Source organism: Streptomyces sp. B8-7 (assembly GCF_058833805.1).
This window is the reverse complement of the sequence record NZ_JBYRRL010000001.1, coordinates 1608409-1665587: the sequence shown is the minus strand read 5'-3', so window position 1 is coordinate 1665587 and position 57179 is coordinate 1608409. Positions and strand designations below refer to the sequence as shown.

51 protein-coding genes and 1 riboswitch are annotated in these 57179 nt (G+C 75.1%); of the genes, 29 read left to right on the top strand and 22 right to left on the bottom strand.

The annotated features are described in order from the left end of the window. Nucleotides 1-86 precede the first annotated feature (86 nt). Together AC5K6T_RS06945 and AC5K6T_RS06940 are read left to right on the top strand one after the other, a co-directional pair. The gene (locus tag AC5K6T_RS06945; RefSeq protein WP_493206543.1) at nt 87-1613 is read left to right on the top strand and encodes a S8 family peptidase; all 1527 of its coding nucleotides are present in this window, start codon (nt 87-89) and stop codon (nt 1611-1613) included. A 254-nt stretch (nt 1614-1867) separates the two neighbouring features. Beyond that, nucleotides 1868-2893 carry a CopD family protein gene (locus AC5K6T_RS06940; protein WP_493206542.1) on the top strand — a complete coding sequence of 342 codons (1026 nt, stop codon included), beginning with the start codon at nt 1868-1870 and terminating at the stop codon, nt 2891-2893. A gap of 428 nt (nt 2894-3321) precedes the next feature. Here AC5K6T_RS06940 and AC5K6T_RS06935 read toward each other — a convergent pair whose 3' ends face one another. After that, the gene (locus tag AC5K6T_RS06935) at nt 3322-4029 is read right to left on the bottom strand and encodes a VIT1/CCC1 transporter family protein (RefSeq protein ID WP_493206540.1); all 708 of its coding nucleotides are present in this window, start codon (nt 4027-4029) and stop codon (nt 3322-3324) included. 119 nt (nt 4030-4148) lie between these two features. Here AC5K6T_RS06935 and AC5K6T_RS06930 point away from each other — a divergent pair, with 119 nt between their 5' ends. From AC5K6T_RS06930 to AC5K6T_RS06910, 5 genes are all read left to right on the top strand, one after another. Then, nucleotides 4149-5180: a DEDDh family exonuclease gene (locus tag AC5K6T_RS06930; RefSeq protein ID WP_493206538.1), complete on the top strand. Its 1032-nt coding sequence runs from the start codon at nt 4149-4151 to the stop codon at nt 5178-5180. A gap of 383 nt (nt 5181-5563) precedes the next feature. After that, the gene (locus tag AC5K6T_RS06925) at nt 5564-5797 is read left to right on the top strand and encodes a hypothetical protein (protein WP_493206536.1); all 234 of its coding nucleotides are present in this window, start codon (nt 5564-5566) and stop codon (nt 5795-5797) included. Nucleotides 5798-5887: 90 nt separating this feature from the next. Next, nucleotides 5888-6712, top strand: a complete 825-nt coding sequence (locus tag AC5K6T_RS06920; protein ID WP_493206535.1) for an SURF1 family cytochrome oxidase biogenesis protein — start codon at nt 5888-5890, stop codon at nt 6710-6712. 100 nt (nt 6713-6812) lie between these two features. Then, nucleotides 6813-8606: a glycoside hydrolase family 15 protein gene (locus AC5K6T_RS06915; protein WP_493206533.1), complete on the top strand. Its 1794-nt coding sequence runs from the start codon at nt 6813-6815 to the stop codon at nt 8604-8606. 5 nt (nt 8607-8611) lie between these two features. Beyond that, complete coding sequence (locus AC5K6T_RS06910; RefSeq protein WP_493206532.1) at nt 8612-9367, top strand: SDR family oxidoreductase; 756 nt, start codon at nt 8612-8614, stop codon at nt 9365-9367. Nucleotides 9368-9605: 238 nt separating this feature from the next. Here AC5K6T_RS06910 and amaP read toward each other — a convergent pair whose 3' ends face one another. Genes amaP through AC5K6T_RS06885 form a run of 5 tightly spaced genes read right to left on the bottom strand, consistent with a single transcriptional unit; the run spans nt 9606 to nt 11969 of the window. Then, nucleotides 9606-10184, bottom strand: a complete 579-nt coding sequence (gene amaP / locus AC5K6T_RS06905) for an alkaline shock response membrane anchor protein AmaP (protein ID WP_493206531.1) — start codon at nt 10182-10184, stop codon at nt 9606-9608. Nucleotides 10185-10191: 7 nt separating this feature from the next. After that, complete coding sequence (locus AC5K6T_RS06900) at nt 10192-10848, bottom strand: DUF6286 domain-containing protein (protein ID WP_493206529.1); 657 nt, start codon at nt 10846-10848, stop codon at nt 10192-10194. Next, complete coding sequence (locus AC5K6T_RS06895; protein ID WP_493206528.1) at nt 10845-11255, bottom strand: Asp23/Gls24 family envelope stress response protein; 411 nt, start codon at nt 11253-11255, stop codon at nt 10845-10847. The genes AC5K6T_RS06900 and AC5K6T_RS06895 overlap by 4 nt, the downstream gene beginning before the upstream one ends. Then, nucleotides 11252-11437, bottom strand: coding sequence for a hypothetical protein (locus tag AC5K6T_RS06890; protein ID WP_493206526.1), 186 nt, complete (start codon nt 11435-11437; stop codon nt 11252-11254). Before AC5K6T_RS06890 ends, AC5K6T_RS06895 begins: the two co-directional genes overlap by 4 nt. Nucleotides 11438-11480: 43 nt before the next feature. Further along, complete coding sequence (locus AC5K6T_RS06885; RefSeq protein ID WP_493206524.1) at nt 11481-11969, bottom strand: Asp23/Gls24 family envelope stress response protein; 489 nt, start codon at nt 11967-11969, stop codon at nt 11481-11483. An 87-nt stretch (nt 11970-12056) separates the two neighbouring features. Between AC5K6T_RS06885 and AC5K6T_RS06880 the strand changes: the two genes are divergently transcribed. Beyond that, the gene (locus tag AC5K6T_RS06880; RefSeq protein ID WP_493206523.1) at nt 12057-13202 is read left to right on the top strand and encodes a hypothetical protein; all 1146 of its coding nucleotides are present in this window, start codon (nt 12057-12059) and stop codon (nt 13200-13202) included. Nucleotides 13203-13305: 103 nt separating this feature from the next. Here AC5K6T_RS06880 and AC5K6T_RS06875 read toward each other — a convergent pair whose 3' ends face one another. The 3 genes from AC5K6T_RS06875 to AC5K6T_RS06865 all read right to left on the bottom strand — a co-directional run bounded on the left by AC5K6T_RS06875 (nt 13306) and on the right by AC5K6T_RS06865 (nt 16396). Further along, on the bottom strand, nt 13306-14097 hold the full coding sequence (locus AC5K6T_RS06875) for an enoyl-CoA hydratase/isomerase family protein (RefSeq protein WP_493206521.1): 792 nt from the start codon (nt 14095-14097) through the stop codon (nt 13306-13308). Nucleotides 14098-14230: 133 nt separating this feature from the next. Then, a complete protein-coding gene (locus AC5K6T_RS06870; protein WP_018567695.1) occupies nt 14231-14452 on the bottom strand; it encodes a helix-turn-helix domain-containing protein in 222 nt (73 codons plus the stop codon). Nucleotides 14453-14797: 345 nt separating this feature from the next. Next, the gene (locus AC5K6T_RS06865; protein WP_493206518.1) at nt 14798-16396 is read right to left on the bottom strand and encodes an ABC-F family ATP-binding cassette domain-containing protein; all 1599 of its coding nucleotides are present in this window, start codon (nt 16394-16396) and stop codon (nt 14798-14800) included. Between the two features lie 275 nt (nt 16397-16671). Between AC5K6T_RS06865 and AC5K6T_RS06860 the strand changes: the two genes are divergently transcribed. Then, a complete protein-coding gene (locus tag AC5K6T_RS06860; protein ID WP_493206516.1) occupies nt 16672-17085 on the top strand; it encodes a VOC family protein in 414 nt (137 codons plus the stop codon). Nucleotides 17086-17091: 6 nt separating this feature from the next. On the opposite strand, the gene AC5K6T_RS06855 is transcribed toward AC5K6T_RS06860, so the two are convergent. The 3 genes from AC5K6T_RS06855 to AC5K6T_RS06845 all read right to left on the bottom strand — a co-directional run bounded on the left by AC5K6T_RS06855 (nt 17092) and on the right by AC5K6T_RS06845 (nt 21003). Beyond that, complete coding sequence (locus AC5K6T_RS06855; RefSeq protein ID WP_493206514.1) at nt 17092-18483, bottom strand: hypothetical protein; 1392 nt, start codon at nt 18481-18483, stop codon at nt 17092-17094. A gap of 155 nt (nt 18484-18638) precedes the next feature. Then, a complete protein-coding gene (locus tag AC5K6T_RS06850; RefSeq protein WP_493206512.1) occupies nt 18639-19766 on the bottom strand; it encodes an alpha/beta hydrolase in 1128 nt (375 codons plus the stop codon). Between the two features lie 586 nt (nt 19767-20352). Further along, nucleotides 20353-21003, bottom strand: coding sequence for a class II aldolase/adducin family protein (locus AC5K6T_RS06845; RefSeq protein ID WP_493206510.1), 651 nt, complete (start codon nt 21001-21003; stop codon nt 20353-20355). Nucleotides 21004-21653: 650 nt separating this feature from the next. Here AC5K6T_RS06845 and AC5K6T_RS06840 point away from each other — a divergent pair. The 9 genes from AC5K6T_RS06840 (at nt 21654) to cobI (ending at nt 34815) form a co-directional block, all read left to right on the top strand. Beyond that, entirely contained in the window at nt 21654-22916 is a 1263-nt protein-coding gene (locus AC5K6T_RS06840; protein ID WP_493206509.1) for an inorganic phosphate transporter, read from the top strand. 118 nt (nt 22917-23034) lie between these two features. Continuing rightward, the gene (locus AC5K6T_RS06835; RefSeq protein ID WP_493206508.1) at nt 23035-23256 is read left to right on the top strand and encodes a hypothetical protein; all 222 of its coding nucleotides are present in this window, start codon (nt 23035-23037) and stop codon (nt 23254-23256) included. 145 nt (nt 23257-23401) lie between these two features. Further along, a riboswitch (cobalamin riboswitch) is annotated at nt 23402-23553 on the top strand. Nucleotides 23554-23653: 100 nt separating this feature from the next. After that, the gene (locus AC5K6T_RS06830) at nt 23654-24598 is read left to right on the top strand and encodes a cobalamin biosynthesis protein (protein ID WP_493206506.1); all 945 of its coding nucleotides are present in this window, start codon (nt 23654-23656) and stop codon (nt 24596-24598) included. Further along, the gene (locus AC5K6T_RS06825; RefSeq protein WP_493206504.1) at nt 24595-26103 is read left to right on the top strand and encodes a cobyric acid synthase; all 1509 of its coding nucleotides are present in this window, start codon (nt 24595-24597) and stop codon (nt 26101-26103) included. Before AC5K6T_RS06830 ends, AC5K6T_RS06825 begins: the two co-directional genes overlap by 4 nt. Beyond that, the gene (cobN, locus tag AC5K6T_RS06820) at nt 26100-29750 is read left to right on the top strand and encodes a cobaltochelatase subunit CobN (RefSeq protein ID WP_493206503.1); all 3651 of its coding nucleotides are present in this window, start codon (nt 26100-26102) and stop codon (nt 29748-29750) included. Before AC5K6T_RS06825 ends, cobN begins: the two co-directional genes overlap by 4 nt. A 106-nt stretch (nt 29751-29856) precedes the next feature. Next, nucleotides 29857-31848: a putative cobaltochelatase gene (locus tag AC5K6T_RS06815; protein ID WP_493206502.1), complete on the top strand. Its 1992-nt coding sequence runs from the start codon at nt 29857-29859 to the stop codon at nt 31846-31848. Next, nucleotides 31848-32456, top strand: coding sequence for a cob(I)yrinic acid a,c-diamide adenosyltransferase (gene cobO, locus AC5K6T_RS06810; protein WP_493206501.1), 609 nt, complete (start codon nt 31848-31850; stop codon nt 32454-32456). Before AC5K6T_RS06815 ends, cobO begins: the two co-directional genes overlap by 1 nt. Nucleotides 32457-32497: 41 nt before the next feature. Next, complete coding sequence (locus tag AC5K6T_RS06805; protein ID WP_493207395.1) at nt 32498-34087, top strand: cobyrinic acid a,c-diamide synthase CobB; 1590 nt, start codon at nt 32498-32500, stop codon at nt 34085-34087. After that, on the top strand, nt 34084-34815 hold the full coding sequence (gene cobI, locus AC5K6T_RS06800) for a precorrin-2 C(20)-methyltransferase (RefSeq protein ID WP_493206500.1): 732 nt from the start codon (nt 34084-34086) through the stop codon (nt 34813-34815). The genes AC5K6T_RS06805 and cobI overlap by 4 nt, the downstream gene beginning before the upstream one ends. Before the next feature lie 11 nt (nt 34816-34826). Here the strand turns inward: cobI and AC5K6T_RS06795 are convergent, their stop codons facing one another. Continuing rightward, nucleotides 34827-35585: a ZIP family metal transporter gene (locus tag AC5K6T_RS06795; RefSeq protein ID WP_493206498.1), complete on the bottom strand. Its 759-nt coding sequence runs from the start codon at nt 35583-35585 to the stop codon at nt 34827-34829. 274 nt (nt 35586-35859) lie between these two features. On the opposite strand from AC5K6T_RS06795, the gene cobM reads away from it, so the two are divergent. The 6 genes from cobM to cobC are packed head-to-tail and all read left to right on the top strand — an operon-like array spanning nt 35860 to nt 42303. After that, nucleotides 35860-36678, top strand: a complete 819-nt coding sequence (gene cobM, locus AC5K6T_RS06790) for a precorrin-4 C(11)-methyltransferase (protein WP_493206497.1) — start codon at nt 35860-35862, stop codon at nt 36676-36678. Next, nucleotides 36675-37907 (top strand): precorrin-6y C5,15-methyltransferase (decarboxylating) subunit CbiE, encoded by a 1233-nt coding sequence (gene cbiE / locus AC5K6T_RS06785; protein WP_493206495.1) that lies wholly within the window; start codon nt 36675-36677, stop codon nt 37905-37907. The genes cobM and cbiE overlap by 4 nt, the downstream gene beginning before the upstream one ends. Beyond that, nucleotides 37904-39739, top strand: a complete 1836-nt coding sequence (gene cobJ / locus AC5K6T_RS06780; RefSeq protein WP_493206494.1) for a precorrin-3B C(17)-methyltransferase — start codon at nt 37904-37906, stop codon at nt 39737-39739. The genes cbiE and cobJ overlap by 4 nt, the downstream gene beginning before the upstream one ends. After that, nucleotides 39736-40326, top strand: coding sequence for a precorrin-8X methylmutase (locus tag AC5K6T_RS06775; RefSeq protein WP_493206493.1), 591 nt, complete (start codon nt 39736-39738; stop codon nt 40324-40326). Before cobJ ends, AC5K6T_RS06775 begins: the two co-directional genes overlap by 4 nt. After that, a complete protein-coding gene (locus tag AC5K6T_RS06770) occupies nt 40323-41255 on the top strand; it encodes a sirohydrochlorin chelatase (protein ID WP_493206491.1) in 933 nt (310 codons plus the stop codon). The genes AC5K6T_RS06775 and AC5K6T_RS06770 overlap by 4 nt, the downstream gene beginning before the upstream one ends. After that, nucleotides 41245-42303 (top strand): Rv2231c family histidinol phosphate aminotransferase CobC, encoded by a 1059-nt coding sequence (gene cobC / locus AC5K6T_RS06765; protein ID WP_493206490.1) that lies wholly within the window; start codon nt 41245-41247, stop codon nt 42301-42303. The genes AC5K6T_RS06770 and cobC overlap by 11 nt, the downstream gene beginning before the upstream one ends. 600 nt (nt 42304-42903) lie before the next feature. Here the strand turns inward: cobC and AC5K6T_RS06760 are convergent. From AC5K6T_RS06760 to AC5K6T_RS06740, 5 genes are all read right to left on the bottom strand, one after another. Further along, nucleotides 42904-43929 (bottom strand): SCO1860 family LAETG-anchored protein, encoded by a 1026-nt coding sequence (locus AC5K6T_RS06760; RefSeq protein ID WP_493206489.1) that lies wholly within the window; start codon nt 43927-43929, stop codon nt 42904-42906. A 333-nt stretch (nt 43930-44262) separates the two neighbouring features. Beyond that, nucleotides 44263-45354, bottom strand: a complete 1092-nt coding sequence (locus tag AC5K6T_RS06755; RefSeq protein ID WP_493206488.1) for an amidohydrolase family protein — start codon at nt 45352-45354, stop codon at nt 44263-44265. A 21-nt stretch (nt 45355-45375) separates the two neighbouring features. Further along, entirely contained in the window at nt 45376-46167 is a 792-nt protein-coding gene (locus AC5K6T_RS06750) for an amino acid ABC transporter ATP-binding protein (protein ID WP_493206487.1), read from the bottom strand. After that, the gene (locus AC5K6T_RS06745) at nt 46164-46997 is read right to left on the bottom strand and encodes an amino acid ABC transporter permease (protein WP_493206485.1); all 834 of its coding nucleotides are present in this window, start codon (nt 46995-46997) and stop codon (nt 46164-46166) included. Before AC5K6T_RS06745 ends, AC5K6T_RS06750 begins: the two co-directional genes overlap by 4 nt. Next, nucleotides 46997-47857 (bottom strand): ABC transporter substrate-binding protein, encoded by an 861-nt coding sequence (locus AC5K6T_RS06740; RefSeq protein WP_493206484.1) that lies wholly within the window; start codon nt 47855-47857, stop codon nt 46997-46999. Before AC5K6T_RS06740 ends, AC5K6T_RS06745 begins: the two co-directional genes overlap by 1 nt. Nucleotides 47858-48268: 411 nt before the next feature. On the opposite strand from AC5K6T_RS06740, the gene AC5K6T_RS06735 reads away from it, so the two are divergent. The 5 genes from AC5K6T_RS06735 (at nt 48269) to thpD (ending at nt 52792) form a co-directional block, all read left to right on the top strand. After that, nucleotides 48269-49105, top strand: a complete 837-nt coding sequence (locus tag AC5K6T_RS06735) for an alpha/beta fold hydrolase (RefSeq protein WP_493206483.1) — start codon at nt 48269-48271, stop codon at nt 49103-49105. A gap of 445 nt (nt 49106-49550) precedes the next feature. After that, nucleotides 49551-50069 carry a diaminobutyrate acetyltransferase gene (gene ectA / locus AC5K6T_RS06730; protein ID WP_493206482.1) on the top strand — a complete coding sequence of 173 codons (519 nt, stop codon included), beginning with the start codon at nt 49551-49553 and terminating at the stop codon, nt 50067-50069. A gap of 116 nt (nt 50070-50185) precedes the next feature. Further along, on the top strand, nt 50186-51472 hold the full coding sequence (gene ectB, locus AC5K6T_RS06725) for a diaminobutyrate--2-oxoglutarate transaminase (RefSeq protein WP_493206480.1): 1287 nt from the start codon (nt 50186-50188) through the stop codon (nt 51470-51472). Between the two features lie 20 nt (nt 51473-51492). Further along, nucleotides 51493-51897 carry an ectoine synthase gene (locus tag AC5K6T_RS06720; RefSeq protein WP_493206478.1) on the top strand — a complete coding sequence of 135 codons (405 nt, stop codon included), beginning with the start codon at nt 51493-51495 and terminating at the stop codon, nt 51895-51897. Nucleotides 51898-51901: 4 nt separating this feature from the next. Next, on the top strand, nt 51902-52792 hold the full coding sequence (gene thpD / locus AC5K6T_RS06715; protein ID WP_493206477.1) for an ectoine hydroxylase: 891 nt from the start codon (nt 51902-51904) through the stop codon (nt 52790-52792). 74 nt (nt 52793-52866) lie between these two features. Here the strand turns inward: thpD and AC5K6T_RS06710 are convergent, their stop codons facing one another. The 4 genes from AC5K6T_RS06710 to AC5K6T_RS06695 all read right to left on the bottom strand — a co-directional run bounded on the left by AC5K6T_RS06710 (nt 52867) and on the right by AC5K6T_RS06695 (nt 57080). Further along, nucleotides 52867-53919: an aminotransferase class V-fold PLP-dependent enzyme gene (locus tag AC5K6T_RS06710; RefSeq protein ID WP_493206476.1), complete on the bottom strand. Its 1053-nt coding sequence runs from the start codon at nt 53917-53919 to the stop codon at nt 52867-52869. Nucleotides 53920-54014: 95 nt separating this feature from the next. Next, complete coding sequence (locus tag AC5K6T_RS06705; RefSeq protein ID WP_493206474.1) at nt 54015-54731, bottom strand: DsbA family oxidoreductase; 717 nt, start codon at nt 54729-54731, stop codon at nt 54015-54017. Nucleotides 54732-54806: 75 nt separating this feature from the next. Continuing rightward, entirely contained in the window at nt 54807-55325 is a 519-nt protein-coding gene (locus AC5K6T_RS06700) for a GNAT family N-acetyltransferase (protein WP_493206473.1), read from the bottom strand. Between the two features lie 225 nt (nt 55326-55550). Then, the gene (locus AC5K6T_RS06695; protein WP_493206472.1) at nt 55551-57080 is read right to left on the bottom strand and encodes an aldehyde dehydrogenase (NADP(+)); all 1530 of its coding nucleotides are present in this window, start codon (nt 57078-57080) and stop codon (nt 55551-55553) included. Nucleotides 57081-57179: the final 99 nt, after the last annotated feature.

Here is a 57179-nt window from a genome sequence, read left to right as displayed (position 1 = left end):
TCAGCCCTGCACCACCCCGTCATGTACCTGCCCGAACGGCACCCCGTGCCTCGGGCGGTTCCGTTTGAGGATGATGTGGAGACCCCATGGCTCATCTGCCTTCCCGGCGCCGACTCGCCCTGGCCGTGCCCGTCGTGTTGTCGCTGACCGCCTCGCTCGGCTTCCTGCCGGCCACCGCCTCGGCGGCCCCGGCCTCGGAGTCCGCGGTCCGGGCGCAGGACGCGCCGAAGCTGTCCTACGTGGTCAACACGAAGACGGACCGTCACACCATCGGGTCGGTGAAGAAGGCGATAGCCGCGGCCGACGGCTCCGTCGTGATCGCGTACGAGAAGATCGGCGTGATCGTCGTCCACTCGTCGAACCCGGACTTCGGCCGGCAGATACGCAAGGTCCGCGGCGTGCAGTCGGCCGGCGCGACCCGGACGGCGCCGCTGACGCCGGCCGGCACCACCGACGAGGGCGCCGTGGAGTACCTGACCGCGGAGCAGGCCGCGCGCACGAAGGCCGCCGCCGCCCCCGGCGCCGAGCCCCTCGAAGCCGACCAGTGGGACCTCAGGGCGATCGGCGCGGACAAGGCCTCCCGGATCAACCCCGGCAGCCGGCGCGTCACGGTCGCCGTGATCGACACCGGCGTCGACGACACGCACCCCGACATCGCGCCGAACTTCTCCCGGTCGCAGTCCGCGAACTGCGACGGCGGTGTCGCGGACACCAGCGAGGGCGCGTGGCGGCCGTACACCAGCGGCGACTACCACGGGACGCACGTGGCCGGCGAGATCGCCGCCGCCCGCAACGGCATCGGTGTCGCCGGGGTCGCCCCGGGCGTGAAGGTGTCCAGCATCAACGTCACCGACCACGAGAGCGGGCTGTTCTACCCCGAGAGCGTGGTCTGCGCGTTCGTGTTCGCCGCCGACCACGGCGTGGAGATCACCAACAACAGCTACTACGTCGACCCGTGGCTGTACAACTGCATGGACGACCCGGACCAGAAGGCGATCGTCGACTCCCTCAACCGGGCCCAGCGGTACGCGCAGCGCAAGGGCACACTGAGCCTGGCCTCGGCCGGCAACTCCAACGACGACCTGGACTCCGACGCGATCGTCGACGACTCCAGCCCCGACGACTCCACCGCGGTCGAGCGCACCATCGACCCGCACGTCTGCTACGACGTGCCGACCCAGCTGCCGGGTGTGGTCACCGTCAGCGCGACCGGTGTGCTGAACCAGAAGTCGTTCTACTCCTCGTACGGCAGGGGCGTCGTGGACGTGGCCGCGCCGGGTGGCGACAGCCGGTACCAGATCCCCGACACCCCGTCGAAGAACGGCCGCGTGCTGTCCACACTGCCGGACAACAGCTACGGCTTCCTGCAGGGCACCTCCATGGCCGCGCCGCACGCCTCGGCCGTCGCCGCGCTGCTGAAGTCGAAGCACCCGTGGGCGTCGCCGGCCGCGCTGCAGGCGATGCTCAAGGCGCAGGCCGACAACCCGGGCTGCCCCGACTCCTACGACCAGAACGGCGACGGGGTGCAGGACGCCACCTGCGTCGGCGGCCGCCGGACCAACGGCTTCTACGGCCACGGCATCGTCAACGCCCTGGACGCGGTGAAGTGGTAGGACGGTGACACCGCCGCACGGCGGGGCCGCGACGCCGTGGGGAGGCGGCACCGCGACGGCGGCACCGCGGTAGGCGGTAGGCGGTAGGCCGTATGGCGCAGGCGGTACGGCGACACGTCCGTACGGCGCTGAAACGCCGACGGGCCGGACTCCCTCTCGGGGCCGGGCGGGTCCTCCCCGCCCGGCCCCTTGCCGTCCCGCCGTTCGTTCCTCTTGACTTGCCCGGATCTGTACCCACTGGTGAAGATCTTGGGGTGACGTTGACACGGCCCGGCAGTGAGACGGCGGACGCGCGGCGACGACGGGGCGGCCCGGTGGGGCGGGCCGGCCTGGCCCGGGCGGTCGCCGTGCTGGTGCTGGCCGTACTCGCCGCGCTGGTCCCGCTGCTCGGGCCGTCCGCCGCCCTGCACGGCAGCGGGGAGGCCGCCGCGCCCGGCACCGAGGGCATCGCCCTGCTGCGCGCGGTGGTGTTCGCCGCACTGGCCGTCCCGGCGGGCGAGCTGTTCGTGGACCGGCTGGCCCGCCGGACACCGGGCGCGCCGGCGCACCGGCCGCCCAGCTGGGCCCCGTGGGCGGCGGCCGCCGGGTTCACGGCCGCCCTGGGGCTGGCGTCGGTGGTGGCGACGGGCAACCTGGTGCCGAGCAGCCCCGCGCAGATCGACCTGGGCGGGCTGTACGCGTCCCGGGACGGCCTGCTGGCGCTGCTGGAGGTCAACGCGTTCGCCGCGGCGGGGCTGTGCGCGCTGTCGCGGCGCCCCGGCACCCAGGTGTGGCCCCTGGCCGCGGTGGTGGCCGCGGAGGCGCTGCGCGCCCATCCGGTGACCGAGCAGGGCCCGCTCACCGGGTCCGCCCTGACCCTCGTGCACCTCCTGTGTGCCTCGCTGTGGGTCGGCGGGCTGACGTACGCGCTGCGGTTGCTGCGCCGGTGGGGCGGGGTGCGGGAACCGGCGGGCGTGGCGCTGCTGGGGCGCTACGCGCGCGTGGCGGCGGTGCTGCTGGCCGGGGTGACCGCGACCGGCGTGTGCAGCACGCTGCGGCGGATGCCCCCCGACACGGTGCTGGACCAGCTGACGACGACCGCCTACGGTCGGGTGCTGCTGGCCAAGGTGCTGCTGGTGACGGCCGTCGCGGTGCTCGCGCTGTGGGCGCGGTTCCGGCTGCGCCGCGCCGCCGACCCGCTGGCCGCCTGCTCCCCCGCGCGGGCCGAGGTCGCCGTGCTGGGTGCGGTGGTCGCGGTGTCCGGACTGCTGACTGCGCTGCCGGTGCCGATCCGCTGGTGAGGGTCGGAGCGCGACCGGGGCCTTGGGGGCGGTGCCCGCATCCGTCGCCTTGTATCCCCCGCGCAGGTCCTCCAGACCGGTCGTCAGGTCGGACACGGGCGAGGGGGCGAGGGGGCCGTCCAGCGCGTCAGGGAGCAGCCCGGGGAGGTGGACGCGCACGGGGGCGACGCCGCCGCGCGGCGCGATGTCCGGGTCGAACAGCACGGCGGGCTCGGGGCCGGTGCCGCGGCCGGGCGGCACACTGACGAAGCCGACGGCGCCGCCGTCCCGGGTGATGCCGACGGCCGTGCGCAGGGACGGTCCGGTGCCGGCCGCCGCGACGACCGCCCGCCGCGCCCTGGCCGCGGCGTTCCGCCGTACGCCGCGCGGCCGGCGACGCGCGCGGAGCTCCCGGCCGGCCGGAGCGGGGGCGGGTGCCGGAGCGGGGCTCAGACACCGGCCGCGCCGAGGAGTGCTCCGGCCGCGTAGGTGACCGCCATCGCCAGGGCGCCTCCGCCGACGTTGCGCACCACCGCACGGCCCGGAGCGGCCGCGCCGAGGCGGGCGCTGCTCCAGCCGGTGCAGCACAGGGCGGCCAGCACGGACAGCACGGTCACGGGCAGGCGCCAGCCGGCGGGGGGCAGGACGATGGCGAGGAGCGGCAGCAGTGCCCCGGCGGTGAAGGCGAGGAAGCTCGCCCAGGCCGCGTGCCAGGGGTTCGTCAACGCGTCCGGGTCGATCCCGAGCTCCACGCGCGCGTGTGCGCGCAGCGCGTCCCGCTCCGTCAGCTGCACCGCGGCCTCGCGCGCGACGTCCCGGGACAGGCCGCGCTCGTGCAGAAGGTCGGTCAGCTCCCGCAGCTCGGCCTCGGGTTGCTCGCTCAGCTCCCGCTTCTCCTGCGCCAGGGCCGCCTTCTCGGAGTCGCGCTGGGTGGACACCGACACGTACTCGCCCGCGGCCATCGACATCGAGCCGGCCAGCAGCCCGGACAGGCCCGCCGTCAGCAGGGCGGCGCGGCTGTCCGTGGCACCGGCCACGCCGACGACGAGGCCGGCCGTGGAGACGATGCCGTCGTTGGCGCCGAGCACCGCCGCGCGGAGCCAGTTGAGCCGCTCGCCGAGCGTGCCGTGGGCCTCGTCGTGCGTGGGTTGGGTCACATCCGGAGGATGTCACCCGTCCGCGGGGCGCACGGGGATCGACCCGCGCACCGAACGGGCCGCGGCGACAGGCCGCCTGGGGTCCGCGCTGTCGGTCCCGGCCCGTATCCTCAGTGACCATGCTCGAAGACCGCACGACCGCAGCGTCCTCCCCCACATCGTGGCCGGCCGCGTATCCCCGTGGATACGCGGTCGTTGACGTGGAGACCACCGGCCTGGCCCGCGACGACCGGATCGTGTCGGCGGCCGTGTACCGGCTGGACGCACGCGGCGAGGTCGAGGACCACTGGTACTCGCCGGTGAACCCGGAGCGGGACCCGGGCCCGGTGTGGATCCACGGGCTGACCAGCGAGGCGCTCTCCGGAGCACCGCTGTTCGCCGACATCGCCGCGGAGTTCGCCGGCCGGCTCGCGGACCGGGTGCTCGTCGCGCACAACGCCGTCTTCGACTGGCAGATGATCGCCCGCGAGTACGCGCGGGCCGGCCGCGAGGCGCCGGTGCGGCAGCGGCTGTGCACCATCGCGCTGGCCAAGGAGCTGGACCTGCCGCTGCCGAACCACAAGCTGGAGTCGCTGGCCGCGCACTTCGGGGTCGTGCAGCAGCGCGCGCACCACGCGCTCGACGACGCGCGGGTGCTGGCGGAGGCGTTCCGCCCGAGCCTGCGTGCTGCGGCGGCGGGCAGCGTGCGCCTCCCGCTGCAGGAGTGCCGTCCGCTGACGGAGTGGGCGGACCGGCCGGCGCCGCGCATCGGCCGCCAGGCGGGCGGCGCCGGCGGCTCCGGAGGGCAGGGCGGCTACGGCGGCTACCGGGCGGGAGGTTGGCGCCCCTCCCGCAGGCGGCCCGCCTGCCCGTACCCCAACCCCGGCCGCTACGAGGAGGGCCGACGGCTCAAACAGGGCATGCGGGTCGCCTTCTCGGGTGACACCTCCGTCGAACGCGAGCTGCTGGAGGACCGGGCGGTCGAGGCGGGGCTGCACGTGGCCACGAGCATCTCCCGGCTGACCAGTCTGCTGGTCACCAACGACCCCGGCTCCGGTACCTCGAAGGTGGTCAGGGCGAGGCAGTACGGCACACCCGTGGTGGACGAGGCCGCGTTCGGGCAGCTGCTGCGGGATGTGGAACCGGCGGACGACGGGCCGGCCGGGCACTGAGGCCCGGGCCGGGTGTGCCGTGGCCGGACGTCGCCCCGGCACGGACCGTCCTGGCCGGCCGGGACGGATCGAGACGGCGCCGGGACGGACCGACACGGACCGACACGGACCGACACGGACCGACACGGACCGACACGGACCGACGCGGACCGACGCGGACCGAGACGGATCGCTGTGGAGCCAGGTGGATCCGCAGAGGTCTACGGCGTTCCACATGGATCCGCGGGGATCCCCGTGGACCGAGGTCGGTCGTGCCGGCTCCCCGCGCCCGTGGGGGAAGGCGGTCCGGGCGGGGGCCCGGGACCGGGCGGACGGGTGACGGGCGGGCGACTCGCCCGGTGCCCGCTCGCCCTGGCCGGGGAGGACGGCTCACGCTGTGACCTATGGCGAGATGCGAAGTATGCGGCAATGACTACGGAATGACCTTCGAGGTGCACGCGCAGGGCGCCGTGCACGTGTTCGACTGCTTCTCGTGTGCGATCCATCGCATGGCCCCCATCTGCGAGCACTGCCGGGTGCAGATCATCGGCCAGGGCGTGGACGTGGAGGGGCACTGGTACTGCGGCGCCCACTGCGCCCGCGCGGAAGGGAAGGCGGGGATCGTCGACCGGGCGTGAGCAGCCGGGTGCGAGGAGCGGCCGGCCGGCCGATCGCCGGTGGAGACCCCCTCCGGGAACACCCCGTGGCCCGCGATGTACCGTCGTGGGGTGTTCCGCTTCCTGTTGTCCCGGCAGTGGGTGATCCTCACCCTCGTCGCCGTCGCGCTCGTTCCGACGATGATCGAGCTGGGCTTCTGGCAGCTGCACCGCCATGAGCACCGGGTCGCGCTGAACCGGGCGATCGGCGACGCGCTCGCCGCGAGGCCGGTCCCCGCCGAGTCGCTCACCGAGCCCGGTGCCACGGTGCGGGACGCCGACCGGTACCGCCGGGTGACGGCCTTTGGCCGCTTCGACCCGGCCCGCGAGGTCGTCGTACGCCGCCGTACGAACGCCGACGAGAAGGTCGGCTTCCACGTCCTGACGCCCTTCGTCCTCGACGACGGCACGGTGCTGCTGGTCAACCGCGGCTGGATTCCCGCGGACGGCGCGCAGACCGAGTTCCCCCGCATCCCGGCACCGCCGAAGGGCGAGCTCACCGTCACCGGCCGGCTGATGCCCGACGAGACGACGGCGGGCAGCGGCATCAAGGACGTACGGGGCCTGCCTGACCGGCAGGTCATGCTGATCAGCAGCGGGCAGGCCGAGGACCGGCTCGGCTCGCCGGTCCTCGGGGGCTACGTCGAACTGGTGGCGCCCGCGCCGCGCGGCGACTCCCCCGAGCCGGTTCCCGCGCCCGACCACGACGCCATCGGCCCGCACCTGGCGTACGCCGTCCAGTGGTGGCTGTTCTGCGCGGGCGTCCCCATCGGCTGGTGCGTGCTGGTCCGCCGCGAGCTGCGGGACCGCCGGGAGTCGGCTGCCGCTGCCGCCGCGGGCGCCGGGCCGCCCGCGGAGAACGGGCCGCCCGCCGGGAACGAGCCCGTGACGGTGTAGCGGACGCACCCCGGTGCGGGCGGGCCCCTCGCCGGACCGGCGTCACCCGCCCGGCCCCGCTCCTGGTTGCCTCCTCCCGCCTGAGGGGAACCCGGGTTCCGTGCACCACCGCATCGAGGACTACGCCCTGATCGGCGACGAGCAGACGGCCGCGCTCGTGGGCCGGGACGGCTCCGTGGACTGGCTGTGCCTGCCCCGCTTCGACTCCGGCGCCTGCTTCGCCCGGCTGCTCGGCGACGAGGACGACGGCCACTGGCGGATCGCCCCCGAGGACGCCGGGGCCGGCGGCACCTGCGCCCGCCGCGCCTACCGGCCCGGCACCCTGGTGCTCGACACCGACTGGGAGACCGAGGACGGGGCGGTCCGGGTGACCGACCTGATGCCCCAGCGCAACCGCGCCCCCGACCTGGTCCGCATCGTCGAGGGGCTGCGGGGCCGGGTCACCCTGCGCAGCACCCTGCGCATCCGCTTCGACTACGGCTCGGTCATGCCCTGGATGCGCAACGAGGGCGGCCACCGCATCGCCGTCGCCGGCCCGGACGCGGTGTGGCTGCGCAGCGAGCCGCCGGTGCACACCTGGGGCAGGGACTTCGCCACGCACGCGGAGTTCACCGTGTCCGCAGGCCGGCGGGTCGCGTTCGTGCTGACCTGGCACCCCTCGCACGAGCCCCGGCCCCCGCTCGTCGACCCCTACCGGTCGCTGGAGTCGAGCGTCACCGACTGGCAGGCCTGGTCCGCCCGATGCCGCTACCGCGGCCCGCACCGGGAGACCGTGCTGCGCTCCCTGATCACCCTCAAGGCCCTCACCTACCGGCCCACCGGAGGGATCGTCGCCGCCCCGACCACCTCCCTGCCGGAGGAGATGGGCGGCGTGCGCAACTGGGACTACCGCTACTGCTGGCTGCGCGACGCCACCCTCACCCTGGGCGCCATGCTGACGGCCGGCTACCACCAGGAGGCCGTCGCCTGGCGCGACTGGCTGCTGCGCGCGGTGGCCGGCTCCCCGGAGGACCTCCAGATCATGTACGGCGTGGCGGGCGAGCGCCGGCTGCCCGAGACGGAGGTGCCGTGGCTGGCCGGGTACGGCGGCTCGGCCCCGGTACGCCTCGGCAACGCCGCGGTGAAGCAGCTTCAGCTCGACGTGTACGGGGAGGTCATGGACGCTCTGGCCCTGGCCCGGCGGGAGGGCCTGCCCTCCGAGCGGCATGCCTGGGCCATCCAGTGCGCCCTGATGGAGTGGCTGCGCGAGCACTGGCGGCAGCCGGACGAAGGGCTGTGGGAGGTGCGCGGCGCCCGCCGTCACTTCGTCCACTCGAAGGTGATGGTGTGGGTGGCCGCCGACCGCGCGGTACGGGCCCTGGAGGAGAACCCGGACCTGGGGGGCGACCTGGCGGGCTGGCGCGCCATGCGGGACGAGGTGCACCGCGAGGTGTGCACCGAGGGCTACGACCCCGAACGGAACACCTTCACCCAGTACTACGGCTCCCGTGGGCTGGACGCCGCCCTGCTGCTCATCCCGTCCGTCGGGTTCCTGCCGCCCGAGGACCCGCGCGTCGTCGGCACGGTCGACGCGGTGAGCGCCGAGCTGGACCGGGGCGGCTTCCTGCTCCGCTACGGCACCGGGGACCTTGGCGTGGACGGGCTGCCCGGCACCGAGGGCACGTTCCTGGCCTGCTCGTTCTGGCTGGCGAAGGCGCTGCATCTGACCGGCCGCCACGACCGGGCGCGCGAGCTGTTCGACCGGCTGGCCGGGCTCACCAACGACGTGGGCCTGCTCGCGGAGGAGTACGCACCGGACGAGGGCCGCCAGCTGGGCAACTTCCCGCAGGCTTTCAGCCACCTCGGCCTGGTGAACACGGCACTCGCCCTGTTCGGGCAGGACCCGGCAGGATAGGCGTCATGGATCTTGGACTGAAGGACCGGGTGTACGTCGTCACCGGGGCCACGCGGGGGCTCGGCCACGCGGCGGCGCGGGAACTGCTGGCGGACGGGGCGAAGGTCGTGCTGACCGGCCGCGACGGGGAACGGACCCGTGCGGCCGCGGACGCGCTGGGGGAGGATGCGGTCGGCGTGGCCGTCGACAACGCCGATCCGGAGGCGGCGGAGCGGCTGATCGGCGCGGCGCGCGAGCACTTCGGCCGGTTCGACGGGGTGCTCGTGAGCGTCGGCGGGCCGCCCCCGGGGTTCGTCGCCGACACCACGGACGAGCAGTGGCAGGCAGCCTTCGAGTCGGTGTTCCTCGGAGCGGTGCGGCTCGCCCGGGCGGCCGCGGCCGCGCTGGAGCCGGGCGGTGTCATCGCCTTCGTGCTGTCGGGTTCGGTGCACGAGCCGATCGCCGGACTGACCATCTCCAACGGGCTGCGGCCGGGGCTGGCGGGCTTCGCCAAGTCGCTCTCCGACGAGCTGGGGCCGCGCGGCATCCGTGTGGTCGGGCTGCTGCCGGCGCGCATCGACACCGACCGGGTGCGGGAACTGGACGGCCTCTCGGCCGACCCCGAGGCCACCCGGGCCGCCAACGAGGCGCGGATTCCGCTGCGCCGCTACGGCACGCCGGAGGAGTTCGGCCGGACCGCGGCGTTCCTGCTGTCCCCCGCCGCGTCCTACCTGACCGGCATCATGGTGCCGGTCGACGGCGGCATGCGGCACGGGTTCTGAGGCCTCGGCCGGCCTGGCCCGGGACCGGGGCCGGGGCGGCGGCCGGGGCGGGCCGGAGCGGGTCCGGCGGTCACCGCGGGAGTCGCCGCGGGGCCCGGAGGCAAGGGCCGGACCGGGACCGGAGGCGGCGTCCGGAGGCAAGGGCCGGACCGGGGAAGCGCCCGGGGCCGTGGAGAAGCGGTCCCGGACCGGTGACGCGGCCCCGGACGCGCCGGACCGGGACCCGGCACGGACCGTCTCAGCTGACCCTTTCCGCGGGGTGCTGCACCGATCTCATGCGGACCTCCGACGGCAGCGCGGCCAGGCCGGCCGAGTCGCGGGCGTGCGCCAGTGCCTCTCCGGTCAGGCGGTGCAGGGTCGTCGACGGGTCCGCGTGGGGCTCCAGGAGCAGGCGGATCCGGGCCCGGGGGGCGGTCCGGCGCCCGGTGAGGCGGACCCGGACCCCGGCGACGCCGTCCAGGGCGCCCGCCTCCGTGCCGAGTGCCGACTGCAGGGCGCGGCCGCGCAGCACGGCGCCCGCGCCGTCGCCGGTGTCGACCAGGATCTCGGCCGCCCTGCGGCGTCGCAGCACCGCGGCGAGCCACCACAGGGCGAGCGCCAGCAGGACGGCGAGGACGGCGATGACCGCGGGCCACCACCAGGCGTCGTCCCGCCAGCGGGTGCGCTCGGCGTCGTCGAGCAGGACGTCGTGCCGCGAGTCGTGGATCCACCAGGAGGGCGGGGCGGCGCCCAGGCCCACGGCGAGGACCGAGCCGCCCAGGGCGAGGAGCACCAGGCCGAGGACGCCGAGGAGGACGCGGTTGACCGTGGTGAGCATCCGCGCCTCACCCCTTCCTTCCGGGCCGCCGCACATGGACGGACAGTGCGGGCGGGCGGGCGAGTCCGAGCGCCCGTACCGCCTCGTCGAGCACGATGCCGAGGTCCTGCCGTACGTCGTCGAGAGGGCGGAAGTGCGCGACCACCCGGATGTCGGCGCGACGGCGGCGGGCCCGCACCCGCACCGACTGCACGCCCGAGACCTCCATGGCACGGTCGCGCAGCACCATCGCGGCGGCGGCCCGGTCCAGCGCGGCGCGCACCTCGGCGTCGGTGCGCCGCATGGGCAGCAGTTCGCGCAGGCCGGGAGTGGCGGCGAGCAGCACGAGCCACAGGCCGAGGGCCGCGGCGACGCCCGCCCCGACCAGGACCCAGGTGTCGTCCAGGGGCCGTTCGGCGAGTTGGTCGGCCAGTTCGCGGCGCCAGGTCATGGCCTCCCGGCCGGCCCGTACGGCGGCGACGTCGTAGAGGAAGAGTCCCGCGAGGCCCAGCAGGAGCAGCGCGGTGACGGCGGCGGGCACGCGGCGGGCCGACCAGAAGCGGCGGGCCGCCGGTGCGGTGCCCGGCAGCGGTACGGGCGGCGGGCCGGGAGGGGCGGGGGCGGCGGGGGGCCGGTCGAGGACCGGCCCCCCGCCGTCGGGGTCTGCCCGGCCGGGCTCGGTCATCGGATCCTCCCCCGGGCGGTGCCGGGCCCGGACGCCGGGTGCAGCCGCTCGACCTGGACGGCCACCTCGGGGACGTCCATCCCCACAAGTGCGCCCACCCGCTCGGTGACGTGCCGGCGGACCGTGCGGCAGCGGGCGCCGATGTCGGCGGGGTAGGCGAGTTCCAGGTGGACCCGGATGTGCGCGGCGTGCTCGGCCGCGGAGGCGGGGTCGCGGGACTGGCGCACGACGACGTTGGCGTGCGGGGCCGCGGCGTCCCGCGGCAGGGGTCCGAGGGCCTCGCGGGCCGCCTGCGCGGCGACCTTGGCCACCACGCGGTCGGCGATCCGGGTCGCCCCGCGCTCGCGCGGCGGTGCCGGGGCCGGTGGTGCGGCGGGCTCGCCCGTCGCCTGGTTCACCGGCGTCACCGCCGGCGGTCGTCGCGCGGACGGAAGAAGTCGCCGAGTTCGAAGTCCCCCTCGACGAAGCGGCCGACGGCCAACCCGACGGCGCCCAGGGCGGCGACCAGCAGAAAGGCTCCGAAGCCGCCGAAGTATCCGGCGAACCCCAGCGCCATTCCGGCGATCATGCCGACCACGGCCATGCTCATGGTGCGCTCCCCTCGGCGGCGCGGCCGTGCGGCCGCCCGCACATCACTGGATCCTGGGCTCCGGCTCCTCTTCCTCTTCGTCCGGCAGCTTCACGTCGCTCACCGCGATGTTGACCTCGACCACTTCGAGGCCGGTCATCCGCTCCACGGCACCCACGACGTTCTCCCGGACGGCGTGGGCCACGTCCGAGATCGACACGCCGTAGTCGACGACGATCTCCAGGTCGAGCGCCGTCTGCACCTCGCCGACCTCGGCCTTGACGCCGCGGGTCACCGACTTGGAGCCGCCGCCGGGCACGCGGTCGCGTACGGCGCCGAAGGTGCGGCTGATGCCGCTGCCCATCGCGTGGACGCCGACGACGTCCCGCGCGGCGAGGCCGGCGATCTTCTCGACCACCCCGTCGGCGATGGTGGTGCGCCCCCGGGTGGCGGGGGCGCCGCCGCCGCGCCGGGTGGGCTTGCGGGTCTGTACGGGCGAGTCCTGCTCGCCGTCGGAGGTGTGCGTCCGGTTCCGGTCCGTGGTCTCGGTCATCGCCGTACGTCCTTTCCGGTCGTCGTCCTCCGACCACGGTAAGTGGGGTTTGCGGATGTCGCGCCCGCTGTGCGGCAGGCTGGGGTGATGACGGCGGAGGAACGGACCGGCGGACAGGGGCGGCGCGTGGCGCCGCCGGACGGGATGCCGGCTGGTGTCGGCAGGGCGGTGCGGGAGCAGCTGCGTCTGGGCAGGCTGCTCCCGCTGGGCGGTGCGGCGGACGGGGCGTGGATCGCCGAGAGCGCGGCGCGGCGGGTGCTGCGGCGGGCGGTGGACGCTGTCGGCGGGGTGCGGCTGGGTGAGCTGCGGATCGGCCCGGCCGATCCCGGCGCGGCCGGTGAGCCGGTGGTGCCGGCGCCGCCGAGCGGGCTGCCGCCGGGACCGCTGCGGGTGACCGCCGGTTTCGCGGCGAGTACGGCGGAGCCTCTCATGGGGTCGGCGTCCCGGCTGCGTACGGCGCTCGCGGCGGCCGCCCGGGACGCCGTGGGTCTGACGGTGACGGAGGTCGACCTGCGGGTGACGGCGGTGTGGGAGGAGGGCTCCGGGAAGTACCCGGCGCGCCCGGAGGACGGGGCGTATCCGGAGCGCCCTGCGAGCACGGAGAACACGGAGAACACGGAGAACACGGAGAACACGGAGAACGCGGAGAACGCGGCGCCGCCCGCGTCGGGCCCGGCCGGTGCGGACACCCGTCCGGGTGACGGCGGGCCGCTTCCGGCCGCCCCCCGTCCGGGCGACAGCCGCCCGAAGGCGCCCGCGGGCGGGCGGGAGGCCGGGGAGGCCGAGGGCGCGGCCCGGCCCGGGGGCGGCGGGGCCCGGAGCACGGCTCCGCCCGGGGGTGCCCGGAGCGGGGCGGCCGGCTCCGCACCGGGCGGCGACCGGTCCGGCGGTCCGGCCTCGCCTCCGGGGGGTGGCAGGGCCGGGGAGGAGGCCTCCGCGGCCCCGGAGGCCTCCGACGACGAGTCGCGGGCCGCCGCCGCGGCGCTCGGGGTCACGGGGGTGGCCCGGCTGACCGGTCTGCTCGGTGGTCCGGGCGGGCTCGGCCGTGCCGTGCACATCGGGGAGGGCCCCCGCCCGGCCGTCGCCGCGCTGCCGCGCCGCCATGTCCGCGTGGAGCTCGCGGTCCGGGCGGGCCATCAGCCCGCGGCGGTGGCCCGCGCGGTCCGTGCCGCCGTCGACGCGGCGCTGCCGGACCGGCCGACGGTCGCGGTGCTGGTGACGGCGGTGGAATGACGGACCGGCGGGCGGGAGCCGCCCGCCGGTCCGGTGGCGCGGGGCGTGGCGGCTGCCGGCCGTCCCGTGGAAGGGCCCGGCGGGGGTGACCCGCCCGGGCGGGTCAGTCTCCCAGGCCTGCCAGGTCCCGCAGGCGGCGTGCCTGGGACCGGCGTTCGGCCGCGCGCTGGTCCTCGTAGGTGCGGTCCTGGGCGCCCCGCAGCAGCGCCTTGGTCTCGATGAGGGCGTCGCGGGGGGCGGCGAGGAGGGCCGTGGCGAGGTCGCCGACGGCGGCGTCCAGCTGGTCCGGGGGGACGGCGAGGTTGGCCAGGCCGGTGCGGACGGCCTCCTCGGCCTGCACGAAGCGGCCCGTGGCGCAGATCTCCAGCGCGCGGGCGTAGCCGACGAGCGACACCAGCGGGTGCGTGCCGGTCAGGTCGGGGACCAGGCCCAGGCTGGTCTCGCGCATGGCGAACTGCACGTCGTCGGCGACGACGCGCAGGTCGCAGGCGAGGGCGAGCTGGAATCCGGCGCCGATGGCGTGGCCCTGGACGGCGGCGACCGACACGATGTCGCTCTGCCGCCACCAGGTGAAGCCTTCCTGGAACTCGGCGATGGCAGCGTCGAGTTCGGCGTCGCCCCCGCGCGCGAGGTCGACGAAGGAGAGTTCGCCCTCGATGCCCTCGGGCGTGAACATCTGCCGGTCGAGGCCGGCGGAGAAGGACTTGCCCTCGCCGCGCAGCACGACCACGCGGACGGAGCCCGGCAGCGACCGCCCGGCCTCGGCGAGCGTCCGCCACAGGGCGGGGCTCTGCGCGTTGCGCTTGGCCGGGTTGGTCAGCGTGACCGTGGCGATCGCGTCGTCGACGGTCAGCCGGACGCCGTCCTTGTCGAGTACCGGGTCGAGCGAAGCCATGGGGCGCCTCCGAGGGGTGCGGTCAGGAGCGGATGCCGTATCCGGACATCCGTAAGTGACTGCACAGTAACCACCCGGTCGACCTCGCGACCGGCCGGGTGGCCACCCTCACGTCGTGGGGCCGCCCGGAGGGTCAGGCCGAGGCGGCCTTCTTGCCCCGGGTCGCCCCGCCACGCCCACGCAGCGTGACGCCCGACTCGCTCAGCATGCGGTGCACGAAGCCATACGAGCGGCCGGTCTCCTCGGCCAGCGCCCGGATGCTCGCACCGGCGTCGTACTTCTTCTTCAGGTCTGCCGCGAGCTTGTCGCGCGCGGCGCCGGTCACCCGGCTGCCCTTCTTCAGAGTCTCGGCCACCCGTGCCTCCTCATGGGAAGTGCGCTCTGGTCTCCTCATGATCACCCCTTCCGGGCTTCATGGCCACCCATTCGGCAAGGTCCGTGCGACAGGGTTGTGACGACAGGAGCACGTCCCCACATCCGGAAGCGGAGATTCCGCACCCGCTACGGCGTACCGCTGAACGGGTCCCTCCGCGAACTGCCTGGTCAGTGACGTGAGGCGGCCGAGCCCTCGGGGACGGAGGGCTCGGCCGGAAGATCGGTGGAGGACACACCTCGGTACGAGGCGATCTCACACAGATGGTGGATCACCGATGGGCCGAATGATCCATCCCCCGTGGATCACGGTGGATCACGCCTGCGGTCACGCGAGGGCGACGAGGTCCGCGTAGTCGGAACCCCACAGGTCCTCCACGCCGTCCGGAAGCAGGATGATCCGCTCCGGCTGGAGCGCCTCGACGGCGCCCTCGTCGTGGGTGACCAGCACGACGGCGCCCTGGTAGGTGCGCAGCGCGCCCAGGATCTCCTCGCGGCTGGCGGGGTCGAGGTTGTTGGTGGGCTCGTCCAGCAGGAGGACGTTGGCCGCGGAGACGACGAGAGTGGCGAGGGCGAGCCGGGTCTTCTCGCCGCCGGAGAGGACTCCGGCCGGCTTGTCGACGTCGTCGCCGGAGAACAGGAAGGAGCCCAGCACCTTGCGGACCTCGACGAGGTCCATGTCGGGGGCGGCCGAGCGCATGTTCTCCAGGACGGTGCGGTCCGCGTCCAGGGTCTCGTGCTCCTGGGCGTAGTAGCCGAGCTTGAGGCCGTGGCCGGGCACGACCGCGCCGGTGTCCGGCTGCTCCACGCCCGCGAGCAGGCGGAGCAGCGTGGTCTTGCCGGCGCCGTTCAGGCCGAGGATGACGACCCGGGAGCCCTTGTCGATGGCCAGGTCGACGTCGGTGAAGATCTCCAGGGATCCGTACGACTTCGACAGGCCCTCGCCGGTGAGCGGGGTCTTGCCGCACGGCGCGGGCTCGGGGAAGCGCAGCTTGGCGACCTTGTCGGACCGGCGCACCTCCTCCAGACCGGACAGCAGCTTCTCGGCGCGGCGGGCCATGTTCTGCGCGGCGACCGTCTTGGTGGCCTTGGCGCGCATCTTGTCGGCCTGGGCGTTGAGCGCGGCGGCCTTCTTCTCGGCGTTCTGCCGCTCGCGCCGGCGGCGCTTCTCGTCGGCCTCGCGCTGCTGCTGGTACAGCTTCCAGCCCATGTTGTAGACGTCGATCGCGGAGCGGTTGGCGTCCAGGTAGAACACCTTGTTCACGACCGTCTCGACCAGGTCGACATCGTGGCTGATGACGATGAAGCCGCCGCGGTAGGTCTTGAGGTAGTCCCGCAGCCAGACGATCGAGTCGGCGTCGAGGTGGTTGGTCGGCTCGTCGAGCAGCAGGGTGTCGGCGTCGGAGAACAGGATGCGGGCCAGCTCGATCCGGCGGCGCTGACCGCCGGAGAGGGTGTGCAGGGGCTGGCCGAGGACCCGGTCGGGCAGGTTGAGCGCGGCGGCGATGGTGGCGGCCTCGGCCTCGGCGGCGTACCCGCCCTTGGTGAGGAACTCCGTCTCCTGCCGCTCGTACTGCTTGAGCGCCTTCTCGCGGGTGGCGCCCCTGCCGGTGGCGATGCGTTCCTCGTTCTCGCGCATCTTGCGGAGCAGTACGTCGAGGCCGCGCGCGGACAGCACACGGTCGCGGGCGAGGACGTCGAGGTCGCCGGTGCGGGGGTCCTGCGGCAGGTAGCCGACCTCGCCGGAGCGGCTGATGGCGCCGGCGGCGGGCTGGCCCTCCCCGGCCAGGCACTTGGTGAGGGTGGTCTTGCCGGCGCCGTTGCGGCCGACCAGGCCGATGCGGTCGCCCTTGGCGACACGGAAGGTGGCGTTCTCGATGAGGACGCGCGCACCGGCGCGCAGCTCGATACCGGAGGCGGTGATCACGGACAGACTCCAGGGCGGATGGATTGGCGGGACGGGCGGAGCAGGGGGTCACCGCGCGGGGCGCGCCGCCGCGGGCGACGGGCGCGGGCGGTCCCGCCGTCTAGTGCGCGAGGAGAATGGCCATGGGATTCAGTCTAACGGGCTCGTGCAACCTGTTTTTCCGCCGTCCCCGCGCGGGAACGGCGCCGCGCCACGGTCCCGGCGGGCGATGTCGGTGGCGGCTGCCAGACTGGCGGCAGGTGGTTTTGCGGCTCGATCCCGAAGGGGTGAACGGCATGGCAGGCACGAGCGGCGGCGCTCCGAGCATCTATCCGTCGGTGCTGTACGCGGACGCCAGGGAGGCGATCCGGCAGCTCACCGAGGGCCTGGGCTTCGCGGAGCTGTCGGTGTACGAGAGCGAGGACGGCTCGGTGATGCACGCCGAGCTGGTCCAGGGCAACGGCGCGGTGATGATCGGCTCCAAGGGGCGCGGCGGCGTCTTCGACCGGGCGATGAAGGACGCCGGCCCGATCGGGGTGTATGTCGTCGTGGACGACGTCGACGCGCACCACCGGCGTGCGGTGGACCACGGGATCGAGATCCTGATGCCCCCGACGGACCAGGACTACGGGTCACGGGACTACATGGCCCGGGACGCCGAGGGCAACATATGGAGCTTCGGCACGTACGCACCCGCGCTGGGCGGTTGAGCCGGCTCAGCTCCCCCCGGTGTGCACCTGGAACGCCGCCCGGCGCACGGCCTTGGCCAGGGCGGGGTCGGGGTGGGCCGCGGCGAGGGCGACCAGGACCTGCACGGTGCGCGGGTGGCCGACCGCGCGGACCTCGTCGAGCAGGGCGGGCACGGTCGGCTGGACGGCGGACTCCAGGTGCCGTACCAGCATCGGGGCCTCCCCGTGGTCGGCGACCGCGGCCGCGGTGTCGACCCACAGCCAGGTGGCCTCCTGGCGGGTGAGGACCTCGTGGGCGTCCTCGGGGTCGGTGCCGTCGTGCTCGGCCAGCCACAGCAGGGCGTAGGGGCGCAGGGCCGGCTGGCCGAGCACCGCGCGGACGTCGGGTTCGGCGGGCGCCCCGACCACGCGCAGGGCGTCGAAGGCCAGGCCGCGCAGCAGGGCGTCCTCACCCCCGGCGGCGGCGAGCAGCTCGGTGACGGCGCTGCCGACGGGCCGCGCGGCCAGCCAGGCGCGGTACTCGGCCCGGGCGGCGTTGGGCCGCAGCTGGGCGCAGCCGCGCAGCATGTCCTCGGCGGCGGCCTCGATGTTGCCCGCGGGGCTCTGCGCGGCGACGCAGATCTGCTCCAGCTTGATCCACACCGCCCAGCTCCCGAGCGGGGTCAGGGTGGCCTGGGCGGTGTCGTAGGTGAGGGCGCCGACGGAGCCGAGCGCGTGCAGCGCCCAGTCGAGGAGGGGGGCCAGCGGGGTGTCGTGGCGCGGCTGCTGCGGCTCGGGCTGCGGGCCGTAGGGGATCTCGCAGCGTTCGGTGCGCAGCTCGGTGACCCGCTGCTCCAGCAGGTCCAGCAGTTGGGCGACGGGCACCGGACCGGCGGACAGCTGGAGGAAGGAGAGCACCTGGGGCATGGCCGAGACGACCTCGGCGACGGCGGCGGGCTCGTGTCCGGCGGGTTCCGGATGGGCGAGCGACCAGGCGTCGAAGAGGGCGACCCAGCCGCGCAGCACGGCGCTGTCGTCGCGGTTCCAGGCGCGCAGCCGCCAGCCGGGGCGGGCACTGTCGCCGTGCACCTCGACCAGGCCGGAGAGCCGGGCGGTGTCCCAGTCGGCGCGGACCTGAGCGGATGTCAGGCCGAGGTCGGACGCGGCCCCTTCGGCGGTCGCGTCGGACAGGGTCGCCTTGCCGTCGGCCGCGCCCGGCCGTCCGGGGCGCAGGGCGGCGTCGGCCCAGCGGGCCACGCGGGCCGCGCCCGCCAGCTGGGAGCGTGCCATTTTGGCCAGCTCCGCGGGGGCCGGGGTGCCTTCCGGAGGGCGCGGGGCGGGGCGGCGCGGACGCCGCTGGTCCGTCGCCCGTGGGGCGGTGGCCAGGGGTCGTGGGCGGACGAGTCGAAGCCTGGAGTCGCGCGGGATACGGGACGTCACGGGGGCAGTCTTCCGGTTGACGGTCCGAAAACCCAAACGGAATGTCACGGCGGGCGACGGGACTGGCCAAGGCACGGGGTCCCGGGTGCACCGAGGAGGTGGGAACAAGCCAGGGCCACGGGCACAAGCGGAACGTACGCGGCCGGTGACCGTCGTCACACCAGCGGGGTCAGGAAACGGCGCATGGCCTCCTGGTAGGCGGCCGGATCGGGGTTCCACATGGCGCCGTGCGGTGCGGCGGGCACGGTGCGCAGGGAGATCAGGCCGGGGCGGCGGCCGGCGAGCCGGCGGGTCGGGGTCCAGTTGGCCACGGTGTCGCCGGGCCCGTGGAAGATCAGGGCCGGCGCGGTGAGGGTGTCGGCCTCGGCGACCGTCCGGCCGGGGTCGCCGTGCAGGCCGGTGCGGCCCTGGGCGGCGCGGACGGCGAGCGGCAGCAGGGCGCCCGGGGTGTGGTGGGCGGCGGCCAGGGCGCGCAGGGTGGCCTGCCAGTCCAGCACCGGGGAGTCCAGGACCAGCCCGCGGACGCGCTCGCGGACGGCGGAGCGCACCGCGGTGTGCAGGCACATCGCCGCGCCGGTGGACCAGCCGAGCAGGATGACGCGCCGGGCGCCGTAGCGCACGGCGTAGCGGATGGCGGCGTCCACGTCGCGCCACTCGGTCTCGCCGAGGTGGTTGAGCCCGTCCGGGGAGCGGGGGGCGCCGAGGTCGCCGCGGTAGGCGAGGGCGAGGACGGGGAAGCGGAGGTGGTGCAGGAAGTCCATGACGTTCAGGACGAGTTCGCGGGTGGCGCCCAGGCCGTGCACCGCGATCACCCAGGTGTCGCGGGCCCCGGGCACGAACCACGCGGGCAGCGAGCCGAGTTCGGCGGGGATGTCGATGTCGGCGTGGTCCAGGCCGAGGGCGCTGGTGGGGTTGCCGACGTGCACGTTCGGGGTGAGCCAGACGTGGTCGCCCGGTTCGAGGCTGCCGTGGGTGACGCGTTCGAGGCGGCGTACGACGGTGTCGGCGGAGTGCGGGGCGGACTCCAGGACGGGTCCCACGACGGCGTGGCTGGCGTCGCCGGACAGGCCGTAGGTGCCGGGGCGCAGCGAGGCGAAGTCCCGGGTGAGGGTGACGCGACCGGCGGCCGTGCCGTGCACGGTGAGCCGTGGCTCGGTCGGCAGCGGGCGGCCGGGCGGCGCCTTCAGCGCGGCATCGCTGGCGAGGCGTCCGGCGGCGACTCCGGCCGCGCCGGCTGCCAGGGCGACGGTGACGGCGGCGGCCGTGGCGGTGACAGTGCGCACGGCTTCAGTGTCCCGGCGCTCCGGCCGGGCGGCCAGCGGACCGGAGCGTTCGAGGGGGCCGCCCTCACGCCGTCGGCTCGGGCTCACACCGTCCGGCCGCCCTCACGCCATCGGCTCGGGCTCACACCCTCCGGCCGCCCTCACGCCATCGGCTCAGGCTCACACCCTCCGGCCGCCCTCACGCCATCGGCTCAGGCTCACACCCTCCGGCCGTCCTCACGCCGTCGGCTCGGGCTCACACCGTCGGGTCGGGCCGGGGTCCGGTCCGCCGCGGCGGCATGAGGACGCTCCGACGGCTCCCGGGCCGGCCGGCCCGGCCGGGTCCCGGCGGAGCGGCCCGGGCAGTCGGCCGGGCCCGGCAGGCCACGCGCGTCCGGCGGACCTGGCGGGCCCCGCCCCGGAGGTGGCCCGCTGCCCGTCGCCCGCCGGCGTCAGGCCCCCGGCCCCGACCCCCGGGACCTCGGGCCCCGCTCTCCTGGCCCCGTGACCCCGGCTCCAGGCGCCCGAGCCCCGTGACCTCCGGCCCCGCTCTCCTGCCCCCGTGACCCGGCTCCCGGCTCCCGGCTCCCGGCTCCCGGCTCCCGGCTCAGTTTCCCTGCCGGCCGTATCCCTTCAGGCGCCGGCCCGCCTCGGTGAGCTGCTCGCGGGTCAGCAGGGCCGGTGTCAGGCCGGGGACGGAGGACGCCGTGAGCCAGACGCGGCACATCCATTCGAGCTGGGCCGTGCGGTCGTAGGCCTGGTCGAGGGTGGTGCCGTGGGCCAGGGTGCCGTGGTTCCGCAGCAGGCAGGCCGTGCGGTCGGCCAGGGCCCGGAGGGCGTGCGCGGCCAGTTCCTCGGAGCCGTAGGGCGCGTAGGGGGCCACCCGGACCGGGCCGCCCAGTGCCGCGGCCATGTAGTGCACGAGAGGGAGTTCGGGAACGAGGGTGGACACCGCGGTGGCGTGCACGGCGTGCGTGTGGACGATCGCGCGGGCGTCCGTGGCGCGGTACACGGCCAGGTGCAGGGGCAGTTCGCTGGTGGGTACCAGCTCCCCCAGCAGCTGTCTGCCGTCCGGGTCCGTCGCCGTGATGTCGTCCGGGCCGAGCCGGTCGTAGGGGACGCCCGACGGCGTGACGAGCACGGTGTCCCCGACCCGTACGGAGACGTTGCCGGAGGTGCCGACGACGAGACCGTCGGTGACGGTGCGCCGGGCCGTGGCGACGAGGTCAGCCCAGGCCGCGGCCTCGCCGGGAAGCACCGCGCGGCGCCGTGCCCCCGCCCCGGCCGGCCCGCCCGCCGCGCCCGCCCCACCGGCCTCCGTCCCGGGCTCCGCCGGCCGCCCGGCCCCTTCGGCCGCCGACCGCCCGGCCGCGGGCTCCGCCGGCCGCCCGGACCGCCCCGAGGGCCCGGCGCCCGCCGCTCCGGCGGCGTCCCCGGCAGCACCGGTGGCCGCCGGCGCCGCGCTCCGCCCGGCGGCCCGCTCCCCCGGCCCGGTCCCGGCCGCCGCCCCGGCCGCCGCCCCGGCCGCCGCCCCGCCGGCCGGGCCTCCGGCCCCCGCCGTCCCCCCGGGCACGCCTGTCTCGGCGCCCGGCGCGTTCCCGTGTTCGCGACGCTGCTCAGCCATGCCGCGATCCTTTCAGGCGTCCGGCGTGCAGGGGTGCCGGACCACGGCCGGACGGGAGGGTGACGAGGATCTCCTCCGCGATGGGCGGGGCCGACGGAGGGGCCGCGCTGAGGCCGTCCGAGGCCTGATGGAGCCTCGGTGGGGCGGAGCGCAGGCGCGGGACCCGGCCTGTGGAGCCGCACACCCCGCCACGGACACTCTGGAGACCTGCTGAGTTCACCTTTCGTTCACCTGGGTTACGTACGTTCAACCGGCCAATGACCTTCGAACGATTGCCTGGGTAAATGGAAAACCTCTCACTGATCCTCGCGATTGTGGTGATCACCGCACTCGCGTTCGATTTCACGAACGGTTTTCATGACACCGCCAACGCGATGGCCACGACCATCTCGACCGGTGCGCTCAAGCCCAAGGTCGCGGTGGCCATGTCCGCCGTCCTCAACCTTGTGGGTGCTTTCCTCTCCGTGGAGGTCGCGAACACGATCTCCAAGGGCCTGGTCGACGAATCGGGCATCCGTCCGGAGGTCATCTTCGCCGCCCTGGTCGGGGCGATCCTCTGGAACCTGGTGACCTGGCTGGTCGGTCTGCCCTCGTCGTCCTCGCACGCCCTGATGGGCGGTCTGATCGGCGCCACCATCGCCTCGGCGGGCGCCGGCGCGGTGCACGGCGACGTGCTGGTCACCAAGGTGCTGATCCCGGCGATCGCGGCCCCGCTGGTCGCGGGCGTCGCCGCGCTGTTCGCCACCCGGCTGACCTACGTCCTCGGCAGGAAGGCCTCCGGAAAGGCCGAGGCGAAGGGCTACCGCGCCGGGCAGATCGCCTCCGCCGGCCTGGTCTCGCTCGCCCACGGCACCAACGACGCCCAGAAGACGATGGGCATCATCACCCTGGCCCTGATCGCCGGCGGCTCCCTCGCCCCCGACTCCGACCCGCCGATGTGGGTCATCCTCTCCGCGGGCCTGGCGATCGCGCTCGGCACCTACCTCGGTGGCTGGCGCATCATCCGCACCATGGGCAAGGGCCTGACCGACCTCCAGCCGCAGCAGGGCTTCGCCGCCCAGACCAGCGCCGCGACGGTCATCCTCGCCTCCTCCCACCTCGGCTTCTCGCTCTCCACGACCCACTCGGTGTCCGGCTCCGTGATGGGCGCCGGCCTCGGCCGCAAGGGCGGCGTGGTCCGCTGGTCCACCGCGACCCGCATGTTCGTCGCCTGGGGCCTGACCCTGCCGGCCGCCGCGCTGGTCGCCGCGCTCGCCGAGTGGATCACCGGCCTCGGCGACTGGGGCACCGCGGTCGTGGCGGTCTTCCTGGTCGCCTCCAGCGCCGCCATCTGGAAGCTGTCCCGCCGCGAGGTCGTCAACCACGCGAACGTCAACCACCCGCACGGCGACGCCACCGAGGAGCCGTCCGGCGTGGTCACCAGCGCCATCGCCGCCGTGATCCCGCCGCCCACGGCCGCCGCGGCCGAGGAGGCCGCCGCCGTGGCGGCCTCGGTGCCCGCACCCGCGGGCCCCTCGGACCCGGCCGCCTCCGGCGCCACCGCCTGAACCCACACCCCTCCGGTACGCCCGACCGCACCGGTCCGCAGGAGCACACCGGTACGAAGGACCACACCGGTCCGCAGGACCACACACCGGTACGAAGGAACACGAAGGAAACAGCAGCATGAAGATCGACTGGGCGGCCCTCGGCTCCGTGTTCGGCGTCAGCCTCGTGGCCACCGTGGCTCTCGTGGGCCTGTTCACGCTCGGCGTCGTCGGCCTCTCCCACCGGGAACGGGCCCAGGAGCGGGGCGGTTCCGCCGCCCTCGCCGCCACCGGCGCCTACACCTGCTTCGCGGCCTGCGCGGCCGCGGTCGGCTACGGCATCTACCTGATCATGGCCTGACCGGCAGCACACCTCGCGCAGCGGCGGCGGGGCCGGGACCACGGTGTCCCGGCCCCGCCGCCTCGTGCTGCCCGCCCCGGGCCGCGCCACGGCCACGAGGACGGGGCCCACCCGGCCCGTGCGCTCCCGTCCCAGGTCAGCAGCCAGTTGACGGCCGTTCGGCGGTCGTGGTCAACTTCCTGGGCCAACTACGGCGGCAACGGAGGAAGCCGGTGTGAATCCGGCGCGGTCCCGCCACTGTCACCGGGGTAGACAACCCCGGGAGCCAGGAACTCCCGCCGCCGGTCTCGTCGAACCAGGGCGTGGACACCCTGAGTGAGGACACATCGCCATGCTCGGCTGCCGAACACGGCCCACCACCCCTGCTCCGCCCGCCCTCCCGGCCGGCTGAGCCGCGATGCGTGCCGCCCGCATCCACGCGTACGGCGCCGCCCTCGGCCTTCTCGGCGACCTCCTGCTCGGCGATCCGCGCCGCGGCCACCCGGTCGCCGCGTTCGGCCGTGCCGCGGCCGTCACGGAGCGGCTGCTGTGGCGTGACCACCGCGGCTGGGGCGCCCTGCACACCGCGCTGTGCGTGGGCGGCACGGCCGCCCTCGGGGCCGCGGCCGCGCGCGCCGTACACCGCTCCCCCGCCGCCTCCGTCGCGCTGACCGGCGCCGCCACCTGGGCCGTCGTCGGCGGCACCTCGCTGGCCCGGGAGGCCCGCGCCGTCGGCCGGTCGCTCGACCGGGGCGACCTCGGCGCCGCGCGCGCCCGGCTGCCCCACCTGTGCGGCCGCGACCCGCAGGCGCTCGACGCCGACGGGATCGCCCGCGCCGTGGTGGAGTCCGTCGCCGAGAACACCTCCGACGCGGTCGTCGGCGCACTGGTGTGGGGCGCGGTCGCCGGAGTGCCCGGTCTGCTCGGCTTCCGCGCCGTCAACACCCTGGACGCGATGGTGGGCCACCGCTCGCCGCGCCACCTGCGCCACGGCTGGGCCGCCGCCCGCCTGGACGACCTCGCGGGCTGGCCCGGCGCGCGGCTGACCGCCGCGCTCGCCGCGGCCGCCGGACCCGACCCGCGCGGCGCGGTCCGCGCCTGGCGGGCCGACGCCGGCCGGCACCCCAGCCCCAACGCCGGCCCCGTGGAGGCCTCCTTCGCGGGCGCCCTCGGCGTGCGGCTCGGCGGCACCCTGGCCTACGGCGGACGCACCGAGCACCGGCCCGTCCTCAACGCGGCGGCAGGCCGGGCCGTCGCCGCCGCCGACATCGACCGGGCGGTACGGCTCTCCCGCCGGGTCGGCTGGCTCGCGCTCGGCGTCACCGTCGCCGCGCGCCTGATCGTGGAGAGGCGGAAGAAGTGAGCGGAGGCCTCCTCGTCGCGGGCACCACCTCCGACGCGGGCAAGAGCGTCGTCACGGCCGGCATCTGCCGCTGGCTGGCGCGCCAGGGCGTGAAAGTGGCGCCGTTCAAGGGGCAGAACATGTCCCTCAACTCGTTCGTGACCCGCGAGGGCGCGGAGATCGGCCGCGCCCAGGCCATGCAGGCGCAGGCCTGCCGGATCGAACCGACCGCGCTGATGAACCCGGTGCTGCTCAAGCCCGGCGGCGAGCGGAGCAGCCAGGTGGTGCTGCTGGGCAGGCCCGTGGGCGAGCTCAGCGCACGCGGCTACCACGGCGGCCGGCAGCAGCAGCTGCTCGGCACCGTGCTGGACTGCCTGGCCGAACTGCGGGGCAGGTATGACGCGGTGATCTGCGAGGGGGCGGGCAGTCCGGCCGAGATCAACCTGCGCCGGACCGACATCGTGAACATGGGGATCGCGCGCGGCGCGAACCTGCCCGTGCTCGTCGTCGGCGACATCGACCGCGGCGGCGTGTTCGCGTCGTTCTTCGGCACGCTCGCCCTGCTCTCGGCCGAGGACCAGGCGCTGGTCGCCGGGTTCCTGGTCAACAAGTTCCGCGGGGACGTGTCCCTGCTGGAGCCCGGCCTGGACCTGCTGCACGGCCTCACCGGGCGCCGCACGCTCGGCGTGCTGCCGTACCGGCACGGGCTGGGCATCGACGAGGAGGACGGGCTGCGGGTGTCGCTGCGCGGGGCGGTCCGTGAGGCGCCGGTTGCCGCGCCTCACGGTGAGGACGTGCTGCGGGTCGCCGTCTGCGCCGTCCCGCTGATGTCGAACTTCACGGACGTGGACGCGCTGGCCGCCGAACCGGGCGTGCTGGTGCGGTTCGCGGACCGGCCCGAGGAACTGGCCGACGCCGACCTCGTGGTCGTGCCCGGCACCCGCGGGACCGTCCGCGCCCTGGAGTGGCTGCGCGAGCGGGGGCTGGCCGAGGAGCTCGCCCTGCGGGCCGCGGCCGGCCGGCCCGTCCTCGGCATCTGCGGCGGCTTCCAGGTCCTCGGCGAGGAGATCGACGACGAGGTCGAGTCGCGGGCCGGCCGGGTGCCGGGCCTCGGGCTGCTCCCGGTGCGGGTGCGGTTCGCCCGTGAGAAGACCCTCGCCCGCCCCGCCGGAGAGGCCTTCGGCGAACCCGTCGAGGGCTACGAGATCCACCACGGCGTCGCCTCCGTCGAGGGCGGCGAGCCGTTCCTGGACGGCTGCCGGTCCGGCCGCACGTGGGGCACCCACTGGCACGGCTCGCTGGAGTCGGACGGCTTCCGGCGGGCCTTCCTGCGCGAGGTCGCCGCCGCCGCGGGCCGCCGCTTCGTGCCCGCCCCCGGCACCTCGTTCGCCGCGCTGCGCGAGGAGCAGCTCGACCGGCTCGGCGACCTGATCGAACACCACGCGGACACGGACGCGCTGTGGCGGCTCATCGAGTCCGGCGCGCCGCACGGACTGCCTTTCCTTCCCCCGGGAGCGCCCGCATGAGCACAGTGTTGTTGTTGTCCAGCGCCGACACGGACCTGCTGGCCGCCCGCGCCTCCGGCGCGCCCTACCGGATCGGCAACCCGGCCCGGGTGGACGTCGCGCAGGAGCTGCCGGGGCTGGTCGAGGGCGCGCGGATCGCCGTCGTACGGCTGCTCGGCGGCAAGCGGGCCTGGGAGGAGGGGCTCGCCGTGCTGAAGGCGTCGGGCGTCCCCACCGTGCTCCTGGGCGGCGAGGCCGTGCCGGACGCGGAGTTGATGGCCGAGTCGAGCGTACCGGCCGGGGTGGTCGCCGAGGCGCTGAAGTACCTGGTCGAGGGCGGACCGGCGAACCTGGCGGAGCTGGCCCGCTTCCTGTCCGACACCGTGCTGCTGACCGGTGAGGGCTTCGCCGCGCCGCGGCGGATGCCCGAGTACGGGGTGCACGGGACGCGCCCGCACACCGAGGGCCGCCCGACCGTGGGCGTGCTCTTCTACCGCGCCCACGAGCTGAGCGGCAACACCGCGTTCGTGGACACCCTGTGCGACGCGATCGAGGCGCGCGGCGCCAACGCCCTGCCCGTGTACTGCGGTTCGCTGCGCGGGGCGGACCCGGAGCTGTACGGGATCCTGGCCGGCGCCGACGCCCTGGTCGCCACCGTCCTCGCCGCGGGCGGCACACACGCCTCGCAGGCCTCCGCGGGCGGCGACGAGGAGGCCTGGGACGTCGGCGCGCTCGCCGACCTGGACGTGCCGGTGCTGCAGGGGCTCTGCCTGACCTCCTCGCGCGCCGCGTGGGAGGCGTCGGACGCCGCGCTCTCCCCGATGGACGCGGCGATGCAGGTGGCCATCCCGGAGTTCGACGGGCGTCTGATCACGGTGCCGTTCTCCTTCAAGGAGCCGGGTCCGGACGAGGTCCCGGTGTACGTCGCCGACCCGGAGCGCGCCGGACGCGTGGCCGGGATCGCCGTACGGCACGCGCGGCTGCGGCACAAGCCGAACGCCGAGAAGAAGCTCGCGCTGGTGTTCACCGCGTACCCGACCAAGCACGCGCGGGTCGGCAACGCGGTCGGCCTGGACACGCCGGCGTCGGCGGTGCGCGTGCTGGACGCCCTGAAGGACGCCGGGTACGGCGTGACCGGGTACCCCTCCGGCGGCGACGAGCTGATCCACCGGCTCATCGAGGCCGGCGGCCACGACGTGGAGTGGCTGACCGAGGAGCAGCTGTCGGCCGCGCCCGCGCGGGTGCCGCTCGCCGACTACCGGGAGTGGTTCGAAAGGCTCGACCCCGGGCTCCGGGACGCGATGGCCGAGGCCTGGGGCGAGCCGCCGGGCTCGCTCTACGTCGACGGGGAGGACATCGTGCTCGCCTCCCTCCGGTTCGGGAACGTCGTCGTGATGATCCAGCCGCCGCGCGGCTTCGGCGAGAACCCGATCGCGATCTACCACGACCCCGACATGCCGCCGTCGCACCACTACATGGCGGCCTACCGCTGGCTGGAGCACGGCTTCGGCGCCGACGCGATCGTGCACATGGGCAAGCACGGCACGATGGAGTGGCTGCCCGGCAAGGGCCTCGGCCTGAGCGGGGGCTGCGCCCCCGACGCCGTCCTCGGCGACCTCCCGCTGATCTACCCGTTCATCGTCAACGACCCGGGCGAGGGCACCCAGGCCAAGCGGCGCGGGCACGCCACCGTCGTCGACCACCTGGTGCCGCCGATGGCACGCGCCGACACCTACGGCGACCTGGCCAAGCTGGAGCAGCTGCTCGACGAGTACGCCCTGGTCAGCGATCTCGACCCGGCGAAGGCCCCGGCCGTGCGGGCGCAGATCTGGACGCTGGTGAAGGCGGCCGAACTGCACCACGACCTGCAGGTCGACGCGCAGCCGGACGAAGACGACTTCGACGAGTTCGTGATGCACATCGACGGCTATCTGTGCGAGATCAAGGACGTGCAGATCCGCGACGGCCTGCACGTCCTGGGCGGGGGGCCGGTCGGCGAGCCGCGGGTGAACCTGGTGCTGGCGGTGCTGCGGGCCTCGCAGGTGTGGGGCGGCAGGGCCGACGCGCTGCCGGGCCTGCGGGCCTCGCTGGCCGCCCACTTCGGGCTGGCCGAGAAGGAGCTGCTGGCCGAGCCGGGTGCCCCGGTGAAGGTGCCGGCGGAGCTGACGGACCTGGTCCAGGGCCCGGCGCGGACCGGCTCCGACGCCGTCGACCTGCTGGAGCAGCTGTGCCGGCGGATCGCCGAGGGCATGGAGGCGCGGGACTGGGCGGTCGAGGCCGGCCCGGAGCTGGTGCGTGAGGTGCTGGGCACCGAACCCACCGACGCCGTCAGGGTGCTGGAGTTCGCGAGCACCGAGGTCGTGCCGCGGCTCGCGCGCACCACGGACGAGATCGGTCACATCCTGCGGGCCCTGGACGGCGGCTACGTCCCGGCGGGCCCCTCCGGCTCCCCGACGCGCGGCCTGGTCAACGTGCTGCCGACCGGCCGGAACTTCTACTCCGTCGACCCCAAGGCGATCCCCTCGCGGCTGAGCTGGGAGACCGGCCAGTCGCTGGCGGACTCGCTCGTTCAGCGCTACCTCAGCGACAACGGCACGTATCCGCAGTCCGTCGGCCTGACGGTCTGGGGCACCTCCGCGATGCGCACCCAGGGCGACGACATCGCCGAGATCCTGGCGCTGCTGGGCTGCCGTCCGGTGTGGGACGACGCCTCACGGCGGGTCACCGGCTTCGAGGTGGTCCCCCTGGCCGAGCTGGGCCGCCCGCGCATCGACGTCACGGTCCGTATCTCCGGCTTCTTCCGGGACGCGTTCCCGCACGTGGTGGGGCTGATCGACGACGCGGTGCGGGCGGTGGCCGAACTGGACGAGCCGGCCGACCGGAACTTCGTGAAGGCCCACGCCGACGAGGACACCGCCGGGCACGGCGACCGCCGCCGGGCGACGGCCCGGATCTTCGGCTCCAAGCCGGGCGCCTACGGCGCGGGTCTGCTGCCGCTGATCGACGCCCGCAACTGGCGCTCGGACGCCGACCTCGCCGAGGTGTACGCCGTCTGGGGCGGCTACGCCTACGGCCGCGGGCTGGACGGGCGGGCGGCGCGCGGCGACATGGAGACGGCGTTCCGGCGGATCGCGGTGGCGGCGAAGAACGTGGACACGCGTGAGCACGACATCCACGACGCGGACGACTACTTCCAGTACCACGGCGGCATGGTCGCGATGGTGCGGCATCTGACGGGGGCGAACCCCGAGGCGTACGTGGGTGACTCCGCCGTACCGGATCAGGTGCGAACGCGGACGCTGGGCGAGGAGACCCACCGGGTCTTCCGGGCCCGTGTGGTGAACCCCCGGTGGATGAGCGCCATGCGCAGGCACGGCTACAAGGGTGCCTTCGAGATGGCCGCGACCGTGGACTACCTGTTCGGGTACGACGCCACCGCGGGCGTGGTCGACGACTGGATGTACGAGAAGCTCGCCTCCGAGTACGTCTTCGCCCCGGAGAACCGGGAGTTCATGCGGCAGTCCAACCCGTGGGCCCTGCGGGGCATCACCGAGCGCCTGCTGGAGGCGGCGGACCGCGGGCTCTGGGCGGAGCCGGACCGGGAGACCCTGGACCGCCTCCGCGCGACCTACCTCGAACTCGAGGGAGATCTGGAGGGGGACGGATGACCTCCTCGGGGACCCCCGCGAGGGCGGGAAGCACGCTCCGCGTGACGTGCGAGCGGCGAGCGTTCGATCCATTCGGCAAGGCATCACCCGAAGGAGTGATCACCGCGTGAACACGCCCTACCCGTTCACCGCCATCGTCGGTCAGGACAACCTGCGTCTGGCACTCCTGCTCAACGCGGTGAGCCCCGCGGTCGGTGGCGTCCTGGTGCGTGGCGAGAAGGGCACGGCCAAGAGCACGGCTGTGCGCGCGCTGTCGGCGCTTCTCCCGGAGGTGAGCGTCGTACCCGGCTGCCGTTTCTCCTGCGACCCGGCCTCGCCCGACCCCGGGTGCCCGGACGGACCGCACGACTCGGGCGCGGCGGCCGACCGTCCCGCCCGCCTCGTCGAGCTGCCGGTCGGAGCCTCCGACGACCGTCTGGTCGGCGCGCTGGACATCGAGCGTGCCCTGGCCGAGGGCGTGAAGGCCTTCGAGCCGGGCCTCCTGGCCCAGTCCCACCGCGGCATCCTGTACGTCGACGAGGTCAACCTCCTGCACGACCATCTGGTCGACGTTCTGCTGGACGCGGCGGCGATGGGGGCCTCGTACGTGGAGCGCGAGGGTGTCTCCGTGCGGCACGCGGCCCGCTTCCTGCTGGTCGGCACCATGAACCCCGAGGAGGGCGAGCTGCGCCCCCAGCTCCTCGACCGGTTCGGGCTGACCGTCGAGGTCACCGCCTCGCGCGAGCCCGACGAGCGGGTGGAGGTCGTCAGGCGGCGGCTGGAGTACGACACCGGCCCCGACGCGTTCACCGCGCGGTGGGCCGAGGAGGAGGCCGCTGTCCGGCGACGGATCAGCGCCGCGAGGAAGGTGCTGCCGCAGGTACGGCTGGGCGACAGCGCGCTCCGGCAGATCGCGACCGTGTGCAGTGCCTTCGAAGTGGACGGCATGCGCGCCGACATCGTGATGGCGCGCACCGCCACGGCGCTGGCGGCCTGGGCCGGGCGGACGGACGTGCTGGCGGAGGACGTACGGCAGGCCGCGCTGCTCGCGCTGCCGCACCGCCGGCGCCGCAACCCCTTCGACGCGCCGGGGCTGGACGAGGACAGGCTCGACCGGACGCTGGAGGAGTCGGCCGGCTCCGATGACGACGATCCCGACCCCGGTCCGGACGGTCCCGGAGGCGGGGGCGGCGGTCAGCCGTCGCCGGACGCGGGACCCGGGGGCGGGGACACCGCCGCGCGGCCCGAGGCCGGTGAGGGCGGAGAGCCGGGGGCCTCCGGGGCGTCGGAGCAGTCCGCGGTGCGGGCCGCGGAGCCGTACCGGACGAAGGTGCTCAGCGTGCCCGGGATCGGCCGGGGTGCCGCCGGGCGGCGCTCGCGGGCACGCTCCGAGCACGGGCGGACGACCGGGGCCCGGCGGCCGCGCGGCACGCTGACGAAGCTGCATCTCGCGGCGACCGTGCAGGCGGCGGCCCCGCACCAGCGGGCGCGCGGACGGTCCGGGCCGGGGCTGGTCGTGCGGCGGGACGATCTGCGTCAGGCGGTCCGGGAGGGGCGCGAGGGCAACCTCGTCCTCTTCGTGGTCGACGCCTCGGGATCCATGGCCGCCCGGCAGCGGATGGGCGCCGTCAAGGGTGCGGTGCTGTCGCTGCTGCTCGACGCCTACCAGCGGCGCGACAAGGTGGGGCTGGTGACCTTCCGGGGTTCCGACGCCGAGATCGCGCTGCCGCCGACCTCCTCGGTGGACGCCGCCGCGGCACGGCTCGCATCGCTGCCCACCGGTGGGCGCACGCCGCTGGCGGCGGGACTGCTCAAGGCGCACGAGGTGCTGCGGGTGGAGCGGCTGCGGGACGCGGCACGGCGGCCGCTGGTCGTCGTGGTGACCGACGGACGGGCGACGGGCGGGCCGGAGCCGCTGCTGCTCGCCTCCAGGGCGGCCGGGCTGTTCGCCGCCGACGCGGTCGCCTCGGTGGTCGTGGACTGCGAGTCGGGACCGGTACGGCTGGGGCTCGCCGGGAAGCTCGCGGGCGAGCTGGGCGGGACCGCGGTCACGCTGGAGGAACTGCGGGCGGACAGCATCGCCGCACTGGTGAGGGACGTGCAGGGGAGGGCCGCGTAATGCCTCAGGGACAGCCGAGTGTGATCCCGGACGACGGACTGACGACCCGGCAGCGGCGCAACCGGCCGCTGGTCGTGGTGCACACGGGCGTCGGCAAGGGCAAGTCGACCGCGGCGTTCGGGCTGGCGCTGCGGGCCTGGAACCAGGGCTGGCCGATCGGGGTGTTCCAGTTCGTCAAGTCGGCGAAGTGGAAGGTCGGCGAGGAGAACGCGCTGCGGGTGCTCGGTGCCTCGGGTCAGGGCGGCACCGTCGCCTGGCACAAGATGGGCGAGGGCTGGTCCTGGGTGCAGCGCGGTCTCCAGGGGGACAACGTCAGCAACGAAGAGAAGGCCCGCGAGGGCTGGGAGCAGGTCAAGCGGGACCTGGCCGCCGAGACGTACCGGCTCTATGTGCTGGACGAGTTCGCGTACCCGATGCACTGGGGCTGGATCGACACCGACGAGGTCGTCGACGTGCTGCGGAACCGTCCCGGCACCCAGCATGTGGTGATCACCGGACGCAACGCGCCCGCGGAGCTGGTGGACTTCGCCGACCTCGTCACCGACATGTCCAAGGTCAAACACCCGATGGACGCGGGCCAGAAGGGCCAGAGGGGCATCGAGTGGTGACCTCCGCGGCGTCCGCGGCGCCGGTGACACGCGCGGCGCCGGTGCCGTCCGCGGGGTCCGCGGCGTCGGTGCCCCGGCTGGTCGTCGCCGCGCCCTCGTCCGGCAGCGGCAAGACCACCGTGGCCACGGGGCTGATGGCCGCGTTCGCCGCGCGGGGGCTCGCCGTGTCGCCGCACAAGGTCGGGCCGGACTACATCGACCCCGGCTACCACACGCTCGCGACCGGCCGGGCCGGGCGGAACCTGGACGCCTACCTGTGCGGGACCGCGCTGGTCGCGCCGCTGTTCCTGCACGGGGCCCGCGGCTGCGACATCGCCGTCGTCGAGGGCGTGATGGGGCTCTACGACGGCGCCGCCGGGGAGGGGGAGCTGGCCTCCACCGCGCAGGTCGCCACGCTGCTGCGGGCCCCGGTCGTGCTGGTCGTGGACGCCTCGTCGCAGTCGCGGTCGGTGGCCGCGCTGGTGCACGGCTTCGCCTCCTGGGACCCCCAGGTCCGCATCGGGGGCGTCATCCTGAACAAGGTCGCCTCGGACCGGCACGAGGAGCTGCTGCGCGAGGCGCTGGACGCCACCGGGGTGACGGTGTTCGGCGCGCTGCGCCGGGCGCGGCAGGTGGAGACGCCGTCCCGGCACCTGGGCCTGGTGCCGGTCGCCGAACGCCGCTCCGCCGCGGTGGCCGCGGTCGCGGCGATGGCCGCGCAGGTCGCCGACGGGTGCGACCTGGAGGGACTGGCGGCGCTCGCCCGCACCGCGGGACCGCTGCCGGACACCCCGTGGTCGCCGGCCGACGCCCTGGCCACCGCCGGACCCGCGCCCGAGCCCGCATCCGCGCACCCGCCCGGTCCGGCCGGGGGCCCGGACCCGCGGGCGACGGCGCGTGCGGGGGCGCGCACGGCAGCGGCCGGCGGGGGTCGCACGCCCGCGCGGACCGCGACGACCACACCGACCCCGCAGGCGACACAGACGTTGCGGACCACGCAGACGGTGACGGCCGCCCGGACCGCCCTCGCCGCCGCCGGCCGTACCGCGGCGCCGGTCGTGGCCGTCGCGGGCGGCCCCGCGTTCACCTTCTCCTACGCCGAGCACACCGAGCTGCTCACCGCCGCGGGAGCAGAGGTCGCCGTCTTCGACCCGCTGCACGACCCACACCTGCCCCCGGGCACCCGAGGCCTGGTCATCGGGGGCGGGTTCCCCGAGGTGTACGCGGCCGAGCTGTCGGCCAACGAGCCGCTGCGCACGGCCGTCGCCGCCCTGGCCCGCGGCGGCGCGCCGGTGGCCGCCGAGTGCGCCGGGCTGCTCTACCTGTGCCGGGAGCTGGACGGGCAGCCCCTGTGCGGGGTGCTCGACGCCACCGCCCGCATGAGCGGGCGGCTGACCCTCGGCTACCGGGACGCGGTCGCGGTGTCCTCCAGCGTGCTCGCCGAGGCGGGCACCCGCCTGCGCGGGCACGAGTTCCACCGCACGGTCCTCGAGCCGGGCGCCGGGGCGGCTCCCGCCTGGGGGCTGCGCGCCCCTGAACGCCGCGTCGAGGGCTTCGTACAACAGGGAGTGCACGCGAGTTACCTGCACACGCACTGGGCGGCCGCGCCCGGTGCGGCCCGTCGGTTCGTGGAGAGGTGCCGGACGTCATGAGCAGCAGCCTGACCGGGGTCGGAGTGGGCCCCGGGGACCCCGAACTGGTGACCGTCAAGGGCGTCAACGCACTGCGCGACGCGGGCGTCGTCGTGGTCCCGGTGATGGACACCGGGGAGCGCGGGCGCGCCGAGGCGACCGTGCTGCACTACGTGCCCCCGGAGCGAGTCGTCCGGGTGGTGTTCGCGCTGAACGAGCGCACCGACCGGGCGCGCCGCGAGGCCGCCTGGGACGCCGCGGGCGCCCGGGTGGCCGGCCTGCTGCGGGAGCACGGCAGCGTCGCCTTCGCCACCATCGGGGACCCCAACGTCTACTCGACGTTCACGTACCTCGCGCAGACCGTGTGCGCGCTCGTGCCGGGCGTCCGGGTGCGGACGGTTCCCGGCATCACCGCCATGCAGGACCTCGCCGCCCGGTCCGGGACGGTCCTGGCCGAGGGCACCGAACCGCTGACGCTGGTGCCGGTCACCGCCGGGGCGGCCGTGCTGAAGGAGGCGCTGGCCGGTACCGGCACGGTGGTGGCGTACAAGTTCGGGCGGCAGGCCGGCGAGGTCGCCGAGGCGCTGCGGGAGACCGGCCGGACCGGCGACGCCGTGTGGGGGGCCTCGCTCGGCCTGCCCGGGGAGATCGTCCGCCCGGCCGGCGGTCTCGACGGCGAACCGCTGCCCTACCTGTCGACGCTGATCGCGCCCGCGCGGCGCGAGGGCGGGCGGGGCGGCCGGCTGTGAGCATCCGCCTCTCACTCGGCCAGGCCCACCACCAGCCAGATGAACCCCGCGCCCGCGACCGTGCACAGCAGCGTCGAGCGGGCCGGGTGCGCATGGTGCGCCTCGGGCAGGATCTCGGCCGCCGCGAGGTAGAGCAGCGCGCCGCCGAAGAAGCCGAGATAGCCGCCGAGGAGCGGCTCGGGAATGCTCAGGAACACCGCGCAGGCCGCGCCGACGACCGGTGCGGCGGCGTCCGCGAAGAGCATCGCGATCGCCCGGCGGCGGGCGTTGCCGTACAGGGTCGTCAGGGTGAAGGTGTTGAAGCCGTCGGCGAAGTCGTGTGCGATCACCGCCAGGGCGACGGCCGTGCCCATGCCGCCGCCGATCTGGAAGGCCGCGCCGATCGCCACTCCGTCCATCGCGCTGTGCAGCACCATCGCGGCGGCCGCCGTCAGCCCCACCTCGGGTGTGCGCCGTTCGTCCCGGTGCCCCGGCCGTCCGGCGGGCCCGGTCTCGTGACCGCCGTGCGGAACACGGCGGGTGGCCAGCAGGCGTTCCACCGTATGGGCGAACAGGAAGCCGGCCACGAACAGCAGCAGGGCCGTCGGGACCCCGAACACCTCGCCGGCCGTCGCGTCGAGGGACTCGGGCAGCAGGTCGAGCCCGACGACGCCCAGCATCAGGCCTCCGGCCAGGCCGAGCACGAGGTGGCGGCGGTCGGTGACACGTCCCGCCGTCCAGCCGCCGGCCAGCGTCATCAGGAACGCGCCGAGCGCGACAAGGACCGCCATGGCCCCTTGCTATCGGATGGACGGGCGCCCGCGCACGTCCGCCACCGGCGACCGGGGTGACCCCCGGCCCGGCCCGCACCGCGGAACCACCCCGGAGCGGGCGGAGCACCGCCGCGGAGCCGCGCCGCCCGCGCCCCCCGCACAACCGCACCGCCGCACCCCCTCCGTACCCCCCCGGTACCCCCCGTACCCCCCGTGCCCCCGTACCCCGCCGACCCGCGAACCCACGCAGAACCGCAGAAACCGCAGAAACCGCAGGAGAGGACCTCTTCCCATGGCTGATGCCCCCGCCGGCAAGGTGACCTTCGTCGGTGCCGGGCCCGGCGCCGCCGATCTGCTGACGTTCCGGGCCGCACGGGCGATCGCCGAGGCCGACGTCGTGATCTGGGCCGCGAGCCTGGTGCAGGCGGAGGTCCTCGACCACGCGCGGGCCGACGCGGAGATCCTGGACTCCGCCCCGATGGCGCTGGAGGACGTGGTCGGCGTCTACCGGCGGGCCCACCGCGAGGGGCTGCGGGTGGCCCGCGTCCACTCCGGCGACCCGGCGCTGTGGGGCGGCACCCAGGAGCAGCTCGACCGCTGCCACGAGATCGGCATCGACACCGAGGTCGTGCCGGGCGTCTCCTCCTTCTCCGCCGTCGCCGCGCTGGCCCGGCGCGAACTGACCGTGCCGGAGGTGGCGCAGTCGGTCGTGCTCACCCGGCTGGGCGGCGGCAAGACACCGATGCCGCCCGGCGAGGAGGTCCGCGAGTTCGCCCGGCACGGCACCACCATGGCGGTCTTCCTGTCGGCGGCCCGCAGCGGCCAGCTGGTGCGGGAACTGCTGGAGGGCGGCTATCCGACGCACACCCCGGTGATCGTCGCCCACCAGGTGACCTGGCCGGAGGAACTGGTGGTGCGGTGCACGGTCGGCACGCTGGAGGAGACGGTGAAGGAGCACAGGCTCTGGAAGCACACCCTGTTCCTGGTCGGCCCGGCCCTCGACGCGCACGGCACCCGCTCGCACCTGTACCACCCGGGGCACTTCCACGGTCACCGCAGGGCGGACCCGCAGGCCCGCAAGGCGCTGCGGGAGCGGGGTGCGGGCACATGATCACGGTGGTGGGTACGGGGACCGGCGGGCCGGCCGGCCAGGACGTCCTGGCCGGAGCGGAGCTGGTCGTCGGCGGGCGGCGGCACCTGGAGGCGGCGCGGCTGCCCGGGACGGCCGCGCGGGTCGTGCTCGGCCCGCTGGCGCCCGCGCTCGACGCGATCGCCGAGTACGCCGCCGAGGACCGCCCGGTCGTCGTGCTGGCCTCCGGTGACCCGGGCTTCTTCGGGATCGTGCGGGCGCTGGCCGACCGGTTCGGGCCCGGGCAGCTGGACGTGCGGCCGGGGGTGTCGTCGGTGGCGGCACTGTTCGCGCGGGCCGGGCTGCCCTGGGAGGACGCCGTGGTGGCCAGCGCGCACGGGCGGGACCCGCGCACGGCCGTCAACCTGTGCCGGGCGTACCCCAAGGTGGCGGTACTGACCGGGCCGGGTGCCGGGCCGGCCGAACTGGGCGCGGCGCTGCGGGCGTACGACCGGACCCTGCTCGTCGGCACGGAGCTGGGGTCCGCGCGGGAGCGGCTGGAGCGGGTGACGCCCGCCGAGGCCGCGGCCCGCGACTGGGGCCCGGCGGTCAGTGTGGTGGTCAGCCTGGACGAACGGCGGGCGCTCGGCCCCCTGCGCCGGCACGCCGGGCTGCCGGTGCCGCCGGCCGGATGGGCGCTCGACGAGCGGGAGTTCGCCCACCGCGACTCGATGATCACGAAGTTCGAGGTGCGGGCGCTGGCGCTCGCCCGGCTCGGGCCGCGCCCCGGCGACCTGGTGTGGGACGTCGGCGCCGGTTCCGGCTCGGTCGCCGTGGAGTGCGCCCGTCTGGGGGCCGCCGTCACCGCGGTGGAGAAGACCCCCGACGGCGTGGGACGCATCCGCGCCAACGCGCTCGCGCACGGCGTGGACGTGCAGGTGGTGCACGGCGCGGCCCCCACCGTGCTGTCCGACCTGGACGACCCCGACGCGGTGTTCGTCGGTGGTGGCGGCGGCGAACTGCCCGCCGTGGTGACCGCCTGCGCGCGGCGGGCCCGGCGCACCGTGGTCGTCGCGCTGGCCGCGCTGGACCGGGTGCCCGCGGCTCGCGCGGCGCTCCGCGCCGCCGGTCTGAGCTGCGACGGGGTGCTGCTGCAGGCGTCGCGGCTGGCGCCGCTGCCGGGCGAGGTGACCCGGCTGGCCGCGGCCAATCCCGTTTTCCTGCTGTGGGGCGAGCGGCCCCCGGCCCTCAGTGAAGGAGTTGCCCAGTGATCGGGCTCATTTCCGCCACCGCGGCGGGAGCGGCGGCACGCGACCGGCTGGCCGCGGCCTGGCCGGAGCGCACCCGGGTGTACGACGGCCCGGTGGCGGACGCCGTACGGCGGGCGTTCACCGAGTGCGAGCAGCTGGTGTGCTTCCTCGCCACCGGCGCGGTGGTCCGGCTGGTGGCGCCGCTGCTGGCCGGGAAAGCGGCCGACCCGGGCGTGGTCTGCGTCGACGAGGGCGGCCGGTTCGCGGTGGCGCTGCTCGGCGGGCACGCCGGGGGCGCCAACGCGCTGTCCCGCGAGGTGGCCGCGGTGCTGGCCGCCGAACCGGTGGTGACGACCGCGACGGACGCGGCCGGCCTGCCCGGCCTGGACACCCTCGGCCTGCCCTGCGAGGGCGATGTCGCCGGGGTGACCCGGGCCCTGCTGGACGGTGAGCCGGTCGCGCTGGAGACGGAGGTGGCGTGGCCGCTGCCGCCGCTGCCCTGCACGGCCGGGGGCCGGCTGCGGGTCCGGGTGAGCGACCGGGCGGGCGAACCGGCGGACGGCGAGGTGCTGTTGCGCCCGCCGACCCTGGTCGTGGGGGTGGGCGCGTCGAGCGGGGCGCCGGTCGAGGAGGTGCTCGGCCTGGTCGGCGACACGCTGCGGGACGCGGGGCTGTCCGCGGCGAGCATCGCCGAACTGGCCACCGTCGACGCGAAGTCCGCCGAGCCCGGCATCGTCGCGGCGGCCGCCCGGCTGGGGGTTCCGCTGGTGACGCACAGCGCCGCGGACCTGGCCGCGGTGGCGGTGCCCAACCCCTCGGACGCACCGCTGGCCGCGGTGGGCACGCCGTCCGTGGCGGAGGCCGCCGCCCTGATCGGCGGGGGCGAACTGCTCGTGCCCAAGCGGAAGTCCGCGGCCCGGCCCGCGATGGCCACCTGCGCCGTGGTACGGCGCCCGGGGCGCGGCAGGCTCGCACTGGTCGGGCTCGGGCCGGGCGCCCGGGACCTGCTCACCCCGCGCGCGACCGCGGAGCTGCGGCGCGCCTCGGTAGTGGTCGGCCTGGACCAGTACGTCGACCAGATCCGCGATCTGCTGCGGCCCGGCACCCGGGTCCTCGAGTCGGGGCTGGGCGCGGAGGAGGAGCGGGCCCGCACGGCGGTGGCCGAGGCCCGCCGGGGACACGCGGTGGCGCTGATCGGCAGCGGTGACGCGGGCGTGTACGCGATGGCGTCCCCGGCGCTCGCGGAGGCCTCCGACGACATCGACGTGGTCGGGGTGCCCGGGGTGACCGCCGCGCTGGCGGCCGGGGCGGTCCTGGGCGCGCCGCTGGGCCACGACCACGTGTCCATCAGCCTCTCGGACCTGCACACACCGTGGGAGGTCATCGAGCGGCGGGTGCGGGCGGCGGCGGAGGCCGACCTCGTGGTCACCTTCTACAACCCGCGCAGCCGGGGCCGGCACTGGCAGCTGCCGAAGGCGCTGGGCATCCTCGCCGAGCACCGCGCCCCCGCCACCCCGGTCGGGGTGGTGCGCAACGCCTCCCGGCCGGACGAGTCGGACCTGCTCACCTCGCTGGGTGCGCTCGACCCGGAGGCGGTCGACATGATGACGGTGGTGGTCGTGGGCAACACCGCGACCCGGACCGTGGCCGGGCGCATGGTGACTCCGCGCGGCTACCGCTGGCAGGAGCCGGCGCCGTCCGCGGCGGGCGCTCCGGCCGACGGCGCGCCGCCCGGTGAGGGCGCGGCCCCGGCGGACCCGGTGCGGTCCGGGGAGGGCGCTCCGGCGGACCGCGCGCCGGCCGGCGAAGGCACACCGGCGGACCGCGCGCCGTCGGCGGAGGGCGCCCGGTGAACCGCGTGGTCCACCCCATCGAGGAGGAGTCCTTCCGGCGGCTGCGGGCCCGGCTGGACACCTCGCACCTGCCGCCGCTGACCCGGGCCGTCGTGGAGCGGGTCATCCACTCCGCCGCCGACCTGGAGTACGCGCGCGACCTCGTCATGGACGAGGGCGACCTGGAGCAGGCGCACGCCGCGCTGCACGCCGGGGCGCCCGTCGTCGTGGACGTGGAGATGGTCGCGGCCGGCATCACCCGCCGGGAGACCGTGTGCCGGCTCCGGGACGCCGTGCCGGGCCCGGGGCTGACCCGGTCCGCGCGGGCCGTACGGCTGGCCCACGAGCAGGTCGGGCCCGGCGCGATCTGGGTGATCGGCTGCGCGCCGACCGCCCTGGAGGAGCTGCTGACGCTGGACGCCTCCCCCGCACTCGTCATCGGTCTGCCCGTCGGGTTCGTCGGCGCGGCCGAGTCCAAGGCCGCGTTGCGCGAGAGCGGGCTGCCCGCGGTCAGCAACGTGTCCGAGAAGGGCGGTTCGGCGGTGGCCTCGGCCGCGCTGAACGCCCTGCTGTACCACCCTGTTCCGCAGTCTGAGGAGATCACGTGACCACGCCGCCCGCCCTGCTGATCGCCGGCCACGGCACCCGGGACGAAGCCGGTGCGGAGGCCTTCCGCGCCTTCGTGCGGGAGCTGGGCCGCCGCCACCCCGAACTGCCCGTCGCGGGCGGATTCATCGAACTGTCCCCGCCGCCGCTGGGCGAGGCGGTGGCCGAGCTGGTGGAGCGGGGCGTACGACGGTTCGCCGCGGTGCCGCTGATGCTGGTGTCCGCCGGGCACGCCAAGGGCGACATCCCGGCGGCTCTGGCCCGTGAGAAGGAACGCCACCCCGGGCTCTCGTACGCCTACGGCCGTCCGCTCGGCCCGCACCCCTCGCTGCTGGCCGTGCTGGAGCGGCGGCTTCGGGCCGTGCTCGGCGACTGGGCGCCGGAGGAGGTGACGGTGCTGCTGGTGGGGCGCGGCTCGACCGACCCGGACGCCAACGCCGAGGTGCACCGGGCGGCCCGGCTGCTGTGGGAGGGGCGCGGCTTCGCGGGTGTGGAGACCGCGTTCGTGTCGCTGGCCGCGCCGGACGTCCCGGCCGGGCTGGAGCGGTGCGCCCGGCTCGGGGCGCGGCGGATCGTCGTCCTGCCGTACTTCCTGTTCACCGGCATCCTGCCGGACCGGGTGCGGGAGCAGACCGGGCGCTGGGCGCTCGCCCGCCCGGAGCTGGACGTGCGGTCGGCGGACGTCATCGGGCCGGAGCCGGAGCTGCTCGACCTGGTGATGGAGCGGTACGGGGAGGCGGTGCGGGGCGACCTGCGGATGAACTGCGACAGCTGCGTGTACCGGGTCGCCATGCCGGGGTTCGAGGACAAGGTGGGGCTCCCGCAGCGGCCGCACTTCCACCCGGACGACGACGGCCACGACCACCACGGGCACGACCACCACGGGCACGGTCACGGGCACCACCACGGCGGGCACGCGCATGCCCGCTGAGGACGGCCCGGGGCACGATCTGCGCCACCACGGCGACGCGGAGGTCCGGGACGGGGGCGCCGGGCTGGTCGACCTGGCCGTGAACGTGCGCGCGGGCACACCGCCCGGCTGGCTGCGGGAGGTGCTCGCCGGGTCGCTGGCCGGGCTGGCGGCCTACCCGGACGGACGGGCGGCGCGGGACGCGGTCGCGGCGCGGCACGGCGTCCCGCCGGAGCGGGTGCTGCTGACGGCGGGGGCCGCCGAGGCCTTCGTGCTGCTGGCGCGGACGCTGAAGGTGCGCCGGCCGGTGGTGGTGCACCCGCAGTTCACCGAGCCGGAGGCCGCGCTGCGGGACGCGGGGCACACCGTGGACCGGGTGCTGCTGCGGGAGTCGGACGGGTTCCGGCTCGACCCGGGGCTGGTGCCGGAGGGCGCGGACCTGGTGGTGGTCGGCAATCCGACGAACCCGACCTCGGTGCTGCATCCGGCCGCCACGCTCACGGGGCTGGCCCGGCCGGGCCGGACCCTGGTGGTGGACGAGGCGTTCCTCGACGCCGTACCGGGCGAGCGGGAGGCGCTGGCCGGCCGGACGGACGTGCCGGGGCTGGTGGTCCTGCGGAGCCTGACCAAGACGTGGGGGCTGGCCGGGCTGCGGGCGGGCTACCTGCTGGCCGCGCCCGCCGCGGTGGCCGCGCTGGCGCGGGCGCAGCCCCTGTGGCCGGTGTCCACCCCCGCGCTCGCGGCCACGCGGGCCTGTGTCACGTCGCGGGCGCTGGCCCAGGCGGCGGACGCGGCACGCCGCACGGCGGCGGACCGGGCCCGGCTGGTGGCCGGGCTGGCGGCGTTCACCGACCGCGGCGTGCGGGTGGTCGGGCCCGCCGAGGGGCCGTTCGTGCTGGTGCGGCTGCCGGACGCGGCGCGGGTCCGGATCCGGCTGCGCGACCTGGGCTACGCGGTGCGGCGCGGGGACACCTTCCCCGGCCTGGACGCGCACTGGCTGCGGATCGCGGTGCGGGACGAGCGGACCACGGCGGGTTTCCTGGCGGCGCTGCGGGAGGCCCTCGGCTGAGACCCAGACCCCCGGGGGCGGCCGGGGGCCCGGCGAGGGACGGACCTCCGGGACGGGTCCCGTCCCGGGCCTCCCCCGCCACCGCCGCGCCCCGGGCGGCCCCCGTCGCCTTCCGGGCCCGGACCGGCACCGGGCCCCGCGCCCGCCGAGTCCGGCGCCGGCACCTCGGCGCACGCCGTGACACGACCGGCGACGACTCGGCACCCATGCCACGCCGAACACCGACCCACCGCCACGCCACCGCCACGCCACCGCCACGACCGCGACCGACCGCCCCCGGCCCGGCGCAGGCACCGCAAGCCCGGCCTTCCGCGCACCGGGACGTCCCCGGCCCGCGCCACCGCCCATGACCGGGCGCGGCCCGGCGCGGCGCCACCGTCACCGCGCCCGCCGCGGCCGCCGCGCCCGCCACGTAGGGCGTGGTCGAACCACCACCCGTCTCCGCGAGACCCGCCTGCGCCGCGGCCCCCTGCGGCTCCACCCGGGAAGCGGGAGACGGACCGTCCGACGCGGGCCGGGCCTCCCCGTCGGACGGGGCCACCGCACTCACGGCGCCCCGGGCCGCCGGGCCCCGCCGCGCGCCCGCCGCGGCCCGGCGGCTCACCCCCGGCGTCGGGCGACGACCACCGCGGCTCCGCCCACCAGCAGCAGCGCGCCCGCCGCGCCCGCCACGTAGGGCGTGGTCGAACCACCACCCGTCTCCGCGAGACCCGCCTGCGCCGCGGCCCCCTGCGGCTCCACCCGGGAAGCGGGAGACGGACCGGCCGACGCGGGCGGGTCCGCCTCGTCGGACGGGGCGGCCTCGGCGGCCGTCGGCGTCGTACAGGTGGACTCGGCGAGCGTGAGGGCGCCCTCGACCCCGGCCACGTTCAGTTTCAGCGGGTTGAGGGAGACGGTGAGCTCCAGGGCGGTGGCGGCGGCCGCGTCCGTCGTCGTGGACCGCTTCGACAGCTCCAGCCGCACCTCGCCGACACCGGGCACCCGCACCTCGGTCGGACCGCCCGCGGTGAGGGTGACCCGCTTGCCGAGGACGGTCACCGATCCGAGGACGTTCGCCTCGGCGACCGGCGCGGCGCCCGTCGCGCAGACCGCGCTGGAGGTGACCTCCTCGACCTCGATCACCGACAGCAGGGGCAGCCCGGGCACGTGCAGCCGGGCATGGGCGAGGCGGGTGCTCGCCTCCGCCCTCCGCTCGCCGACCGCGGCCTTCGCCTCGGCGACCTCCGCGGAGAGGACGCTGAAGGGCCTGCCCCCGTCGACGCCGTCGAGGCTGGCGGTCAGCGCGGTCTTCTCGGCGGTGCGCGGCGCCTCGACCTCGTTGAGCGAGACCGCGAGCGGGACCTCGACGGTCCTGTTCAGCAGGGCCACGTCAAGCCCGGTGCGGAGGACGGCCGCGTCGGCCCGTCCCTTCGCGCCGGCCGTCGCGCCGGTGTCCCCACCGGTGTCCCCGCCGGTGTCCCCGCCGGTGTCCCCGGCGGTCTTTCCGGTGGCGGTTCCGTCACCGGTTCCGCCGGTAGCGTGCGCGGAGCCCGTGCCGGCCAGGACCGCGGGGGCGGTGGCCAGGACCGTGGCCGCCGCGACGGCGGCGAGTCGGCGGGCGGACGGGCGCAGAGTGGTGCCGTTCACTTCGTGGGACCCCCAGAGGAGACATGCGTGGGACCCCGCAAGAATTACGCACGGAGAGTGAACGGGCGTCGTTCCTCCGTGACTTCACACCATCGTGGGATCTCCGTCCTGTCGTTCGGTTTTCTCGGTACGGGTGTTCCCCGGCGTGCCCCGCAACGGTGAAGGAGAGCGAACCTGCAGGTGGACGCCACGGCGTACGCGCGGGAGTGCACAACGACGCCGGGCGGACGAGGTGACCCGGCGGGCCGGGTGATCCATGCGGTGACCCGGGTGACACGGACGGCGGTCCGGACCCCCGGACCGGGCGGCGCACCGGGCTCCTCCCCGGCCGCCTCAGCCGACGACGCGCCCCTCCAGCACGATCCGGCGGGGGTCCGCCAGCACGCGGACGTCGGCGCGCGGGTCGCTGTCGTAGACGACGAGGTCGGCGGGGGCTCCCTCGTCCAGGCCGGGCCGGCCGAGCCAGGCACGGGCGGACCAGGTGGTCGCCGCGAGGGCCTCTGCGGGCGACAGACCGGCACGGACCAGCTCGGCCACCTCCTCGGCGACCAGCCCGTGCGGGAGGGAGCCGCCCGCGTCGGTGCCCACATAGACCGGGATGCCCGCGTCGTAGGCGTTGCGGACGGTGTCGTAGCGGCGTTCGTGGAGCCGGCGCATATGGGCCGACCAGCGGGGGAACCTGGCCTCGCCGCCGTCGGCGAGCCGCGGGAAGGTCGCGATGTTGACCAGGGTCGGCACGATGGCGACGCCCCGTTCCGCGAACAGCGGGATGAGGTCGTCGGTCAGGCCGGTGGCGTGCTCGACGCAGTCGATGCCGGCCTCGACGAGGTCGCGCAGCGAGTCGGTGGCGAAGCAGTGGGCGGTGACGCGGGCACCGAGGCGGTGCGCCTCGGTGATGGCCGCCTCGACCGCCTCGCGCGGCCAGCACGCCGACAGATCGCCCAGGTCGCGGTCGATCCAGTCGCCCACCAGTTTGACCCAGCCGTCACCGCGCCGGGCCTCCTGGGCGACATGGGAGACGAGGTCGGCGGGTTCGATCTCCCAGGCGTAGTTGCGGATGTAGCGGCGGGTACGGGCGATGTGCCGGCCGGCACGGATGATCTTCGGCAGGTCGGGGCGCTCGTCGGTCCACCGGGTGTCGGAGGGGGAACCCGCGTCCCGGATCAGCAGTGTGCCGGCCTCGCGGTCGGTCAGCGCCTGCTTCTCGGCCACGTCCCGGGGCACCGCCCCGTGCGCGTCCAGCCCGACGTGGCAGTGCGCGTCGACCAGGCCGGGCAGCGCCCAGCCCTCGACGGTGCGCACGTCGCGGGCGCCGGCGGGCCGGTCGTAGGAGATCCGCCCGTCGACGACCCACAGTTCGTCCCTGGCCTCGTCGGGGCCGACCAGGACCCGGCCCGTCACGTGCAGCACCGCGCGTTCGCTCATGTACCGCACGATAGTGAGGGGTCAGTCGGGCGCGCCCGCCCGGTCTCCGGTCCGCCGCTCCGGCCCGGCCGGGGCGGGGTCGAGCAGCCGCGACAGGAAGTTCCGGGTGCGCTCGTGCCGGGGGCGGGCGACGACCTCCTCGGGACGGCCGTCCTCCACGACGACGCCGCCGTCCATGAAGACGACCCGGTCGGCGACCTCCCGCGCGAAGGTCATCTCGTGGGTGACCACCATCATGGTCATGCCCTCGTCGGCCAGCATCCGCATGACCGCGAGGACGTCCCCGACGAGTTCCGGGTCGAGCGCCGAGGTCGGCTCGTCGAACAGCATCACCTCGGGGTCCATCGCCAGCGCGCGGGCGATGGCCACCCGCTGCTGCTGGCCGCCGGAGAGGGACGACGGGTGGGCGTCCGCCTTCCCGGCGAGGCCGACCCGGCGCAGGTTCTCGGCCGCGACCCGCGCGGCCTCGGCCTTGCCCCGGCCGAGGACGCGGCGCTGCGGCAGGGTGAGGTTCTCGGTCACCGTGAGGTGCGGGAAGAGGTTGAACTGCTGGAAGACCATACCGATCCGGCGGCGCACGGCGTCGATGTCGACGTCCGGGTCGGTCACCTCGGTGCCGCCCACGAGGACCTGCCCGCGGGTGGGCTCCTCCAGCAGGTTGACGCAGCGCAGCAGGGTCGACTTGCCGGAGCCGGAGGGGCCGATGACGCAGACGACCTCGCCCTGCCCGATCTCCAGGTCGATGCCGCGCAGCACCTCCTCGGCGCCGAACGACTTGTGCAGGCCGCGGATCTCGATCTCGGGTCGGCTCACTTGACGGCCTCCTGGGCTTTGGCCTCCATGCGGCGCACGACGAGGCCGAGCGGGATCGTGACCAGCAGGTAGCACAGGCCGGCGACGAGGATCGGCGTGGAGTTGGCGGTGGTGCTGGCCAGGTCGCGGCCGAACTTGGTCAGTTCGCGCTCCTCCAGGGTGACCCCGAGGAACAGCACCAGCGAGGAGTCCTTGAAGAGCAGGACCAGTTCGTTGGTGAGCGGCGGCAGGATGATCCGGAAGGCCTGCGGGAGGACGATCGAGACCATGGCACGGGCCGGTGAGAAGCCCAGCGAGCGGGCCGCCTCCCACTGGCCCCTCGGCACGGCCTGGATGCCCGCGCGGAAGGTCTCGGCCATGTACGCGGCCGCCACCAGGCCGAGGGCGAGCGCGACCTTGCCGTACGTCCCGCCGGGGATCTCGGTGCCGGGGAAGGCCAGCGGTACGGCCACCCCGATGAAGACGAAGATCAGCAGGGCGGGCAGGCCGCGGAAGATCTCGATGTACACGCCCGCGACCCAGCGGTAGGGCCGTACCGGCGACAGCCGCATGAGCGCGACGACCAGGCCGAGGACGATGCCGACGGCGAAGCCGGACAGCGTGTACAGGACCGTGTTGCGCAGCGCCCGCGTGATGACGTCGGGGAACATCTCGCGGGCGATGTCGCCCTGGGCGAACTGGTTGCCCAGCCGGCCCCAGTCGGCGGCGAGCGCGACGGCGAGCAGGGCCGCCGCGAACACCACGTACTGGATGCCCCGGGACAGCCGCTGCCGCTGCCGCCGGGTCAGCCGCTTCCTCGCCGGGCGGGTCGGCAGGTCCGCGGCGGCCATCAGGCGGCCGGGGACGCGCTGCCCGCGCCGGAGGAGGACGCCGGCTCGGTGTACGGGCCGATCCACTGCTCGTACAGCTCCCGGTACGTGCCGTCGGCGCGGGCGTCCGCGAGGGCCTTGTCGATGGCCTCGCGCAGCGCGGTGTTGCCCTTCTTGACCGTGAAGCCGTACTGCTCGCCGGTGTCGACCTGCTCGGCGACCTCGAAGGCGGCGGCGGTGGCCTCGTCCTTCAGCCAGCCCTGGACGACCGGGTAGTCGATGACGACGGCGTCGACCTGACCGGTGCGCAGCCCGTTGAGGACGGCGTCGGAGGACTCGAAGGAGACCGGGTCCAGGCCCTTGCTCCGGGCGTAGTCCTCACCGGTGGTCTGCGCCTGGGCGCCGGTCTTGTGGCCCTTGAGATCGCCGAAGGAGGAGATGCCGCTCTTCCTGCCGACGAGGACCGCCTGGGTGGCGTCGAAGTACGGGGCGGAGAAGTCCACGTTCTTCTTGCGCTCGTCGGTGATGGTCATGCCGGCCGCGGCGAGGTCGCACTGGCCGGAGTTGAGGAAGGCGCCGGTCTTGAAGTTCTCGAACGGCGTGTCGAGGATCGTCTGCCGCACCCCGAGGTCCTCGGCGACCAGGTCGATCAGCGCGACGTCGAAGCCCTGCACCTTGCCGTCGATCTCCGACTGGAAGGGCGGGTAGGGCAGGTGGGTGCAGGTGGTGAGCTGCCCGGCCTTGGCGACCTCGACGCCGCCGGCGGCGGTCTTCGCGCCGCCGCCGTCCCCGTCGGAGGAGCAGCCGGCCACGAGCACCAGCCCCGCAGTCGCGGTGGCGGCGGCCAGGACACGGCTCCGACGGCCGAGGGCGGTGTTCACGGATGGACCTCCAGTTGGACAACAGTGCGCTCTGATTATAAGGAAATGTTTGACATACTCAAATCATTCCCATGGGGAACCCGCTCTTCGGCCTGCGAACCCACGCCCGGACCCCGCCCCCGGAGGGACACCGGGACACCGTGCGGCCGGCCCGCCCCCCGGCCCCCGCATCCACCCCCGGGGCGTGCGGGGCCGCACGATCGGTCCCCATGACGCCGCGTCCGGCCGACGGCCCCGCACCGGCGTCCGGGAAGCCCGGTCCCGCCGGCCGCGTCCCCCACCCGGCGGACACCGCGCTCCCCCGGTGAAGGGCCCTCGCGGGGGACGGCACCGCCCCCGGCGGCCCGGCAGCCTGGGACACCGGCGCGGAGGGCGGACCTCCCGTCGCACGACAGACTCCGGGAGACCGACATGACCACCGACCCGGCGGACACCGCCACCGTCCGCTCGCTGCGGGTGCCCGGCGCACGGCTGCACTACGAGGTGCGGGGCGAGGGCCCCCTGATCGTGCTGGCCGGCGCCCCGATGAGCGCCGCGGAGTTCGCCCCCCTGGCGGAGCGGTTGGCCGACGACCACACCGTGCTCACCGCCGATCCGCGCGGCATCGGCCGCAGCATCCTCAAGGATCCCGGCCAGGACTCGACACCCCGCCTGCGCGCCGACGACCTGTCCCGGCTGATCGCTCACACCGGCGCCGGACCGGCCGCCGTCCTCGGCTCCTGCGGGGGCGCCGTCAGCGCGCTCGCCCTGGCCCAGGCCCGTCCCGACCGGGTGCACACCGTCGTCGCCCACGAGCCGCCGCTGATCGAGCTGCTGGAGGACCGTGAGCAATTGCGCACGGCGGCCGACGACCTGGTCGCGACCCATGCGGCGGGTGATGTGACGGGCGCGTGGCGGAAGTTCTTCGCGCTGGCCGGCACCCCGATGTCCGGGCCGGTGATCGAGAGGCGGTTCGGCGGAGAGCGCGACCCGCGCCAGGTGGCGGACGAACGCCGCTGGTTCGGGCACGAGTTGCGCGGCACCGTCGGCTGGCATCCCGATCCGGCGGTTCTGCGGGCGGTGGCCGCCCGTATCGTGGTGGGCGTCGGCGAGAGGTCCGCCGGGCACCTGTGCAACCGGGCGTCCCGCGCGCTGGCCCGCGCGCTGGGACGTGAGCCGACGGCGTTCCCCGGCGGGCACACCGGGTTCGTCGACGCTCCGGAGGCCTTCGCCGACCGGCTGCGTGCGGCGGCGTCCCGCCGGTCCTGAGGGAAGCCCGCCGCGCCGGACCACGGGCCCCGTACCGCCGAGCGCCCCCTGCCGCCGCCGGTCCCGGGCGAGGCGGGGCGCGACGCCCTGGGGGGTCACCAGGGCCAGTCACTTCCGGGCGGGCATACGGGCGGAAGCGGTCGGCAAGGGGCTTGCGGCGCTCGACACCGTCCTGTAAACATCTCAATTCCATGAATTATGAAATTCAGTCGAGCTTAGCCGCCCATATTCTCCTGCCCGGTTTCCCCAGGGCTAAACGCCACGATTTCGTGAACGTTACAGCGACGTGACGCATGCCACACCGCATCCGGTTTGCCCCTTTCATCACCCGGCAAATCTCCACAAATCACCCAGCTCTCGCGCCCGCGTGATAACACGAAAGCCCGCCAGGCGTAAGAGTGTCCGGCGATGCAATTTTCAATTTGCCTCGCTAAATTCAATTGGCATGACTGCCGCACCCGCAGACCTGCTCATCGAACGACCTGACGTTGCCGACGGAGCCGCTCTCTGGCGGCTCGCCAAGGAATCCGGGAACCTCGATCTGAACTCGTCGTACAGCTATCTGCTGTGGTGCCGCGACTTCGCCGGCACGTCGGCGGTGGCCCGGGGCGCGGGCGGGGAGCCCGTGGGATTCGTGACCGGGTACCTGCGTCCGGACCGCCCGGGGACGCTGCTCGTGTGGCAGGTGGCCGTCGACGCCGGGCACCGCGGCCGGGGCCTGGCCGCCCGACTGCTCGACGGGCTGGTCTCCCGGGTCGCCGGGGAGCAGCCCCTCACCAGCGTGGAGACCACCATCACGCCGGGCAACACCGCCTCCGAGCGGCTGTTCACGTCGTTCGCCGCGCGGCACGGTGCCCGGGTCGAGCGCGAAGTGCTGTTCGACCGGGGCCAGTTCCCGGACGGACCGCACGACCCGGAGGTCCTGTACCGCATCGGCCCCCTGACCGCCGGCCCGCGGTCCTGACGCCGTCCCCCGCCGGACCCGCCCCCGAGGCCCGGTCCGCCGGCTCACCGGACTTCCCGTCAGCTCAGTTCCGTCGCATTCCCGTTGACCCCTGTCGCACTGAGGAGCGATTCGCCGTGACCATCACCCAGCCCGACCTCAGCGTCTTCGAGACCGTGGAGTCCGAGGTGCGCAGCTACTGCCGCGGCTGGCCCGCCGTCTTCGACCGTGCGCGCGGCAGCCGTATGCACGACGAGGACGGACACGCGTACCTCGACTTCTTCGCCGGAGCGGGCTCGTTGAACTACGGGCACAACAACCCGGTCCTCAAACGCGCGCTGATCGACTATCTGGAGCGGGACGGCGTCACGCACGGCCTCGACATGTCGACGACGGCCAAGCGGGCCTTCCTGCGTACCTTCCAGGACCTGGTGCTGCGGCCCCGCGACCTGCCGTACAAGGTGATGTTCCCGGGCCCGACCGGCACCAACGCGGTCGAGGCGGCGCTGAAGCTGGCCCGCAAGGTCAAGGGCCGCGAGGCCATCGTGTCGTTCACCAACGCCTTCCACGGCATGTCGCTGGGCTCGCTGGCGGTGACCGGCAACGCCTTCAAGCGGGCGGGCGCCGGCATCCCGCTGGTGCACGGCACGCCGATGCCCTTCGACCACTACCTCGACGGCAAGGTGCCGGACTTCCTCTGGTTCGAGCGGCTCCTGGAGGACCAGGGGTCCGGCCTGAACCACCCGGCCGCCGTGATCGTGGAGACCGTGCAGGGCGAGGGCGGCATCAACGTGGCCCGCCCGGAGTGGCTGCGCGGGCTCGCCGAGCTGTGCGAGCGCCGGGACATGCTGCTGATCGTGGACGACATCCAGATGGGCTGCGGCCGCACCGGAGCGTTCTTCTCCTTCGAGGAGGCCGGCATCGTCCCGGACATCGTCACCGTGTCCAAGTCCATCAGCGGCTACGGCCTGCCCATGTCGCTGTGCCTGTTCAAGCCGGAGCTGGACGTGTGGGAGCCCGGTGAGCACAACGGCACCTTCCGCGGCAACAACCCGGCCTTCGTCACGGCCACGGCCGCGCTGGAGAGCTACTGGGCCGACGGCTCCGCCATGGAGAAGCAGACCCGTGCCCGCGGCGAGCAGGTCGAGCAGGCCATGATCGAGATCACCGAGGAGAACCTCTCCGACGTGAAGGAGTACCGCGGCCGGGGCCTGGTGTGGGGCCTGGAGTTCCACGACAAGTCGCGTGCCGACCGGGTCGCCCGCAGGGCCTTCGAACTGGGGCTGCTGATCGAGACGTCCGGCCCCGAGAGCGAGGTCGTCAAACTGCTGCCGGCCCTGACCATCACGCCGGAGGAACTGGACGAGGGCCTGCGTGTGCTGGCCCGCGCCGTCCGGGAGACCGCACCCGGCATCACCGTCTGAAGCAGGAGGACCGCACCACCGTGATCGTCCGTTCGTTCAAGGACATCGAGGGAACCGACCGCCATGTGAAGGCAGCGTCCGGGACCTGGGAGAGCAAACGCATCATCCTCGCCCGGGAACGGGTCGGGTTCTCGCTGCACGAGACGGTTCTGTACGCCGGGACCGAGACGTCCATGTGGTACGCCAACCACGTCGAGGCCGTCGTGTGCGTGGAGGGCGAGGCCGAACTCACCGACCACGAGACCGGGACGACGCACTCGATCACTCCCGGCACCATGTACCTGCTGGACGGCCACGAGCGGCACACGCTGCGTGTCCTGCAGGACTTCCGCTGCCTCTGCGTCTTCAACCCGCCCGTCACCGGGCGGGAGGACCACGACGAGAACGGCGTCTACCCCCTGCTCACCGAACCCGAGGAGGTGTGACCGCGTGACCGCCACCGTCACCGACCTTTACCCCACCCGCGGCACCGCCGAGGTGTCGACCCCGCGCCAGGACCCCGTGGTCTGGAGCGGCCCCGACGCCACCGGCCCGATCGCCGCGGCCGACCTCCGGTCGTACGAGCGCGACGGCTTCCTGGCCATCGACCAGCTCATCGCCGACGACGAGGTCCCCGTGTACCGGCAGGAGCTGGAGCGGCTGGTCAACGACCCGGCGATCCGCGACGACCCGCGCTCCATCGTCGAGCCGCGGTCCAAGGAGATCCGCTCGGTCTTCGAGGTGCACCGCATCAGCGAGGTCTTCGCGGCCCTGGTGCGCGACGAGCGCGTCGTCGGGCGGGCCCGGCAGATCCTCGGCTCGGACGTGTACGTCCACCAGTCGCGGATCAACGTCAAGCCCGGCTTCGGCGCCAGCGGCTTCTACTGGCACTCGGACTTCGAGACCTGGCACGCCGAGGACGGTCTGCCGAACATGCGGACCGTGTCGGTGTCGATCGCGCTGACCGAGAACTACGCCACCAACGGCGGCCTCATGATCATGCCGGGTTCGCACCGGACGTTCCTGGGCTGCGCCGGCGCCACGCCGGAGGACAACTACAAGAAGTCGCTGCAGATGCAGGACGCGGGCACCCCGTCCGACGCGGCGCTCACCGCCATGGCGAGCGACTACGGCATCAGGCTGTTCACCGGCCGGGCCGGTTCGGCGACCTGGTTCGACTGCAACTGCATGCACGGCTCGGGCGACAACATCACGCCCTTCCCGCGCAGCAACGTCTTCATCGTGTTCAACAGCGTGGAGAACGCCGCGGTGGAGCCCTTCGCGGCTCCCGTGCGGCGGCCGGAGTTCATCGGCGCGAGGGACTTCACGCCGGTCCGGTGACCGGTCGGCCGGCTGTGCCGTGAGGGGTGAAGGGGGCCTGCCCGCAGGCCCCCTTCACCCCTTCCCGCGCCGGGTCAGCGGGGCAGGGCGTCCAGCAGGCGGTCCACGTCGGCCTCCGTGTTGTACAGGTGGAAGGACGCCCGCAGACTGCCCGCGCGGTCGGAGACCTGGATGCCGGCCGAGTCCAGGGCCGCCTGGTGGCGGCCGAGGCCGGGCACCGAGACGATCGCGGAGCCCTCGGAGGGCAGCGGCCGGTGTCCCCGGGCGGCGAGACCGGCCCGGAACCGGTCGGCGAGCGCGAGGTCGTGGGCGTGGACGGCGGCCACGCCGAGTTCCTCGATCAGGGCGAGCGAGGCCCGCAGCCCGGCATAGCCGAACAGCCCGGGGCTGACGTCGAACCGTCGTGCGGAGCGGGCGAGTTCGGCGACCGGCCCGTAGCAGCTCGCCCAGGGCTCCTCGCCCGCCACCCAGCCGGCGAGCAGCGGGGTGAGCCCGCCGAAGTCCTCCGGAACGGTGAAGAGCACGACCCCGTGCGGGCCGAGGAGCCACTTGAAGCCGACGGCGGCGACGAAGTCGTACGCCCCGGCGTCCAGCGGCAGCCAGCCCGCGGACTGGGACGCGTCGACGTAGGTGCGGGCGCCGTGCGCGGCGGCCGCCTCGCGCACGGCCGCCAGATCGGCGAGCCGTCCGTCGGCGGACTGCACGGAGCTGACCGCGACGAGCGCGGTCTCCGGGCGGACGGCCTCGGCGAGCCGCTCCAGCGGCACCGCCCGCACCTTGAGGTCGCCGCGCATGTGGAAGGGGTTGACCAGGGAGGCGAAGTCGGCCTCCGCGGTGAGGACCTCGGCCCCGGCCGGCAGCGACGCGGCGACGAGCGCGCCGTACTCGGCGACCGAGCCGCCGGTCGCCACCCGCCCGGGGGCCACCCCGGTCAGCCGGGCGAAGGAGGCCCGGACGGCTTCCACGTCCTCGTACAGCGGCCCCAGCGGCCGGCCCGCGGCCCGCATCCGGACCGCGGCGTCCAGCGCGGTGACGGTACGGGCCGGCAGAAGGCCGTTGGCGGCGGTGTTGAGGAAGGTGGTCTCCGGGGCGAACTCGGCGCGGACGAGGCTGTCGAAGGTCTCCATGGGACCACTGTGCAGCGCGAAGACCTATCAGTCCATTGCGAATTTTCGCGTGAACACCCTAAGGAACACTTATGGATCGGCGCCGACCTGCACGTTCAGCCCTGCGGGACGGGGCATCCGTCGGGACCGCAGGCCTGGGCGCCGTCGTCCTGGACGAGGGTGAGCGGGGAGCGGTCGCCCCAGGCCTGGACGAGCGCCTGCTCGAACACCTCGGCCGGCTGGGCGCCCGAGACACCGTAGGCGCGGTCGAGGACGAAGAACGGCACACCGGTCGCGCCGAGCCGGGCGGCCTCGCGCTCGTCGGCACGCACCTCGTCGGCGTAGGCGTCCGGGTCGGCGAGCACCGCGCGGGCCGCCTCGGCGTCCAGGCCGGCCTCCGCGGCGAGTTCGGCCAGCCGCTCGGCGCCCTCGGTGAACACCGACCGCTCCTCGGCGAAGTTGGCCCGGTAGAGGATCTGCACGAGCCGGTCCTGACGGCCCCGCTCCTTGGCGAAGTGCAGCAGCCGGTGCAGGTCGAAGGTGCTGCCGTGGTCGCGGCCCCGGGTGCGGTAGGCGAGACCCTCGGCGGCGGCCTGCGCTCCGACGTTGTCCTCGGCGGCCTGGGCCTGCGCCTCGCTGATGCCGTACTTGCGGGCCAGCATCGGGACGACCGGCCCCGCGTCGCCGCGCGCGCGGTCCGGGTCGAGCTCGAAGGAGCGGTGCACGACCTCGACCCGGTCACGGTGCTCGAACGCCGCGAGGGCCTTCTCGAACCGTGCCTTGCCCACGTAGCACCAGGGGCAGGAGATGTCGCTCCAGATCTCGACGCGCATGTCTCTCGGGTTCCTTCGGTCGTACGGGAGCGGAGACCGTCTCCACCCGGTACGTGAACCTTCAAGCAGCCGGCTTCATTCCGCGGGCCGGGCCGCCGGGGCCAGGTCGAGACGGAGCGCGAGGTGGTGGTCGCCCTCCTCGTGCGGCCGCCCGGGGTCCGGGTGCCAGCCGTGCCGGGCGTAGAAGGCCCGTGCCCGCTCGTTGCCCCGGTGCACCCGCAGGACCGCGGTGCGCCGCCGGTCGGCGTGCCACTGCTCCCGGCAGGCCGCGTGCAGGGCCCGGCCGATCCCGGTCCGCCAGTGGCCGGGGTCGACATGGAACTGGCGCAGGTCGACGGTGCCGCCGTCGGTGCCCGGGACGGTCCGGAAGGAGGCGAGCGCCACGATCCGGCCCTCCTGCACGACGCACAGCACCTGCCCGTCGGGCCGCCCTGCGGCGTCCCGCCAGGCCGCCGTCCAGTCGGTGCCGTCGTCGGGCACTCCCTCGGGGTAGTACGTGGCCCGCGCCCGCGCGTGGAGCGCGGCGACCGTCTCCGCCTCGGCTCGCAGGACGGTGCGGATCACCCGGTTGCCGGTCGTTCGCTCGCTGATCACGCGAAGAAGGACGCGTTCTCCGGCCGCCCGGGTTCCGTTCACCGGCCGGGCACCCGTACGGCCGCCGTCCGCACCCGGGCGAGCGAAGACGGCGACGGCGAGGGTCAGAACGGGGACCGGGGTGAGGGTCAGGGCGGGGCGGGGCGAAGGGCAGGGCGAAGGGCAGGGCGAAGGGCAGGGCGGGGGCGAGGGCGGGGGCGACGGCGCGTGGCCGGTCCGGTCCGGTCAGCGCTCCAGGCGGCCGTCGACGCGGCGGGGCAGGCCGAGGGGATTGCCGTCGAGCAGTTCCGGGGGCAGCAGGGCCTCGGGGGCGCCCTGGTAGACGACCGGGCGCAGCCAGCGCTCGACGGCGGTGGAGCCCACGGAGGTCGAGGTGGAGGTGGTGGCCGGGTAGGGCCCGCCGTGGTGCTGGGCCGGTGCCACGGCCACACCGGTCGGCCAGCCGTTCACCAGCACCCGGCCGGCCAGCGGGGTCAGCTCCGCGAGGATCCGCGCGCCCCGGCCGGCGCCCGCGGTCTCCGCCTCGGAGAGGTGCACGGTCGCGGTGAGGTTGCCGGGCAGCCGGCTCAGCACGGCGCGGGCCTGTGCGTCGTCGTCGTAGCGGGCGACGACCGTGACCGGGCCGAAGCACTCCTCCAGCAGCAGGTCGTGGGCGCCCTCGGCGGTCAGCGTCCCCGCCGCGACGGTCAGGAAGCCGGCGCTCACGGTGTGCTCGCCGTCCGCGCCGGGCGCCACCGGGGTCCCGACGCCGTCCAGGGCGGCCCGCTCGGCGACCCCCGAGACGAAGGCGTCCCGCATGCGGTGGTCGAGCAGGACGCCCGGCCCGGTGGCGCCGACGGCGTCGGCGAGGGACTTCACCAGGCCGTCGCCGGCCGCGTCGGATGGCACCAGGACCAGGCCCGGCTTCACGCAGAACTGGCCGGCGCCGAGGGTCATGGAGGCGGCGAGCCCGGCGCCGATGGCCTCCCCGCGCTCGGCGGCGGCGGCCTCGGAGACCAGGACGGGGTTCAGCGAGCCCAGTTCGCCGTGGAAGGGGATGGGCACCGGCCTCGACGCCGCGGCGTCGAACAGGGCACGGCCGCCGCGGACCGAGCCGGTGAAGCCGGCCGCCGCGATCAGCGGGTGGCCGATCAGCTCGACGCCCGCGTCGAAGCCGTGCACGAGCCCGAGCACGCCCGCGGGGAGGCCGAGCTCGGCGGCGGCGGCCCGCAGGACCTCCGCGACCAGCTCGGACAGGCCGGGATGGGCGGGGTGCGCCTTGACGACGACCGGGCAGCCGGCGGCGAGCGCGCTGGCGGTGTCACCGCCGGGCACGGAGAAGGCGAAGGGGAAGTTGGACGCGGAGTAGACCGCGACGACGCCCAGCGGCACCTTGTAGCGGCGCAGGTCGGGCACGGGCGGGGTGGCGGTGCCGTCGGGGTGGTCGATGACCACGTCGAGGAAGGCGCCCTCGTCGACGAGGCCCGCGAAGGCGCGCAACTGGTAGCACGTGCGGGCGAGTTCGCCGGTGAGCCGGGCGGGGCCCAGTGCGGTCTCGGCGTCGGCGGCCTCGACGAGCCGCTCCGCGGCCGCCTCCAGGCGGTCGGCGGCGGTGCGCAGCAGGGCGGCGCGCACGGACCGGTCGGCCAGCGCGTGGCGGGCCGCGTGGGCGGCGCGGACCGCACCGTCCACCTCGCGGGCCGTGGCCTCCACCGCGACCTGTTCACGCTGCTTCCCGGTACGGGGGTCGACGCTCCAGACTGGTGCTGCTGCCACCGCGGGTCCCTCCACCTGAGTACGGGTTCGGCCACCAGAGCGTTCTCTATACTGAACGACGTCTCCGGTGATGAACAACGGACGCTCGGAGACTACAGC

Bases quoted from the DNA above. Each gene is read 5' to 3' on its own strand.
- AC5K6T_RS06945 (WP_493206543.1), top strand. From the start codon at position 87: ATGGCTCATCTGCCTTCCCGGCGCCGACTCGCCCTGGCCGTGCCCGTC.
- AC5K6T_RS06930 (WP_493206538.1), top strand. From the start codon at position 4,149: ATGCTCGAAGACCGCACGACCGCAGCGTCCTCCCCCACATCGTGGCCG.
- AC5K6T_RS06925 (WP_493206536.1), top strand. From the start codon at position 5,564: ATGGCGAGATGCGAAGTATGCGGCAATGACTACGGAATGACCTTCGAG.
- AC5K6T_RS06910 (WP_493206532.1), top strand. From the start codon at position 8,612: ATGGATCTTGGACTGAAGGACCGGGTGTACGTCGTCACCGGGGCCACG.
- amaP (WP_493206531.1), bottom strand. From the start codon at position 10,184: ATGCTCACCACGGTCAACCGCGTCCTCCTCGGCGTCCTCGGCCTGGTG.
- AC5K6T_RS06900 (WP_493206529.1), bottom strand. From the start codon at position 10,848: ATGACCGAGCCCGGCCGGGCAGACCCCGACGGCGGGGGGCCGGTCCTC.
- AC5K6T_RS06890 (WP_493206526.1), bottom strand. From the start codon at position 11,437: ATGAGCATGGCCGTGGTCGGCATGATCGCCGGAATGGCGCTGGGGTTC.
- AC5K6T_RS06885 (WP_493206524.1), bottom strand. From the start codon at position 11,969: ATGACCGAGACCACGGACCGGAACCGGACGCACACCTCCGACGGCGAG.
- AC5K6T_RS06880 (WP_493206523.1), top strand. From the start codon at position 12,057: ATGACGGCGGAGGAACGGACCGGCGGACAGGGGCGGCGCGTGGCGCCG.
- AC5K6T_RS06875 (WP_493206521.1), bottom strand. From the start codon at position 14,097: ATGGCTTCGCTCGACCCGGTACTCGACAAGGACGGCGTCCGGCTGACC.
- AC5K6T_RS06860 (WP_493206516.1), top strand. From the start codon at position 16,672: ATGGCAGGCACGAGCGGCGGCGCTCCGAGCATCTATCCGTCGGTGCTG.
- AC5K6T_RS06840 (WP_493206509.1), top strand. From the start codon at position 21,654: ATGGAAAACCTCTCACTGATCCTCGCGATTGTGGTGATCACCGCACTC.
- AC5K6T_RS06835 (WP_493206508.1), top strand. From the start codon at position 23,035: ATGAAGATCGACTGGGCGGCCCTCGGCTCCGTGTTCGGCGTCAGCCTC.
- AC5K6T_RS06830 (WP_493206506.1), top strand. From the start codon at position 23,654: ATGCGTGCCGCCCGCATCCACGCGTACGGCGCCGCCCTCGGCCTTCTC.
- cobN (WP_493206503.1), top strand. From the start codon at position 26,100: ATGAGCACAGTGTTGTTGTTGTCCAGCGCCGACACGGACCTGCTGGCC.
- cobO (WP_493206501.1), top strand. From the start codon at position 31,848: ATGCCTCAGGGACAGCCGAGTGTGATCCCGGACGACGGACTGACGACC.
- cobI (WP_493206500.1), top strand. From the start codon at position 34,084: ATGAGCAGCAGCCTGACCGGGGTCGGAGTGGGCCCCGGGGACCCCGAA.
- AC5K6T_RS06795 (WP_493206498.1), bottom strand. From the start codon at position 35,585: ATGGCGGTCCTTGTCGCGCTCGGCGCGTTCCTGATGACGCTGGCCGGC.
- cobM (WP_493206497.1), top strand. From the start codon at position 35,860: ATGGCTGATGCCCCCGCCGGCAAGGTGACCTTCGTCGGTGCCGGGCCC.
- cbiE (WP_493206495.1), top strand. From the start codon at position 36,675: ATGATCACGGTGGTGGGTACGGGGACCGGCGGGCCGGCCGGCCAGGAC.
- cobC (WP_493206490.1), top strand. From the start codon at position 41,245: ATGCCCGCTGAGGACGGCCCGGGGCACGATCTGCGCCACCACGGCGAC.
- AC5K6T_RS06755 (WP_493206488.1), bottom strand. From the start codon at position 45,354: ATGAGCGAACGCGCGGTGCTGCACGTGACGGGCCGGGTCCTGGTCGGC.
- AC5K6T_RS06745 (WP_493206485.1), bottom strand. From the start codon at position 46,997: ATGGCCGCCGCGGACCTGCCGACCCGCCCGGCGAGGAAGCGGCTGACC.
- AC5K6T_RS06735 (WP_493206483.1), top strand. From the start codon at position 48,269: ATGACCACCGACCCGGCGGACACCGCCACCGTCCGCTCGCTGCGGGTG.
- ectA (WP_493206482.1), top strand. From the start codon at position 49,551: ATGACTGCCGCACCCGCAGACCTGCTCATCGAACGACCTGACGTTGCC.
- AC5K6T_RS06710 (WP_493206476.1), bottom strand. From the start codon at position 53,919: ATGGAGACCTTCGACAGCCTCGTCCGCGCCGAGTTCGCCCCGGAGACC.
- AC5K6T_RS06705 (WP_493206474.1), bottom strand. From the start codon at position 54,731: ATGCGCGTCGAGATCTGGAGCGACATCTCCTGCCCCTGGTGCTACGTG.